This is a genomic window from Candidatus Binatia bacterium, from assembly GCA_036563615.1.
GTDB lineage: Bacteria > Desulfobacterota > Binatia > UBA12015 > UBA12015 > DATCMB01.
This window is the reverse complement of sequence record DATCMB010000013.1, coordinates 115,343-173,013: the sequence shown is the minus strand read 5'-3', so window position 1 is coordinate 173,013 and position 57,671 is coordinate 115,343. Positions and strand designations below refer to the sequence as shown.

Annotated in this window: 51 protein-coding genes and 1 tRNA gene (2 of these 52 running past the window's edge); 18 read left to right on the top strand and 34 right to left on the bottom strand. The window is 71.2% G+C overall.

Annotated elements, in window-relative coordinates; all coding sequences use genetic code 11:
• On the bottom strand, positions 1–902 hold the 5' portion of the coding sequence (locus VIS07_10450; protein ID HEY8515920.1) for an efflux transporter outer membrane subunit. 694 nt of this gene lie to the left of the window's left edge; only the first 902 of its 1,596 coding nucleotides appear in the window; its start codon is at positions 900–902; its stop codon lies beyond the left edge, outside the window.
• Between the two features lie 84 nt (positions 903–986).
• Positions 987–1,082, bottom strand: a tRNA-Sec gene (locus VIS07_10445).
• A 37-nt stretch (positions 1,083–1,119) separates the two neighbouring features.
• Between VIS07_10445 and VIS07_10440 the strand changes: the two genes are divergently transcribed.
• Positions 1,120–2,088: an alpha/beta hydrolase gene (locus tag VIS07_10440; protein HEY8515919.1), complete on the top strand. Its 969-nt coding sequence runs from the start codon at positions 1,120–1,122 to the stop codon at positions 2,086–2,088.
• Between the two features lie 110 nt (positions 2,089–2,198).
• On the opposite strand, the gene VIS07_10435 is transcribed toward VIS07_10440, so the two are convergent.
• Both VIS07_10435 and VIS07_10430 read right to left on the bottom strand, forming a co-directional pair.
• Positions 2,199–3,215 carry an SDR family oxidoreductase gene (locus VIS07_10435; GenBank protein HEY8515918.1) on the bottom strand — a complete coding sequence of 339 codons (1,017 nt, stop codon included), beginning with the start codon at positions 3,213–3,215 and terminating at the stop codon, positions 2,199–2,201.
• Between the two features lie 178 nt (positions 3,216–3,393).
• Complete coding sequence (locus VIS07_10430; protein ID HEY8515917.1) at positions 3,394–3,888, bottom strand: hypothetical protein; 495 nt, start codon at positions 3,886–3,888, stop codon at positions 3,394–3,396.
• 258 nt (positions 3,889–4,146) lie between these two features.
• On the opposite strand from VIS07_10430, the gene VIS07_10425 reads away from it, so the two are divergent.
• Positions 4,147–5,391 (top strand): amidohydrolase family protein, encoded by a 1,245-nt coding sequence (locus VIS07_10425; protein HEY8515916.1) that lies wholly within the window; start codon positions 4,147–4,149, stop codon positions 5,389–5,391.
• A gap of 112 nt (positions 5,392–5,503) precedes the next feature.
• Here the strand turns inward: VIS07_10425 and VIS07_10420 are convergent, their stop codons facing one another.
• The 3 genes from VIS07_10420 to VIS07_10410 form a co-directional block, all read right to left on the bottom strand.
• Positions 5,504–5,707, bottom strand: a complete 204-nt coding sequence (locus VIS07_10420; protein HEY8515915.1) for a hypothetical protein — start codon at positions 5,705–5,707, stop codon at positions 5,504–5,506.
• 293 nt (positions 5,708–6,000) lie between these two features.
• The gene (locus tag VIS07_10415) at positions 6,001–6,792 is read right to left on the bottom strand and encodes an ATP-binding cassette domain-containing protein (GenBank protein HEY8515914.1); all 792 of its coding nucleotides are present in this window, start codon (positions 6,790–6,792) and stop codon (positions 6,001–6,003) included.
• Positions 6,789–7,652, bottom strand: a complete 864-nt coding sequence (locus VIS07_10410; protein HEY8515913.1) for an ABC transporter permease — start codon at positions 7,650–7,652, stop codon at positions 6,789–6,791. Before VIS07_10410 ends, VIS07_10415 begins: the two co-directional genes overlap by 4 nt.
• 289 nt (positions 7,653–7,941) lie before the next feature.
• Between VIS07_10410 and VIS07_10405 the strand changes: the two genes are divergently transcribed.
• Complete coding sequence (locus VIS07_10405; protein HEY8515912.1) at positions 7,942–9,573, top strand: MFS transporter; 1,632 nt, start codon at positions 7,942–7,944, stop codon at positions 9,571–9,573.
• Between the two features lie 21 nt (positions 9,574–9,594).
• On the opposite strand, the gene VIS07_10400 is transcribed toward VIS07_10405, so the two are convergent.
• Positions 9,595–10,551, bottom strand: coding sequence for an LLM class F420-dependent oxidoreductase (locus VIS07_10400; GenBank protein HEY8515911.1), 957 nt, complete (start codon positions 10,549–10,551; stop codon positions 9,595–9,597).
• 507 nt (positions 10,552–11,058) lie between these two features.
• On the opposite strand from VIS07_10400, the gene VIS07_10395 reads away from it, so the two are divergent.
• The 4 genes from VIS07_10395 (at position 11,059) to VIS07_10380 (ending at position 15,307) form a co-directional block, all read left to right on the top strand.
• On the top strand, positions 11,059–11,442 hold the full coding sequence (locus VIS07_10395) for a metallopeptidase family protein (protein ID HEY8515910.1): 384 nt from the start codon (positions 11,059–11,061) through the stop codon (positions 11,440–11,442).
• 38 nt (positions 11,443–11,480) lie between these two features.
• Positions 11,481–12,989: a glycerol-3-phosphate dehydrogenase/oxidase gene (locus VIS07_10390; protein ID HEY8515909.1), complete on the top strand. Its 1,509-nt coding sequence runs from the start codon at positions 11,481–11,483 to the stop codon at positions 12,987–12,989.
• Positions 12,986–14,398 carry an FAD-binding oxidoreductase gene (locus tag VIS07_10385; protein HEY8515908.1) on the top strand — a complete coding sequence of 471 codons (1,413 nt, stop codon included), beginning with the start codon at positions 12,986–12,988 and terminating at the stop codon, positions 14,396–14,398. The genes VIS07_10390 and VIS07_10385 overlap by 4 nt, the downstream gene beginning before the upstream one ends.
• Before the next feature lie 111 nt (positions 14,399–14,509).
• Positions 14,510–15,307, top strand: a complete 798-nt coding sequence (locus VIS07_10380; GenBank protein HEY8515907.1) for a symmetrical bis(5'-nucleosyl)-tetraphosphatase — start codon at positions 14,510–14,512, stop codon at positions 15,305–15,307.
• Positions 15,308–15,343: 36 nt separating this feature from the next.
• On the opposite strand, the gene VIS07_10375 is transcribed toward VIS07_10380, so the two are convergent.
• The 17 genes from VIS07_10375 to VIS07_10295 form a co-directional block, all read right to left on the bottom strand.
• Positions 15,344–15,907 (bottom strand): hypothetical protein, encoded by a 564-nt coding sequence (locus VIS07_10375; GenBank protein HEY8515906.1) that lies wholly within the window; start codon positions 15,905–15,907, stop codon positions 15,344–15,346.
• A gap of 67 nt (positions 15,908–15,974) precedes the next feature.
• Positions 15,975–16,910: an SDR family oxidoreductase gene (locus VIS07_10370; GenBank protein ID HEY8515905.1), complete on the bottom strand. Its 936-nt coding sequence runs from the start codon at positions 16,908–16,910 to the stop codon at positions 15,975–15,977.
• A gap of 256 nt (positions 16,911–17,166) precedes the next feature.
• On the bottom strand, positions 17,167–18,006 hold the full coding sequence (locus VIS07_10365; GenBank protein HEY8515904.1) for a Ku protein: 840 nt from the start codon (positions 18,004–18,006) through the stop codon (positions 17,167–17,169).
• A 142-nt stretch (positions 18,007–18,148) separates the two neighbouring features.
• Complete coding sequence (locus tag VIS07_10360) at positions 18,149–18,898, bottom strand: ferritin-like domain-containing protein (protein HEY8515903.1); 750 nt, start codon at positions 18,896–18,898, stop codon at positions 18,149–18,151.
• A 46-nt stretch (positions 18,899–18,944) separates the two neighbouring features.
• Positions 18,945–19,823: an alpha/beta hydrolase gene (locus VIS07_10355; GenBank protein ID HEY8515902.1), complete on the bottom strand. Its 879-nt coding sequence runs from the start codon at positions 19,821–19,823 to the stop codon at positions 18,945–18,947.
• Positions 19,813–22,098, bottom strand: coding sequence for an ATP-dependent Clp protease ATP-binding subunit ClpA (clpA, locus tag VIS07_10350; protein ID HEY8515901.1), 2,286 nt, complete (start codon positions 22,096–22,098; stop codon positions 19,813–19,815). The genes VIS07_10355 and clpA overlap by 11 nt, the downstream gene beginning before the upstream one ends.
• Positions 22,095–22,415 carry an ATP-dependent Clp protease adaptor ClpS gene (locus tag VIS07_10345; protein ID HEY8515900.1) on the bottom strand — a complete coding sequence of 107 codons (321 nt, stop codon included), beginning with the start codon at positions 22,413–22,415 and terminating at the stop codon, positions 22,095–22,097. Before VIS07_10345 ends, clpA begins: the two co-directional genes overlap by 4 nt.
• 91 nt (positions 22,416–22,506) lie before the next feature.
• Complete coding sequence (locus tag VIS07_10340; protein ID HEY8515899.1) at positions 22,507–24,363, bottom strand: hypothetical protein; 1,857 nt, start codon at positions 24,361–24,363, stop codon at positions 22,507–22,509.
• Between the two features lie 49 nt (positions 24,364–24,412).
• Positions 24,413–25,813 carry a NosD domain-containing protein gene (locus VIS07_10335; protein ID HEY8515898.1) on the bottom strand — a complete coding sequence of 467 codons (1,401 nt, stop codon included), beginning with the start codon at positions 25,811–25,813 and terminating at the stop codon, positions 24,413–24,415.
• 201 nt (positions 25,814–26,014) lie between these two features.
• Positions 26,015–27,850 (bottom strand): hypothetical protein, encoded by a 1,836-nt coding sequence (locus VIS07_10330; GenBank protein ID HEY8515897.1) that lies wholly within the window; start codon positions 27,848–27,850, stop codon positions 26,015–26,017.
• Positions 27,851–28,260: 410 nt separating this feature from the next.
• On the bottom strand, positions 28,261–28,440 hold the full coding sequence (locus VIS07_10325) for a hypothetical protein (protein HEY8515896.1): 180 nt from the start codon (positions 28,438–28,440) through the stop codon (positions 28,261–28,263).
• Between the two features lie 155 nt (positions 28,441–28,595).
• A complete protein-coding gene (rpoD, locus tag VIS07_10320) occupies positions 28,596–30,602 on the bottom strand; it encodes an RNA polymerase sigma factor RpoD (GenBank protein HEY8515895.1) in 2,007 nt (668 codons plus the stop codon).
• A gap of 452 nt (positions 30,603–31,054) precedes the next feature.
• Positions 31,055–31,762, bottom strand: a complete 708-nt coding sequence (locus VIS07_10315) for a histidine phosphatase family protein (protein ID HEY8515894.1) — start codon at positions 31,760–31,762, stop codon at positions 31,055–31,057.
• Between the two features lie 5 nt (positions 31,763–31,767).
• Positions 31,768–33,225 carry a pitrilysin family protein gene (locus tag VIS07_10310; protein HEY8515893.1) on the bottom strand — a complete coding sequence of 486 codons (1,458 nt, stop codon included), beginning with the start codon at positions 33,223–33,225 and terminating at the stop codon, positions 31,768–31,770.
• An 8-nt stretch (positions 33,226–33,233) separates the two neighbouring features.
• Positions 33,234–34,610, bottom strand: a complete 1,377-nt coding sequence (locus VIS07_10305; GenBank protein ID HEY8515892.1) for a pitrilysin family protein — start codon at positions 34,608–34,610, stop codon at positions 33,234–33,236.
• Positions 34,611–34,758: 148 nt separating this feature from the next.
• Positions 34,759–35,568 carry an orotidine-5'-phosphate decarboxylase gene (gene pyrF / locus VIS07_10300; protein HEY8515891.1) on the bottom strand — a complete coding sequence of 270 codons (810 nt, stop codon included), beginning with the start codon at positions 35,566–35,568 and terminating at the stop codon, positions 34,759–34,761.
• On the bottom strand, positions 35,565–37,286 hold the full coding sequence (locus VIS07_10295) for a proline--tRNA ligase (protein ID HEY8515890.1): 1,722 nt from the start codon (positions 37,284–37,286) through the stop codon (positions 35,565–35,567). The genes pyrF and VIS07_10295 overlap by 4 nt, the downstream gene beginning before the upstream one ends.
• Positions 37,287–37,413: 127 nt before the next feature.
• Here VIS07_10295 and VIS07_10290 point away from each other — a divergent pair, with 127 nt between their 5' ends.
• The 3 genes from VIS07_10290 (at position 37,414) to VIS07_10280 (ending at position 41,615) form a co-directional block, all read left to right on the top strand.
• Complete coding sequence (locus VIS07_10290) at positions 37,414–38,037, top strand: hypothetical protein (protein HEY8515889.1); 624 nt, start codon at positions 37,414–37,416, stop codon at positions 38,035–38,037.
• Between the two features lie 96 nt (positions 38,038–38,133).
• Positions 38,134–40,281, top strand: a complete 2,148-nt coding sequence (locus VIS07_10285; GenBank protein HEY8515888.1) for a TonB-dependent receptor — start codon at positions 38,134–38,136, stop codon at positions 40,279–40,281.
• A 5-nt stretch (positions 40,282–40,286) separates the two neighbouring features.
• Positions 40,287–41,615 carry a sialidase family protein gene (locus VIS07_10280; GenBank protein ID HEY8515887.1) on the top strand — a complete coding sequence of 443 codons (1,329 nt, stop codon included), beginning with the start codon at positions 40,287–40,289 and terminating at the stop codon, positions 41,613–41,615.
• Positions 41,616–41,662: 47 nt separating this feature from the next.
• Here VIS07_10280 and VIS07_10275 read toward each other — a convergent pair whose 3' ends face one another.
• From VIS07_10275 to VIS07_10250, 6 genes are all read right to left on the bottom strand, one after another.
• Positions 41,663–42,073, bottom strand: a complete 411-nt coding sequence (locus tag VIS07_10275) for an avidin/streptavidin family protein (GenBank protein HEY8515886.1) — start codon at positions 42,071–42,073, stop codon at positions 41,663–41,665.
• A gap of 75 nt (positions 42,074–42,148) precedes the next feature.
• Positions 42,149–42,676, bottom strand: coding sequence for a sterol desaturase family protein (locus VIS07_10270; protein ID HEY8515885.1), 528 nt, complete (start codon positions 42,674–42,676; stop codon positions 42,149–42,151).
• A gap of 119 nt (positions 42,677–42,795) precedes the next feature.
• On the bottom strand, positions 42,796–43,737 hold the full coding sequence (locus tag VIS07_10265) for a thioesterase family protein (protein HEY8515884.1): 942 nt from the start codon (positions 43,735–43,737) through the stop codon (positions 42,796–42,798).
• Entirely contained in the window at positions 43,730–44,674 is a 945-nt protein-coding gene (locus VIS07_10260; GenBank protein HEY8515883.1) for a M48 family metallopeptidase, read from the bottom strand. The genes VIS07_10265 and VIS07_10260 overlap by 8 nt, the downstream gene beginning before the upstream one ends.
• A gap of 71 nt (positions 44,675–44,745) precedes the next feature.
• Positions 44,746–45,117: a hypothetical protein gene (locus tag VIS07_10255; GenBank protein ID HEY8515882.1), complete on the bottom strand. Its 372-nt coding sequence runs from the start codon at positions 45,115–45,117 to the stop codon at positions 44,746–44,748.
• Between the two features lie 88 nt (positions 45,118–45,205).
• Positions 45,206–45,775, bottom strand: coding sequence for a LemA family protein (locus VIS07_10250; protein ID HEY8515881.1), 570 nt, complete (start codon positions 45,773–45,775; stop codon positions 45,206–45,208).
• 162 nt (positions 45,776–45,937) lie between these two features.
• On the opposite strand from VIS07_10250, the gene VIS07_10245 reads away from it, so the two are divergent.
• The 3 genes from VIS07_10245 (at position 45,938) to VIS07_10235 (ending at position 49,220) form a co-directional block, all read left to right on the top strand.
• Positions 45,938–47,191, top strand: coding sequence for a PQQ-dependent sugar dehydrogenase (locus VIS07_10245; GenBank protein ID HEY8515880.1), 1,254 nt, complete (start codon positions 45,938–45,940; stop codon positions 47,189–47,191).
• Positions 47,192–47,330: 139 nt separating this feature from the next.
• Positions 47,331–48,194 (top strand): hypothetical protein, encoded by an 864-nt coding sequence (locus VIS07_10240; protein HEY8515879.1) that lies wholly within the window; start codon positions 47,331–47,333, stop codon positions 48,192–48,194.
• A 54-nt stretch (positions 48,195–48,248) separates the two neighbouring features.
• Entirely contained in the window at positions 48,249–49,220 is a 972-nt protein-coding gene (locus VIS07_10235) for a DsbA family protein (protein HEY8515878.1), read from the top strand.
• Between the two features lie 173 nt (positions 49,221–49,393).
• On the opposite strand, the gene VIS07_10230 is transcribed toward VIS07_10235, so the two are convergent.
• Positions 49,394–50,125 carry a glycosyltransferase family 2 protein gene (locus VIS07_10230; GenBank protein HEY8515877.1) on the bottom strand — a complete coding sequence of 244 codons (732 nt, stop codon included), beginning with the start codon at positions 50,123–50,125 and terminating at the stop codon, positions 49,394–49,396.
• A gap of 83 nt (positions 50,126–50,208) precedes the next feature.
• Between VIS07_10230 and VIS07_10225 the strand changes: the two genes are divergently transcribed.
• The 5 genes from VIS07_10225 to VIS07_10205 all read left to right on the top strand — a co-directional run bounded on the left by VIS07_10225 (position 50,209) and on the right by VIS07_10205 (position 55,582).
• The gene (locus VIS07_10225) at positions 50,209–51,462 is read left to right on the top strand and encodes a hypothetical protein (protein HEY8515876.1); all 1,254 of its coding nucleotides are present in this window, start codon (positions 50,209–50,211) and stop codon (positions 51,460–51,462) included.
• Between the two features lie 159 nt (positions 51,463–51,621).
• On the top strand, positions 51,622–51,909 hold the full coding sequence (locus VIS07_10220) for a phosphopantetheine-binding protein (protein HEY8515875.1): 288 nt from the start codon (positions 51,622–51,624) through the stop codon (positions 51,907–51,909).
• Entirely contained in the window at positions 51,906–53,231 is a 1,326-nt protein-coding gene (locus VIS07_10215; protein ID HEY8515874.1) for an FAD-dependent oxidoreductase, read from the top strand. The genes VIS07_10220 and VIS07_10215 overlap by 4 nt, the downstream gene beginning before the upstream one ends.
• Positions 53,228–54,739 (top strand): AMP-binding protein, encoded by a 1,512-nt coding sequence (locus tag VIS07_10210; GenBank protein HEY8515873.1) that lies wholly within the window; start codon positions 53,228–53,230, stop codon positions 54,737–54,739. The genes VIS07_10215 and VIS07_10210 overlap by 4 nt, the downstream gene beginning before the upstream one ends.
• A 48-nt stretch (positions 54,740–54,787) precedes the next feature.
• Positions 54,788–55,582: a glycerophosphodiester phosphodiesterase gene (locus VIS07_10205; GenBank protein ID HEY8515872.1), complete on the top strand. Its 795-nt coding sequence runs from the start codon at positions 54,788–54,790 to the stop codon at positions 55,580–55,582.
• On the opposite strand, the gene VIS07_10200 is transcribed toward VIS07_10205, so the two are convergent.
• Together VIS07_10200 and VIS07_10195 are read right to left on the bottom strand one after the other, a co-directional pair.
• Positions 55,524–56,900, bottom strand: a complete 1,377-nt coding sequence (locus VIS07_10200) for an SDR family oxidoreductase (protein ID HEY8515871.1) — start codon at positions 56,898–56,900, stop codon at positions 55,524–55,526. The genes VIS07_10205 and VIS07_10200 overlap by 59 nt on opposite strands.
• A 248-nt stretch (positions 56,901–57,148) precedes the next feature.
• On the bottom strand, positions 57,149–57,671 hold the 3' portion of the coding sequence (locus VIS07_10195) for a hypothetical protein (protein ID HEY8515870.1). It continues 365 nt past the right edge of the window; only the last 523 of its 888 coding nucleotides appear in the window; the start codon falls outside the window, past its right edge; its stop codon occupies positions 57,149–57,151.

Sequence of the window (57,671 nt, the reverse complement as noted above, 5' to 3'; positions counted from 1 at the left end):
TCGGCCTGTCGGATGTCGGGCCGCCGTCGCAACAGCTCGGCCGGGATGCCGACCGCCGCCTGCGCGGGAGCGACCGGAATGCCGTTTCCGCCCTCGAGAAGCGCGTCGGCCTCGCCGGGCGGCACGCCGAGCAGCACCGCCAGCGCGTTCTTGGCTTGACGAAGCTCCTGCGCGAAGGCCGGGATCGCGGCCTCGGTGGCGCCGAGCACGTTCTCCGCCTGGTAGACGTCGCGCTTCGAGACCACGCCGCCGCGCCAGCGGTTGGTCGCGATGCGCAGCGCCTGGCGCTGGCGATCGACGTTCTCGTGCGCGATCGCGAGCCGCTTCTCGAGCGTGCGGATCTGCACGTAGGTGCTGGCGACGTCGCCGAGCAGGGTGACGAGCACGTCGTCGTAGGCCGCGACCGAGGCGAGGAACGAGTCGTCGGCCGACTGCACGCCGCGCCGGATCTTGCCCCAGAGGTCGACCTCCCAGCCGGCCTGCGCGCCGAGCGCGCTCTGCCAGAAGGTGTCGTTGATCAGGTCGTAGGGGACGGCGAGCGGGATCTTGTTGTAGGTCGTGGCCGCGGTGAGCGCCTGCTGCTGCGGGTAGAGCTCGCCGATCGCGAGCCCGAGGCGGGCGCGCGCTTCGAGCACGCGCACCCCCGCCATTCGCAAGGTCAAATTTTGTCTGTATGCGGTTCCGATGAGGCGGGTGAGGACCGGATCGTCGAACACCTGCCACCAGTCCGCGTAGTCGACGCGGCTCGCGTCGATGCCCGGGTCGCCGCTCTCGATCCAGCCGTCCGCGAGCGGCGCGTCCGGACGCACGAAGTCCGGCCCGATCATGCAGCCGCCGAGCGCGAGGGCGAGGCAGCACAGCGCCGGGACGAGCCGGTGCCGGAGGTGTCGCGGCGGTGGCATGCTGCACTTCTTCCGGCGGACCATCGCCGCGCAGCCTTTAGCCGCCCGCGCGACGAAAAAGTCAAGCGCAAGGCGCGTGCGCCATGGCGGAGGAGGGATGGAGTCGAACCATCCAGCCCCCACGTAAGGGGCTCAGTCGGTTTTGAAGACCGCGCCCGACACCGGCCGGGTTCCTCCTCCGTGAGATCGGGGAACGTGATACACGCTCGGAGCCGATATGACGACGAACCAGATGTGGTACGCCCTTTCGCCCGCGGCCTTCGATCCGGCCTCGATCGACGAGGAGACGCGGCAGCTCAACGACCTGATCGAGCAGACGCTCGCCGCGTTTCCGCCGCTGAACACGCGCGACCCGGTGGAGGTGCGGCGCGAGCGCGAGGAGGGCAAGGGACCGTTCCCGCCGCTGCAGCTCTCACCGCTCGCGACCGAGCGTGAGATCCGAGGTCCCGCGGGACCGCTCAAGCTGCGCGTCTTTGCGCGCAACGAGCCGCGCGGCGTCTACTTCCACATCCACGGCGGCGGCTGGACGCTCGGCGGCGCGCACCATCAGGACCCGCTGCTGCTGGCGCTCGCCGACGACTGCGAGCTCGCGGTGGTGAGCGTCGAGTACCGGCTCGCGCCCGAGCATCCGTATCCGGCCGGTCCGGACGACTGCGAGGCGGCGGCGCTCTGGCTGCTCGAGCACGCGCGCGCCGAGCTCGGCAGCGATCGGCTGCTGATCGGCGGCGAGTCGGCGGGCGCGCACCTCTCGGCGGTGACGCTGCTGCGGCTGCGCGACCGTCGCGGTGCGACGGGCTTCGTCGGCGCGAACCTGGTCTACGGCGCGTACGACCTGACGTTCACGCCGAGCGTGCGCAACTGGGGCGAGCGCAACCTCATCCTCAACACGCCGATCATCGAGTGGTTCACCGACCAGTTCGTGCCGCGCGAGCGGCGCGCCGATCCGGACGTGTCGCCGCTCCGTGCCGATTTGCGTGGGATGCCGCCCGCGCTGTTCACCGTCGGCACGCTCGACCCGCTGCTCGACGACAGCCTGTTCATGCACGGACGCTGGCTCGCCGCGGGCAATCGCGCGGAGCTCGCGATCTTCCCCGGCGGCATCCACGCCTTCAACGCGTTCCCGTGCAAGCTCGCGCAGGCGGCGCACCGGAGGCAGGTCGAGTTCGTGAAGTCCGTGCTGGGGTGAGTCGCAGCCGGTCGGCGCGCGCGGCGCGAGGGCGGTCCGTCGTGCTCTCGCGCGCGCGCCGTTGGGGCACACCGTAGGCGCGCGGCCTCCGCGTGGCGCGCAGCGCTGCCCTACTGGTTGTTGCGCGCTGCGGCCGCGTCGCCGAGCGCGGTGAGCAGCGACGGCGAGAGCGCGGACTGGCTCTCGCGTCCCTCGGCGCGCGCGCGTCCGATGCCGCCCGGACCGGGCAGCAGGCGGTTGACCAGCGACAGCACGTCACTCGTCAAGCCGGGAAACAGCGACTGCGACACCGCCGCGATCTTCGCGGGCAGCGTCAGCACGACCTCGGCATCACCGCGCCGGCACGCGCGCAGGATCTGACGCGCGGCGCTCTCGGCGCTCGTCGTGAGCAGCGGCAGCGAGTCGCCGATGCTGAACCACGCGTACTCCTTGCGGTGCTGGCCCTTGAAGTCGGCGTGCACCGGGCTGCCGGTGCGCATCAGTCCGGGCGCGACGGTGGTCACGACGATGCCGTATCGCGCGAGCTCGATCCGCAGCGCGCGCGAGAGCCCGACGCTCGCGTGCTTCGCCGCGCTGTACGGCGCGAGGTGCGGCACGCTCAGCTTGCCGCCGATCGAGGTGACGTTGACGATCCGTCCGCGACGTCGCCGCTGCATCTCGGGCAGCACCGCGAGCGTCGTGTAGAGGTGCGCCCAGAAGTGGATCGCGAGCTGATGCTCGAAGTCCTCGAGCGTCATCTCCTCGAGCGGGCCGACCTCGATCTCGCCCGCGTTGTTGATCAGCACGTCGAGGCGTCCCCAGGCGGTGAGGACGCGCGCGATCATGTCGTCGACCTGCTCGCGGTCGGTGACGTCGCAGGGCAGGGCGAGGACCTCGTAGCCGCGCCCGGCGAGATCCTGCTCGGCGCGCTCGAGCTCGTCGCGGTCGCGCGCGCAGATCGCGACGCGCGCGCCGCGCGCGCCGAGCTCGCGCGCGAGCACCAGACCGAGCCCGCGCGAGCCGCCGGTGACGAGCGTCGCCGCTCCGCGGAAGTCGAAGCGTCGCGGCGCGAGGAAGAGCCGTCGCGCCGTGTACAGCCCCGCGGCGGCGAGCCCCGCGGTCACGAGCCGTCGGTTGGTGCTGGTCACGCCCGAAGCGGCAGCAGTCGACGTGCCAGACGCGACGACGCCCTCGGACGCGAGCGGACACCGGCGCGCGGTCGCGCGTCGCGCCTTTCGACGCGAGCGCGGCTTCCCGACTTTTCAAGTCGCGCGACCGGCGCTGCAAAAGCTTCGCTTCCGCGCCGCGCCGGTCGCGCGTCGGTCGTCAAGCGCTCTCGGCGGTCTCGTCGGCCTTCTTGCGCGCCGCGGCGGCCTTCTTGCCGGCCCGCGGTCGGCGCGCGACCGAGCGCTTCTTGCCGGCGCCACGCTTCGCGCGCGGCTCGCGCTGCTCGCCGCCCTCCTCGACCTTCTCGTACACGCCCTTGCCGACCCGGCGGATGAGCTTCGCGTTCTCCCAGCGGTTCAGGGCGGGGTAGACCTGAGCGCGTCCCTTCGCGGCGGCGCCCGGGTGCTTCATCACGTCCTCGACGCCGAAGCGCTTGGGCACGAAGCGAAGGACCTCGTTCCAATCGAGACGCTTGCCGCCCGAACGTCCGCTCGTGCGGCCCGGCGGGCGCCCGCGGCGCGGCGCGCTACCGCCGAACACCTGGCGCCAGGAATCCGCCTGCGCCCGCATTTCGGCGATCTCCGCCTGCAGCTGCTCGATGCGACGCTCGAGCTGCTGCACGACCTTCGCGGCCTGTGCGCGAACCGATCCCAAGAAGTCCCTCTTCCGACCACGCGGCATACGTCGCCTTCCTCGCTGAACGTGCGAGCTTCCGATGCTCGCACGGAGTCCTGTCCAACTACGCTTATGGATTCGAGGTCGAAGCAACAACCTTCGTGCGTTCGTCGTACGAGCTTTGGCGTACGAAGCTCCGTCCATATTTGCCCGAATTCGGCTCGTTCGGGCGCTTTGTTTAGGCTTCGACCGGATCCGGGTTGACCCGTCCGCGACGTTGGCGAAAAGCGTGGTCGCATGGCGCACGTCGGCGATTGGGTGATCGACTGCGACACGCACGTCACCGAGCCCGGCGACGTATGGACCACCCGCGTGTCGCGCAAGTGGGGTGATCGTGTGCCCCACTTGGTGCGTGACGAGCACGGCGTCGACCACTGGCGCTTCGGCCGCACCGAGCGCGTCGTGCCGGTCGGCCATACCGCGGTCGCCGGCTGGCCGGAGCCGTTTCCTGCGGCGCCGCGCAACATGGACGAGGTGCCCGCGGCCGCCTACGACGCGCGCGCCCGGCTCGCCTACCTCGACGAGGTCGGCATCTGGGCGTGCGCGATCTACCCGAACATCGGCGGCTTCGGGAACGAGAGCTTCCTCGGTCTCGAGGATCCGGCGCTCATGCTCGAGTGCGTGCGCGCCTACAACGACTGGCTGATCGAGTGGTGCGCCGCCGACCGCCGCCGCTTCATCCCGGTGATGGCGACGCCGTTCTGGGACGTCGACGCAGCGGCCGCCGAAGTTCGCCGCTGCGCCGCGCTCGGGCACAGGGCGATCCTGTTCACCGGCGAGCCGCAGGCGTACCGCCTGCCGTACCTCGGCGACCGTCACTGGGATCCGCTGTGGCACGCGGCGGAGGAGACCGGGCTGCCGGTGAGCTTGCACCTCGGCTCGGCGAACTTCAGCGACGAGTTCGCGATCGAGCGTCTCGCCGCGCACGGCGTCGGTCCGACGGTCGTGCGCTCGACCACGACGCTGTTCTTCAAGAACGCGATCCAGCTCACCGACCTGCTGATGTCGGGAGTGCTGCCGCGCCATCCGACGGTTCGCTTCGTGTCGGTCGAGAGCGGCATGGGCTGGGTGTTGTTCATGCTCGAATCGCTCGACTACGGCTTCGGCTACTCGCGCGTCGCGACCGAGCGGCCGGAGTACGAGCTGCGCCCGAGCGAGTACTTCCACCGTCAAGTCTCGGTGTGCGCCTTCTTCGAGGAGGTCGCGCCACAGCGTGTGCTCGACGTCGTGGGGGTCGACAACGTGCTGTTCGAGACCGACTACCCGCACCCGGTCTGCCTGTACGGCAACGTGCGCGAGAAGATCGACGCCGCCTACGGCGCGCACCCGTCCGAGGTGCAGCGCAAAGTGCTGTGGGAAAACGCGGCCACCTGTACGGCGTCGACCCCCCGGACCGCGCCTGGTCGGACTGAGCGCGATCCCAGCACGACCCCAGCACGACCCGAGCGCGACGGTCGCCGAGCGCGCGCCGTCGATCCCTAGCGCACTCGACGTCGGGCTCGCGATGGCGTGCGATGCACGCACGCCGAGCGTCAGAGCCGAGCGCACGTGTGACCCGGCTCACGCGTCAAGCGTCGGTCGAGCTGTCGTTTCGTCAGCGCCCTGTTTCGAGGATCTCGCGCAGGCGGGCGAGGCCGGTGTCCGACAGCGAGCCGCGCGGGCTCGTCCACAGCCGTCCGCTGCCGCCGCAGTTCGGACACGGTGTGTCGCTGGGCGTCCCGTCGCAGTCAGGACACGTCACCTGCTCGTAGCCGTGCGCGCGTGCGAAGGCTGAAAGGTCGAATGGGATCTGGGTCATCATCGCGGCAGTCGCGCGTCAATCAGTGTTGACGACGTGCCTCGATGTGTATTCGCGTGTCCGAAGATCACCGATGGACGGCGCGCGGTGTCGTGCCCGTGAGCTCGCGCCCACGTTGACGGACGACGTCGGTCGTTCCCGGATGCGAGCATCGTAGGAGTGAAACAAGCAAGAGCCGTTCACGTCGCGCGACAATGCGCAGCGACGCATCGAGCGCGTTTCGCAACGCGTTCGGCGATGATGCGCCGCACTCCCGAGCACGTGATGGCGCGCCCGCTGGAGCGCGCTCGCGCTCAGGCGGCCGGCGGCTCGGCGACGTCCTTGCGGCTCGCGATGCCGAGCGATTCCTCGGCGTCGCACTCGCGCTCGTACTCGCGCATGACCTCCTCGAACGGCCCGTCCGCGCGCACGCGTCCCGCGTCGATCCAGATCGCGCGGGCGCAGTACGCGCGCAGCAGCTCGGGGTCGTGCGACGTCATGACGACGGTGCGGCCCGAGTCGATGAGGTCGCGGAAGTAGCGGTCGGCGCGGCGCGCCCAGGCGCGGTCGACGTTGCCCAGCACCTCGTCGAAGATCAGGAAGCGGTCCGGCGTTTCGGAGAAGACGCTGAGCGCGAGGCGCTGCACCTGCCCGAGCGACAGATCCTTGAGCGGCGCGTGCGTCAGATGCTCGATCCCCGCGCGGCGCACGATCTCCGCGTGGCGCGGCGCGAGCTCGGCGCGCGTCATGCCGTGGATGGCGCCGAAGAAGTACACGTTGTCCGCGACCGACAGCTCGCTGACGAAGCCGACCGACGTGCTGAACAGCGGTCGCGGCCTGAAGCGCACGTCGAGCGTCCCGGTGCTGGGCTCGATGATGCCCGACAACATCCGCAGCAGCGTCGTCTTGCCCGAGCCGTTGCGCCCGATCAGCGCCGTGCAGGTGCCGGCCGCGATCTCGAAGCTCACGTCGCGCAGCACCCAGAGCTCGTCGCGCAGCCCCTCACCGCGCAGCAGCGCGCGCAGCGCACGCAGCGCGGTCCGTTGCGTGCGCGGGACGAGAAAGCGCTTGCCCACGTGCTCGACGCGGACGCAGATCTCGCTCACGTCCGCTCCAGCGCAGCGCCTTCGACGAAGAGGTACGCCACGTAGCCGAGCAGCAGAACGCCGACCCCGATCCCCATCGCGTGCGCATAGACCGCGGGGTGCGCGGGCGGACCGATGAGCAAGCCGCGCAGCGCGACCAGGAACGGCGTCAGCGGGTTCAGCCAGTAGACGAGAAAGCGCGCGAGCGGCGACAGGCTGTCGAGGCCGTAGAACACCGGCGTGACGAAGAGCAGCAGCCGCGACACCAGCGTCCAGATGTGGTCGATGTCGCGCGCGAAGCTGTGCACGACGGCGCCCAGCATGCCGACGCCGGTGACGAGCGCGACGAAGCCGAGCACGAGCGGAATCGCGCCGGCGAGTCCCGTCCAGGTGAACGTGCCGTAGTAGGCCGCGAGCAGCGTGCACAGCACGAGCTCGACGAGCAGCTTGTAGCCGTGGAACGCGACCTGGGCGAGGATCACGGTCTCGCGCGGCACGGTGGTGTTGAGCAGCAGCGCGCGGTTCGTGTGCAGGACGACGATCACGTAGCGCGTCGCGGTGACGAAGTAATTGACGAACGCGATGCCGAGCAGGAGGTAGAGCGGGTAGGCGCGCAGCTCCTCGCCGAAGCGGTTGCGGAACACGAGGTAGAGCGCGACCAGCATCACGAACGGCGCAACCAGGCTCCACAAGGCGCCCGCGATCGTGTTGTGGTCGGCGACCTTGAAGCCGATCCGCACGAGCTCGACGAACAGCGACCGGTTCGCCGGCGCGAGGACGGCACGCAGGCGCGCGAGCGCGCGCGCTCCGAGCCACGCCGCGTCGAGGCGCGGCACGGCGAGGTGCGCGTCCGGCCGCGTCGTCTGCAAGGGAACGGTCATCGAGGGGATACCGCGTCGCGCGGCGTGCTGATGTGCGGGAGCTCCACGGCTGCTTCTTCCTCGCGAAGCGGGCCGCCGCGAGTTTCCCCTTGCGACGGCGCGATGTAAAGCCCGCCTCGCGCGCGCCGCCGCTGCGCCATCCGTCCGCTCGATTTTTGCCTTGTGGCCCCAGCGATCGTGCGCGTCGCCCGACGGCGAGGCGCCGCGCGACGTCCCGGGGCATGGGCGTCGGCGCCGACATCCGCTACGCTCGAACGACGGGCGCTGCCCAGCCTCGCACCCTTCGCCGATGACGATCGCGCGCAACGCGGAAGCCCCATCGCTGCCGACCGAGCCCACTGCCGCCGCGTCGCCCTGGGCGCCGCTCGGACGCGCGCTCTTCCGCTCGCTGTGGTTCGCGTCGCTGGCGTCGAACGTCGGCACGTGGATGCAGAGCGTCGCCGCGGTGTGGCTGATGACCTCGCTCACGCCGGCGCCGGTGATGGCGGCGCTCGTGCAGACCGCGGCGAGCCTGCCGCTCGTCTTCCTCGCGCTGCCGGCGGGCGCGCTCGCCGACATGGTCGATCGCCGCCGGCTGCTGCTCGCGAGCCAGACGTGGATGCTGCTCTCCGCGGCGACGCTCGGCGTGCTGACGCTGCAGGGCTACGAGGATCCCTGGCTGCTCCTCGGGCTCACCTTCGCGCTCGGCGTCGGTAGCGCGCTGACCGCGCCCGCCTGGCTCGCGATCACGCTCGAGCTCGTGCCGCGCAGCGAGCTGCCGGCGGCGGTCGCGCTGAGCTCGGCGTCGCTGAATCTCGCGCGCGCCATCGGTCCCGCGGTCGGCGGCGTGCTGGTGTCGTTCGCGGGCGCGGGCGCGGTGTTCCTGCTCAACGCCGCGTCCTACGTCGGCGTGCTGTGGGTGCTGTTCCGCTGGCACCGCGAGCCGATGGCGACGACGCTGCCGCGCGAGCACGTCTTCGGCGCGATCCGCGCGGGTCTTCGCTTCATGCGCCACTCGCCGGCGCTGAAGCGCATCCTGCTCCGCGTCGGGATGTACGTGCTGTTCACGAGCTCGCTGTGGGCGCTGCTGCCGGTGCTCGCGCGTCACCGCATGGGCGAGGACGCGGCGGGCTACGGCGGACTGCTCGGCGCGATCGGCGTCGGCGCGGTGCTGGGTGCGTTCACGCTGCCGCGCGTGCGCCATCGCCTCTCGACCGATCGCATCGTCGACATCGCGAGCATCGCCTTCTCCGCGGCGCTCGTGCTGCTCGGCTTCGTACCGTCGTACCCGGTCGCGTGCGTGTTGCTGATCGCGTGCGGGCTCGCGTGGATGTCGCCGCTCTCGAGCCTCAACGTCGAGACGCAGTCGGTCGCGCCGTCGTGGGTGCGCGCGCGTGCGCTCGCGCTCCACCTGCTCGTGCTGCAGGGCGGGCTCGCGCTCGGCAGCGCGCTGTGGGGCGTGGTCGCCGACCGCCTCGGCAGCGCGCTGGCGCTGCAGGTCGCGGGCGGCGGCTTGTTCCTCGCGATGCTCGTCAGCCTGCGTCTGCGGCTGCGCGACACCGCGCACATCGACTTGACGCCGTCGATCGCCTGGCCGCCGCCCGAGGTGATGCAGGCCGCCGAGTACGACGAGGGTCCAGTGCTGGTGACGATCGAGTACCAGATCGATCCCGCGCGCGCGGACGAGTTCCTGCGCACGATGCAGATCGTGCGTCGCATGCGACGTCGCGGCGGCGCCGCGCGCTGGGCGGTGTTCGCGGACGCGGCGCGCCCGGGGATCTACATGGAGTCGTTCCTCGTCGAGTCCTGGCTCGAGCACCTCCGCCAGCACGAGCGCATGACGATGACCGACCGCGACGTCAGCGAGCGCGCGCGCGCCTTCCACATCGGCACGGAGCCGCCGCTCGTCCGCCACCTGATCGCGAAGCTGCCCGTCGGCTGAGCTCCGCGGGTCGAGCGCAGATCAGCGGAACGCCGGGATCACCTTCTCGGCGAAGAGCCGCGTCGAGCGCAGATCGTCGACGCGCCCGAACATCGCGATGAAGTGCGTGACGCCGATCGCGACGTACTCGCGGATGCGCGCGATGACCTGCTCGGGCGTGCCGGCGATCATGCGGCTGTCGATCGTCTGCGCGGCCTCGCCGGTGTTGGCGGAGCGCTTCGCGAGCCGGCGCGCAAGACGCTCGGGATCGTCGTCGATCAGCAGCGGACCGAACCAGCTGCGCTCGATCTCGCTCGGGTCGCGTCCGAGGTCGGCGCAGTGGCGATCGAGCACCTGCATCTTGTGCTGCATCTCCGCGGGCGAGCCGCTCATGTTCCACACCGACGCGTAGCGGGCGACGAGCCGCAGCAGCACTTTCTCGCCGCCGCCGCCGATGACGATCGGCGGGTGCGGCTTCTGCACGGGCTGCGGGCGGTTGTACGCCTGCTCGATCCGGTAGTGCTTGCCGGTGAACGACGCGCGGTCCTCGGTCCACATGCGCACGCAGATCTCGAGCGCCTCGCCGAGCTGCTCGAGACGCTGCTTGATCGGCGGGAACTCGTAGCCGTAGCCGACGTACTCCTGCTCGTACCAGCCGGCGCCGAGGCCGAACTCCAGACGACCGCCGGAGATCTGGTCGAGGCTCGCCGCCATCTTCGCGACCAGCGCGGGGTTGCGGTACGAGTTGCAGCCGACCAGCGTGCCGAAGCGGATCGTGCTGGTCTCGCGCGCGAGCGCCGCCATCGTCACCCAGGACTCGAGCTGGTCGGCGCCCGGCGGGGTCACGACGCCGTAGAAGTGGTCGTCGAGCCAGACGGTGTCGTAGCCGAGGCGCTCGGCCTCCTTCCAATGCGCGGCGATCGCCGCGTAGGACGCGCCCTCCTGGGGCGTCTGGATGCCGAAGCGGACGCGCCGCTGGTTGCTCGTCGTTGCAGGCATGGCGGCGCCATAGACGAGAGCGCCCGCACCGGCAAAACGTCGGACGCGAAGCGCGGGTCTGCGAGCGTCGTGCGCGCTCGTCGCAGCCGTGGAGCTTTGCGACGTGCCGTGGACGCTCGCCTCAGTCCCGAGAGCGACGGACTGACGCGCGGCGCGGCAGCTCCGGGCGCGCGGCTCGCGCGCGCTCGCGTGACGCTATGTCCGCTGCGTGGTCGCTTGCGGGGGGCTCGAAACCCGGACAGTTGGCAGAGAGGAGTCTGCGTTCCGCGTCACCACGACCACCTCGTCCTCTCGCAGAACCCTCTCTGCCGCCCGTCTCGGTCGCACCCGAGCGGCCCCTCACATCCGCCCAATCGCCCACCCCGGGAGCTGCGCCGGGGTTCAGCAAGCGAGGTGCCACGCGGGACCCGTGATTTTCCGTCGTCCACACGTGCCGGAGCGGGTCGTTTGGTGGCGCCCCTGTCGAGATTTTGGCGCTCTGCCGCTGCGCGATGCTAAGTCCTCGACATGCAGCGGCCCAAGCGCGTGTCTCGTGACCGCTTCCGGGAGCTGGTCGCGGAGGCGATGGACTCGCTGCCGCGCGACATCGCAGCGCTGCTCGACAACGTCGCGGTCGTGGTCGAGGACGAGCCCGACGAGGAGACGATCCGGAGCGTCGGCCTCGATCCGGAGGTCGACACGCTGTTCGGCCTCTACCACGGCGTCCCGCTCGACGAGCGCGGCGCGAGCCACTGCGCCTTGCCCGACCATATAACGATCTATTATCTCCCGCTGACCGACGAGTACGCCGACGAGTACCACCTGCGGCGTGAGATCCGGCGAACCCTGGTCCACGAGATCGGTCACCACTTCGGCTTCTCGGACAAACGTCTGCGGGAGATGGGATACTGAGCTTCTCATTCGAGACCAGGGAGCGCGACCTCGACGAGATGTCGCGCGGCGGCGTCGAGCTGCTGGTGATCGGTGGCGGCATCACCGGCGCGGGCATCGCGCGCGACGCGGCGATGCGCGGGCTGCGCACCGCGTTGATCGAGCGCGGTGACTTCGCGTCCGGCACGTCGAGCCGCTCCTCGAAGCTGATCCACGGCGGTCTGCGCTACCTCGAGCAGGGCGAGGTCGGGCTCGTGCTCGAGGCCGCGCAGGAGCGGCGTCGTCTGCGCCAGATGGCGCCGCACCTCGCGGTCGCCGCGCGGATGGCGCTGCCGGTCTTCGGTCGCACCAGCGCGGGCCTGATGAAGCTGCGCGCCGGGCTCTGGGCCTACGAGAAGATGGCGCGCATCGACGCCGAGGAGCGCCACGAGATCTGGCGTCGCGACGAGACGCTCGACCACATCCGCGGGCTCGACGCGAACCGCCTGCAGGGTGCGGCGGTCTACACCGAGTACATCACCGACGACGCGCGGCTCACGCTCGAGACCGTCAAGTCGGCGAAGCGCGCGGGCGCGCTGGTCGCTTCCTACGCGCCGGCGATCGCGCTCGCGGAGGCGCCCGGGCATACCGTGACGTCGGGCAACGCGTCCTCCGCCGGTCGCGCGCTGCGCGTGACGGTGAACGACGAGATCGCGGGACGCGAGCTCGTCGTCGAGGCGCGCGTCGTGGTGAACGCGTCCGGTCCGTGGGTCGACGCGGTCCGGCGCCTCGGCGGCGACGTCGCGCCGCGCATGCACCTGACCAAGGGCATCCATCTCGTGGTCTCGCGCGAGCGGCTGCCGGTCGACGACATCGTCGTGATGCGCGCGCTCGACCGCCGCATGGTGTTCGTCGTGCCGTACGGCGACATCCTCTGGATCGGCACGACCGACACCGACTACCCCCGCGCCGTCGAGCGTCCGACGATCACGCGCGAGGACGTCGACTACCTGCTCGAGGCGACGAACCGCACCTGGCCGCAGGCGCGCATCACCCACGAGGACGTGCGCGGCGCCTGGGCGGGCGTCCGGCCGCTGCTGCATCAGGAGGGAAAGAAGCCGTCCGAGATCTCGCGCCGCGACGAGATCATCATCGAGCCGAACGGGCTGCTGTCGATCGCCGGCGGCAAGCTCACGACCTACCGCCGCATGGCGGAGCGCGTGGTCGACGCGGTCGTCGAGCGTCTCGGCTCGAAGGCCGCCGGGCCCTGCCGCACCGCCGACGTGCCTCTCGTCGAGGGCGAGACGCCGGTGCCGATCGTGCGCACGACGCTTTCCGACGCCGAGGTCGAGCACGCGATCGACGCCGAGTGCGCGCTCTCGGTGTGCGACGTCCTCGAGCGCCGCGCCCGCGCCAACCTGTTCGCGCCCGGCAACGGGCTTGCCGACGTCGAGCGCGTCGCGGCGATCCTCGCGCGGCGCCTGGGCTGGGACGAGCGACGTCAAGCAACGGAGATCGAGCACTACCGGGCGCGGGTCGCGGAGGACGTCGCCTGGCGCAGCGAGCGAGGAGCGGGACAGCGAGCATGAGTGACGCGACGACCATCGTCGAGACCCTGGCTGCGGCGCTGCCGCCCGGACGGGTGGTGACCGACGCGGCCGATCTCCGGGCGCACGCGCACGACTACTGGGCGCTCGAGGCGATCCGCGACCGCGGCCCCGAGCCCGCGCCGGCGCCACCGTGCGTCGTCTACCCCGAGTCCACGGACGAGGTCGCGCGCGTGCTCGCGATCGCCGACGAGCGCCGCGTTCCGGTCGTGCCGTACGGGCTCGGCTCCGGCGTCTGCGGCGGCGTGCGTCCGGGCCGGGAAGCGATTGTGCTCGACATGCGGCGCATGAGCGCGCTCGTCGACGTCAACGGCGACGCGCTCACGGCGACCGTGCAGGCGGGCCTCAACGGCGCCGAGTGCGAGCGTCTGCTCTCCGAGCGCGGCTTCACGCTCGGCCACTTCCCGCAGTCGATCGCGCTCTCGAGCGTCGGCGGCTGGGTGTCGACGCGCGCGTCGGGACAGCTCTCGACCCGCTACGGCAACATCGAGGATCTGGTGCTCGCGCTCGAGGTCGTGCTGCCCGGCGGCAAGGTGCTGCGCACGTTCCCCGCGCCGCGCGCCGCGACCGGCCCCGATCTGCGCCAGCTCTTCCTCGGCGCCGAGGGAACGCTCGGTGTGGTCACCGAGATCACGCTCAAGATCTCACCCAAGCCCGACTGGCAGCAGGGCTTCGCCGCGACGCTCGCGAGCTGGGACGACGGCATCGAGATCAGCCGGGAGATCCTGCAGGCCGGCTGGCGTCCGGCGGTGCTGCGGCTCTACGACGAGGTCGAGGCGCAGCGGAACTTCGGCACCTGGGTGCAGCAGCCGGCGCCGCTGCTGCTGGTCATGAGCGAGGGCACGGCGGCGATGACGCCGGCGCTCGAGGCGGAGCTCGAAGCGGCGCGTGCGGCGTGTCGCGCGCGTGGCGGCACGCTGCTCGGCGAGGAGCCGCTGCGGCACTGGCTCGCGCACCGCAACCAGGTGCCGTCCTGGGACGCGCTGCTCGCGGGCGGGCTCGTCGTCGACACGATCGAGGTCGCGGCGACCTGGGACCGCGTCCGCCCGCTGCACCGCGCGGTGACCGACGCGATCAAGGCCGTGCCGGGCATCATCGCGGCGAGCGGCCACACCTCGCACGGCTACACGACGGGCGTGAACATCTACTTCACCTTCGTCGGCACCGCGACCGCGCCGGACGAGCAGGAGCGCATCTACCGTCAAGCATGGACGGCGGCGATGGAGACGTCGATCGCGTCCGGCGCGACGATCGCGCACCACCACGGCATCGGCCGCGTGCGTCGCGACTGGCTGCCGCGCGAGCTCGGCGAGAGCGGCATGGCCGTGCTGCGCGCCGTGAAGGCGGCGCTCGATCCGCACGGCATCATGAATCCCGGCGTGCTGCTGTAGCGGCGCCGTTCAGCGCCGCTCCGTTCGTCGCCGCGCGGTCGCCCGGACGTGTCCAAGACGGGCGCGTCGATGCTAGGATCGTCGCTCGCGGAGGGGTGAGGCCGGGCGACCATGGCGACGTACGCGATCGGTGACATCCAGGGCTGCTGGGGCACGCTCCAGCGGCTGCTCGAGCGCATCGAATTCGATGCCGCACGCGATCGCTTGCTGCTGGTCGGCGACCTCGTCAACCGCGGGCCGAAGTCGCTCGAGGTCCTGCGCTGGGCGATGCGCAACGAGCGCTCGGTGGTGACGGTGCTCGGCAACCACGAGCTGCACCTGATCGCGCGCGCGCTCGGTGCTGCGCGCCGCAAGAAGCGCGACACGGTCGACGACGTGCTCGAAGCGCGCGATCGCGACGAGCTGATCGACTGGCTGCGCACCCGCCCGCTCGCGCACCGCGAGAACGGGCACCTGGTCGTCCACGCCGGCATCCTGCCGAGCTGGACCTCCGCGGACGCCGAGCGCCTCGCCGAGGAGGCCGAGCAGGCGATCCAGAGCCGCGACGCGGCGCGGATCCTCGAGTCGCTCGGCGAGCCGTCGCGCACGCCGTGGCGCGAGGAGCTGCGCGGCCTCGAGCGCCTGCGCTTGATCCTGCAGGCGCTGACCCGGCTGCGCACCTGCACGCGCGACGGGATTCCGTGTCTCGACTTCAGCGGTCCGCCGGACGAGGCGCCGCCGGGCTGCCGGCCGTGGTTCGCCGGCCGCAAGGAGAAGGACGTCACCGTCGTCTTCGGCCACTGGGCGGCGCTCGGCCTCTACCTCGGGCGCCACGCGATCGGCGTCGACACCGGCGCCGTGTGGGGCAACAAGCTCACCGCGGTCCGCCTGCAGGACCGCGCGGTGTTCCAGGTCGCGGCGCGCAGCTGACGAGCTTCGGCTGCGCGCTGGCGCGGAGCTGCAGCTTCAGCCGCGCGCGGCGGCGCTTGCGCGCTCCTGCGCGCACTCCTCGCAGGTCGCGACGTCGCGCCCCGGCGCGCCCGGCACGAGCTTCGGCAGCGCGTGCTCGAGCGCGTGCGCGACGCGGTTGCGCGTCGCGACGAAGACGCTCTCGTCCTGGCCCGCGGGATCCTCGATGTCGCCGCCGAGACCCGCGAAGTCGCGCAGCGTCATGATGGGCTTGGTGAGATCGCCGGTGTCGCCCATCTGCGCGCGCACCATGTCGACCTGCTGCCGCGTCATGGTGAGGATCAGATCCGCCTGGTCGAGCAGGTGACGGTGCCCACGCTTCAGGTCGCGCGCGACCGCGTCGGGCTCGAGGTGGATGTCGACGTCACGCAGCACGAGGCGCGTGTCGAGCGACACCAGGCTGCCGTCGCGCGCGTACGGCGCGATGCCGCCCGAGGTCACCACCACCGCGTCGGACGGCACGGCGTGGTCCGACAAGAGACGGATCAGCAGGTGCTCCGCCATCACGCTGCGTGACGTGTTGGCGTGGCAGACGAAGAGGACGTGCTTGTAGGGATACACGGGTCAAGCAAAAGAGGGCAGGGCACCCTGCGGCGCCCTGCCCTCGAAGCGTGCGCTGGGCGAGCGCTCAGAGCCCCTCGCCCAGGATGTCGGCCATGCTCTCCTTCTTGGTGATGCCCTTGGCGAGCTCCGCCTTGAGCGCCGGGCCGAGCTTCTCGGGATCCCAGGTCGTGTTGTTGCGCACCTTGCCGACGGTGTGCCAGCCCTGGAGCAGGAACACCGTGCCGCCGCCGACGCGGAACACCTCGCCGTGCACGTCGGCCGCGTCGTCGCTCGCGAGCCAGGTGACGAGCGGGGCGACGTTCTGCGGGCCCCAGACGTCGAACTGGCCCTCCTTCACCTCGGCGCCCATCAGTCCCGCGGTCGACGGCGTCGCCTCGACCGTGAGACGCGTGCGCGCGAGCGGCGCGATCGCGTTCGCGGTGACGCCGTACTTGCGCATCTCGGCGTCGATGATGATCGCCATCGCGGCGACCGCCGCCTTGCACGCGCCGTAGTTGCTCTGGCCGACGTTGCCGAGCAGGCCCGCGTCCGACGACGTGTTGATGATGCGGCCGTTCAGCACGTTGCCCTTCTTGTGCTCCTCGCGCCAGTACGCGCAGAGGTGGTGCGACATGTTGAAGGTGCCCTTGAGGTGCACCGCGACGACCGCGTCCCAGGACTCCTCGTCCATGTTGAAGATCATCCGGTCGCGCAGGATGCCGGCGTTGTTGACCAGGATGTTGCACTTGCCGAAGTGGTCGAGCGCGCACTCGAGGATGCGCTTCGCGCCCTTGAAGTCGGTGACGCTCTCGCCGTTCGCGACCGCCTCACCGCCCATCTTCTTGATCTCGTTGACGACCTCCTGGGCGGGAGTGTCGGTCGGTGCGCCGCTGCCGTCGAAGTGCGCGCCGAGGTCGTTCACGACGATCTTCGCGCCGTGCTTCGCCATCAGGAGCGCCTCTTCCCTGCCGATGCCGCGACCGGCGCCGGTGATGATCGCAACTTTCCCTTCGAGCAGCATGTGACGCAGACCTCCCTTGAAAGGTTCCTTCTTTTTCGGGCTAACGGGGATACACGGCGCGGTGCCGGCCGCCTCCGGACGGAGGGTGGCGAGCGCCGCAACCCGCTAGGATTGCCGTACCGAACTGCCTGCTGTCAACCGACGGTCTGCCGGACGCGACGGCAGGGGAGGTGGCGGCGGGACGGCTGCCCGAGGCCAGGCAGGACGGCGGGTCGAGGACCTGCCGCGGCAGCGGTCTGCGTGGTCTGCGTCGTCGTTACGCGGCCTTCTTGCGACCGGTCTTCTTGCGCGCGGGCTTGCTGCGCGCCGGCTTGCGGCGTCCGCTCTCGAGGCTGTCCTTCAGCGCCTGCATCAGGTCGACGACCTTGCCGCCCTTCGGACGCTCCTCGGCGGCCGCCTTCTCGACGTCGAACTTGGGCTTCTTCGCGATCAGCTTCTCGAGCGCCTTGCGGTAGCGGTTCGGGTGCTCGGTCGGGTCCCACTCGCCGGTCATCTGGTCGATCAGCGTGCTCGCCATCTTGACCTCGTTCGAGCGCGCCGCGACCGTCTTGACGCTGAGCTTCTTCGGGTCGCGCAGCTCCGAGACCATGCGCATGACCTCGAGCGCGAGCACGTTGCCGGTCGGCGTCAGCGCGGCGAGCAGCGGACGCGTGCGCATGTAGAAGCGCGCGACGCCGGCCTTGCGCGTCTCCTGCAAGGCGTCGCGCAGCACGCCGTACGCCTTCTCGCCGCCCTTCACCGGCGCGACGTAGTACGGCTTCTCGAACAGCAGCGGGTTCAGCGAGCCGAAGTCGACGAACTGCACGATGTCGATCGTGCGGTCGCCCTCGCCGACCTCCGCCTGCACCTCGTCGAGCTCGTCCTCCTCGACGACGGCGTACTTGTTCTTCGACACCTCGTAGCCGCGGACGATCTCCGAGTTCGGGACCTCGCGGTCCTCCTTGCTGCAGAACTTCTTGTAGCGGATCGGCGACAGATCCTTGCGGTGCAGCTGACGGAAGTGCACGCGCTCGGACGACTCGACCGCGCTGTGCAGCGCGACGGGGATCGACACGAGGCCGAAGGTGATGTGACCGGACCAGATCGCTCGCGGCATGCGCGCTCGCGACGCGAGATCCGTGCCAGCGCCAGGTCGGCGCGCGTCAGCAGCGGCGCGACGGCGCGCGCAAGCTTCCATGTCGCGCTCGGCGTGCGTCCCGCGCGCGCCGTGCAAGCTCGACGGGCTTCGCGTGTAGCTTCTACACGCTCGCTTGACGGATCTTCTCGCCGTTTTGCGCAGCCGGCGGCGCCACGCCGAGCAGCGCGCCGGTCGCGTGGAACCAGCGCACGGTCGCGGCTTCGTCCTCGAGGATGCTCTCGAGCAGCGCGCGCGTCTCGCCGTCCTCCTCGATCTGCGCGATGACCTCGCGGATCGGCGCGATCGCCGCCTCGGGCGACGGCAGGCGACGCATGAAGTCGGCGATCTTGTCGGCGTCGGAGATCTCGCGCGACGCGAGCCGTGCGCGCGCGGCCTCGCGGAACTTCTCCGGCAGCGTCGCGCGCGGCTCGCCGCCGATCTCGGCGAGACGCCTTGCCAGCAGACGTCCGTGCATCGCCTCGCGCTCGCGCACCACGACGAGCCCGCCGCGCACGCGCGGATCGCTCGCGACCGCGCACCACTCGCCGAACACCTCGCCGCCGAAGGTTTCGCCGGCGCGGAACTCGTCGAGGAAGTGGCGCAGCATCGCGCGCTCGCTGGTGAACGTCTTGTCGCGGACGCGGTAGGTGCGCGCCGGCGCCGCGGCAGGTGCCGCCCCGCCGCCGTTCTGGATCTCGCGCAGCTGCTCCTCGAACAGCTCGTCCGAGATCAGCCCCCGGCGGTACGCCTTCAGGAGCTGACGCAGCTCGAATTGCGGATCGACCTCGGGCATCGGCGACCTCGACTCCGCGCTGCGCGTTCCCGCCAGAAGCCCGAGCAGGGCGTCCGCCAGGCGCAGCAGGCAATGCATTCCCTGGTCCTCGGTCCTAGTCTTTCGGCCGAAGCCGAAGCAAGGCTTAGCCCGAGGCGGGATAGCGGCGCTGCAGGAAGGGCTTGACCGCGACCAGGAAGGCGTCGTTGCGGTCGCCCGCGACCTGATGTCCGGCGCGCTCGACGGTCGCCGCCTCGGCGTGCGGGATGACCTCGAGCAGCTCGCGCACGCCCTCGTCGCTCAGCACGTCGCTCATCGCGCCGCGCACGACGAGCGTCGGGCAGCGCACCTGGCGGGCGTCGGCGAGCAGCTCCTCGTGGCTGAGCCCCATGATGCGCGAGCGGTACTGGCCGTCCTGGTCCTCGACCGGTGTGCGGAAGAAGCGGTCGTAGTGCCACTCGAAGCGCCCGTCCGGACGCCGGCGGAGGTTGCGCAGCAGCGACTCCGGGCGGATCGAGTCCGGCGGGCGGTGCGGGTTGTACTCGCGCAGCGCCGCGACCACCTCGTCGAGCGAGCCGAAGCTCTCGTAGCGCGACATGAAGTCGCGGATGCGGCGCACGCCCTCGGTCTCGAGGCGCGGCGCGACGTCGACCAGCATCAGCGCGGCGCAGAGCTCGGGACGGCGCGCCGTCAAGTGAAGACTCACAAGCCCGCCGAGCGAGAAGCCGAGCAGCGCCGCGCGCTCGTGTCCGAGCTGCGGCAGCGCCTCGACGACGTCCGCCGCGAAGTCCCAGAGCCCGTACTTCTGCTCCGGCGACCAGTCGCTCTCGCCGTGGCCGCGCAGATCGAGCGCGGTCACGTCGTAGCCGAGCTCGCCGAGGTGCGCGCAGCTCTCCTCCCAGGCGTGACGCGTCTGCCCGCCGCCGTGCAGGACCACGATCGGCGCCCCGCCGCCGTTCCAGCGCGAGTAGCGCAGGGTCAGGCCGTCGGCGCCGCGCAGCGAGCCGACCGCTTCAGCCGGCATTCGGCTGAAAGCGTAGGACGACCTTCCCGTCCTCGACGTCTGCGATGGCGTTGCCGCCTTCGCTCAGCGGCCCGAAGAGGATCGCGTCGGCGAGCGGGCGCTTGAGCTCCTGCTCGATGAGACGCGCCATCGGACGAGCGCCGAACAGGCGGTCGAAGCCCTTCTCCGCGAGGTAGGCGCGCGCCGCCTCGGTGACCTCGAGCACGACCTTCTTCTCGGCGAGCTGCTGGTGGAGCTCGGCGAGGTTCTTGTCGACCACGCGGGCGATCGCGACCGGGTCGAGCGGGTTGAAGATCACGATCGCGTCGAGGCGGTTGCGGAACTCCGGGCTGAAGGTACGCTCGATCGCACCCTTCGCGGAGCCGGCGTTCGTCTGGCCCGTGAAGCCGATGGTCGCCGCGGTCAGGTCGCGCGCGCCGGCGTTGGTGGTGAGGATCAGGACGACGTTGCGGAAGTCCGCCTTGCGACCGGTGTTGTCGGTCAACGTCGCGTGGTCCATCACCTGGAGGAGCACGTTGAACAGGTCGGGGTGCGCCTTCTCGATCTCGTCGAGCACCACCACCGCGTGCGGGTTCTTGCGCACGGCGTCGGTGAGCAGCCCGCCCTGATCGAAGCCGACGTAGCCCGGCGGCGCGCCGATCAGGCGCGACACCGTGTGCTTCTCCATGTACTCGCTCATGTCGTAGCGCAGCAGCTCGACGCCCATGATGCGCGCCAGCTGCTTCGCGAGCTCGGTCTTGCCGACGCCGGTCGGACCCGCGAACAGGAACGAGCCGATCGGACGCTCGCCGTGTCCGAGCCCCGAGCGCTGCAGCTTGATGACCGACGCGAGCTGCTCGATCGCGTGGTCCTGGCCGTAGATCACCTTCTTCAGCTCGGGCTCGAGGCGCTCGAGCTGCTCGCGTGCCGACACCGAGACCGTCTTCTCGGGGATGCGCGCGATCTTGCTGACCACGACCTCGATGTCGTGCGCGTCGACGCGGTGCTTGCGGCTTCCCTCGGGACGGATGCTGTCGGCGGCGCCCGCCTCGTCGATGACGTCGATCGCCTTGTCGGGCAGGTGGCGGTCGTTGATGTGCTTCGCCGAGAGCTCGGCGGCCGCGACCAGCGCCTCCTCCTCGTACTTGACGCCGTGGTGCTCCTCGTAGCGGCTCGCGAGGCCCTTGAGGATCTGCACCGTCTCCTCGACGGTCGGCTCCTTGACGTCGATCTTCTGGAAGCGACGCTCGAGGGCGCGGTCGCGCTCGAAGGACTGCTTGTACTCGGGGTACGTCGTCGCGCCGATGCAGCGCAGCTCGCCGTTCGCGAGCGCGGGCTTGAGCAGGTTCGACGCGTCCATCGTGCCGCCGGAGGTCGCGCCGGCGCCGACCACGGTGTGGATCTCGTCGATGAACAGGATCGCGCCGGGCTTCTGCTTGAGCGCCTTCAGCACCGCCTTCAGGCGCTCCTCGAACTGGCCGCGGAACTTGGTGCCGGCGATCAGCGCGCCCATGTCGAGCGCGTAGATGGTCGACGCCTTGAGCGCTTCGGGCACCGTGCCCTCGTGCAGGCGACGCGCGAGCCCCTCGACGATCGCGGTCTTGCCGACGCCGGGCTCGCCGACGAACACCGGGTTGTTCTTGCGCCGGCGGGCGAGCACGTGGATCGTCCGCTCGAGCTCCGCCTCGCGGCCGATCAGCGGATCGATCAGGCCGGCAGCGGCGCGCGCGCGCAGATCGGTGCAGAAGGTGCCGAGCGGGTCGCGGATCGGGCCCGAGCCCTCTTCCTCGCCGGCGCCGACCTCCTCGCGCTCCTCGCCACCCTCGCCGCTTTGCCGCACGCCGCCCACGCCCTCGGGGTTGAGGCCGTGCGAGATGTAGCGCAGCACGTCGAGCCGGGTGATGCCCTGCTGCTCGAGCAGGTAGAGCGCGTGGCAGCTCGGCTCGCGGAAGAACGCGACCAGCACCGCGGGACCATCGATGGTGTTGCGCTCCGCGCTGAGCGCGTGCACGGCGGCGCGCTGCAGCACGCGCTGGATGCCGGGCGTCTCCTCGGGCGGACGGTGCACGCCCGGAGGCAGCGTCTCGAGCGCCTCGGCGAGGAACTGCTGCAGCTCGCGGCGCAGCACGCCGAGGTCGGCGCCGAGCGCTTCGAGCATGCGCGCGACCTGCGGGTTGTCGAGCAACGCCAGCAGCAGATGCTCGAGCGTCAGGTACTCGTGGCGGCGCTTGCGCGCCTCATCGATCGCTTGCCGGAGCGAGGCCTGCAGGTCGGCGGTGATCGACGGGGCGCTCATTCGGGCTCCAGCGTCGACAGCAACGGGAATTCGTGCTGCTCCGCCAGCTCGAGCACCTTCTCGACCTTCGCCTGCGCGACGTCGAACGGGTACACGCCCGCGACGCCCACGCCGTTGTTGTGCACGTGGAGCATGATCTGGACTGCCTCGGTCTCGCTTCGGTGGAAGACGACCTGCAGGATCCAGACCACGAACTCGCGGGTCGTGTAGTCGTCGTTGTGGAGAAGGACGCGGTAGAGCTTGGGTCGCTCGAGCTTCTTGTCGGTCCGTGTGCGGGTGACGACGCCTGCGTCGCCTTCGCGATCTGGTGCGGCCATCAGCTGCAGGAAAGGTTAGCCCGTGCTGCGAGCCGCCGCCAGCCCGGCGGGGGCTCCTGGCTCCCGCCGGCTGACGCTCATGCGTCGGCGATCAATCGCCGGCGATCACGGAGCGGTAGCTCAAGCGCTGGGTGTTCGGCTTCGACGTCTTGCGGACGCGGAACTCGCGCGTGCTCGCGTAGACGTCCGGGCCGACGTTCGCGGTGATCGTGATCACCGGCGGCACCTCGACGATCGGCAGCGTCACGTTCGCCGCCGTGACGTTGAGCCGCCAGAGCCCGTTGCCGCGCAGCGCGAAGTTGGCGCGCACGCGGCTCCCCGGTCCGAGCATGTCGCGCCCCGTGAAGTTGTAGCGGTTGCTGCCCGCGCGGCCCTTCCAGGCGCCGGCCGGGATCGTGAAGGTCGTGATCACCTGGTTCGGCGTGCTCCAGGTGATGGTCACGTCCTCGGTGTTGCCGAACGGCGTGACGAGCTGCGGGATCTGCGCCTTGAAGCGCCAGGCGTCGCGCGGCTTCACCGCGTTCTTCTTGTTGTAGTTGCCCTGGATCAGCCCGAGGCCGCCCGGGACGCGGGTGCCGATCGTCAGGCTGTCGCTCGCGGAGTTGCCGCTCGCGTCGGCGATCGTCACGACCGTGGAAAGATCGTCGCCGTCGATCAGCGGCGGCGCGCCGGCGACGCTGAACGAGGCCTCGAGCGTCCCCACCGTGCCGGGCGCCACCGTGCCGAGGTTCCACACGACGTCGGCGCCGACGAGCGTGCCGCCGAAGGTCGCGGAGCCGAACGTGAGCAGCGGCGAGAAGGCCTGCGTGACGGTCGTGTCGAGCGCCGGGCCGCTGCCCAGGTTCTGGTACGAGATCGTGTAGGTCACGTTGCCGCCCGCGACCGCGACGAACGGCGTCGCCTCGTGCTCGATCGAGAAGTGCGGCGCCGGCTCGATCGCGACCGCCGTCGGCGAGCCGAGCACCTCGACGGTGCGGACCGGCGTCGGCGAGTCGAGCGGCAGGATCGTCACCGTGCCGCTCGTGCTGTTCGCCACCACGGCGAGCGCGGAGTCCGGCGTGATCGCGACCCCGGTCGGGTTGGTGCCGACCGCGCGGGTGCCGATCACGGTCTCCGTGCCGGTCTCGATGATCGAGACGCTCGCGCCGAGGTCGTTGCCGACGACCGCCGTGCGCCCGTCGGGCGACACCGCGACCGCGACCGGGCCCGCGCCGACGCCGATCGTCACCAGCGGCTGGAAGTCGATCTCGCGGTAGACGCTCACCGAGTTGGCGGCGTCGTTCGTCACGTAGACCGTGCCGAAGCCGGCGGCGATGCCCTCGGGCGTGTCGCCCACCGACACCGTGCCGATCACCGTGTCGGTCGTCGTGTCGATGATCGACACCGTGTCGTCCGCGCGGTTGGTGACGTAGGCGAAGCCGCCGCTCGGCGACACCGCGACGGCGAACGGCTCGCGTCCGACCGTCACGCTGCCGACGACGCTGCTGCTCGCCGTGTCGATCACGGCGACCGTGCACGGCGGCGTGGGCGTCGGCTCGGGATTCGGCGTCGGCGTGGGGTCCGGGCCCGGCGTCGGCTCGGGCGGCGCCGGGCAGTTGGTCGACTGCACGACGTACGCCTTCGTGCCGTCCGGCGTCACCGCGACCGCGGTCGGGTTGCCCGGCACCGGGATGGTCGCCGACACGTTCGAGCTCGCGAGGTCGATGCGGCTCACCGAGTTGCCGCCCTTGTTCGCGACCAGCGCGAAGCCGCCGACCGAGGGAATCGCGATGCCGGTCGGCGCGAGCCCGACGGGGATCGAGTTCAGCACCTGGCCGTCGCTCGTGCGCACGACGTGCACCACGTTCGACGACTGGTTGGCGACGTACGCGTGCGGCTGGGCGCCGGCAGCGAGCGGGGCCCCGAGGAGGCAGAGCGATGCGATGCGGACGACGTCAAGCGTTCTCAAGATGTCACTCCCGTGCTGATCCGGGCCGACGGCCCGCAGTTTGTGCTTGCTAGGACGCGCGCAGGTTCCAGCCGCGTCGGTGCTCGATCCAGAAGTCCGTGAACGAGAAGGAGCTCGCGCCCACCTGGCACGCGAGCGTCATGAGCGGATGGTCGGCCTTGGACAGGTCGACCCGTGCGGCGAGCTTCAAGCGCCAGCGGTTCGGGCCGCTCCGTGCGAAGCGGAGCCGCTGCACGCCGCCGAAGGTTCCCGTGCCGTCGACGAAGTTCACGCCGCGGTTGTCGACGCGCAGGATGCCCGTCGGCACGGTGAACGAGAACACCTGCCCCTGGAAGTCGGTCAGCGTGCAGCCGATGGACACGCCGTTGGGCAGGTCCGAGGGGAGGTCGATGCCGCGCACGTCGAGGCGCAGCCGGTCGAGGCGCGACGGGTTGCCGATCCGCCGGATGCTGCCCGCGCGCCGCTGTCCGTGGTACTCGGGCTCGCCGAGGTCGGTGCGCGTCACGTCGAAGACGTTGTCGTGCGGCACCAACCCGCCGAGCTCCTTCTCCTCGCGGATGCGGCAGGAGTCGACGAGCACGCCTGTGAAGGTGTTCGCGTAGGCGCCGTTCAGCTCGAAGCAGGTGCTCGCCTTGATGATGCTGCCGCCGACGACGTGGTTGTCGTGCGGGTAGCCCCAGCCGTTGTCTCCCTTGAAGGCCTGGAAGTGGTAGTAGCCGGCGCCCAGCACGTTGTCGCCGAACACGTTGCCGTTCGAGTCGCCGCGCACCAGTACGGCGCGATCGCGGATGTCGTTGCGCAGGAGCTCGTTGTCGTCGCTGTCCTTGAGCAGGACCGCGGCCGTGTCGGAGTCGTCGATGACGTTGTCGGTGAGCGAGTTGCCGTGCGCGCCGATGACGTAGAGATTCTCGGTTTTGTTATTGACGAGCGTGTTGCGCCGAACCTGGTTGCCGTGCGCGCCGCTGCCGACGTGGATGCCCTCGTCGCGGTTGTCGCGCACGTGGTTGTCCTCGACGACGTTGTTCGCCGTCGCGTCGCCGAGCCAGATGCCGATCTCGTTGCTGAACACGACGTTGTTCGCGACCGTGTTGCCGGAGCCGCCGTCGATCTCGATGCCGCGTCCGAAGTTGCGGACGCGGCAGTTGCGCACCGCGGCGCCCTGCGCGCCCGACGCGTTGAAGCCGCGGATCAGCACGCCGACGGTGTCGGTGCGATCGCCGGGGCCCGCGATCTGGTGCCCCTGGCAGTCGACGACGCCCGCCGCGACGACGAGCCCGTCGCCGCTGCAGTTGTTCAGATTCTGCGGCAGCACGACCGAAGCGACGACGCGGTCGCCGCACTCGCACGCGACGGCGCCGCCGCAGTCCTTCGCGTGGGCGGCCGTCGCGCACACCATCGGCAGCGCCGTGGCGACCGCCATGGCAGCGAGCGGGACGCGAGCGAAGTCCATGAATTCCTCCAGTGCAGGTGCAGGTAGCAGGTTGTCCGAGTCATCTGGGTGCGCGTCCGTAGTAAACTCTGTCATGACGGACCGGCTGGTCCTGCACAAGAGGTTTTTCTTGATCTGACGCTCTCGCCATGGCGTCGCGACGAAAAAAAAGGGGCCGCGGAGTGATCCGCGGCCCCTGCCGTTCGAAACGATCGGCGGTGCTTACGAGCCGCCGGTCGCGACCCCGCGGAAGCCGAGCTTCTGCGTGCCCGCCTTCGAGCGCTTGAGCTGGAAGGTCCGGGTGCTCGCCACCACGTCGGTGCCGAACACGCCGCTGATCGTGATCTCGAGCGACTCCGAGATCGGCAGCACCGTCCGGCCGTGGGTCGCCGAGATCCGCCAGAAGCCGTTCTTCCGCTTCTGCATGCGGATCGTCACCCGGCTGCCGTCGGGCAGCGGCGCGTTGATGCGCCAGCGATTGGTGCCGGGCCGGCCCTTCATGGCGCCCGCCGGGACCTCGACGGTGTCGAGGATCTGCAGCGGGTTCGACCAGGTGATGGTCAGGCCGTCGTTGTCGAAGTCGTTCGGGAGCTGGAAGTCGGCGCGGAACTTCAGCACGTCCTTCGCGCCGCGGTTGCGCACGAAGTAGGTCGCGTTGTTCACGCCGAAGCCGCCCGGCACCCGGGTGCCGACCTCGGAGATGTCCGACGCCGTGTTGCCGGCCGCGTCCGTGATGGTCGCGACGTTGGTCAGCACGGTGCCGTCGGCGATGCCCGGATCGACGTTGAACGTCGCCTGGACCTCGCCCTTCGTGCCGATCGGCAGGTCGCCGAGCTCCCACACGACGTCGCTGCCGGCGAGCGCGCCGCCGCCGGTCGCCGACACGAAGGTGAGCCCGGCGGGCACCGTGTCGGTGATGGTCGTGTCGAGCGCCGCGGCGCTGCCGCGGTTCTCGTACTCGATGGTGTAGACCAGCGTGCCGCCGGCGGCGACCGGGGCGGGCTCGGCGGTCTTCGAGATCCGGAAGAACGGCGCCGGCGTGATCGCGACCGCCGACGGCGAGCCGAGCACCGGGACGGTCTGCACGGAGCCGCCGTCGAGCGGCACGATCGACAGCGAGCCGCTGGTGGTGTTGGCGACCACGGCGCGCGACGAGTCGGGCGTGATCGCGATGCCGGCGGGGTTGGTGCCGACCGGCACGGTCGCGCGCACGGTGCGGGTGCCGGTGTTGATGATGGTCGCGGTCGCGTCGCCGTCGTTGCCGACCACGGCCGTGCGCCCGTCGGGCGACACCGCGACCGACAGCGGGCTGCCGCCGGTCTGGATCGTCGCGATCGGCTGCAGGTCGATCTCGCGGTAGACGCTGACCGAGTTGCTCGCGTCGTTGGTGATGTAGATCTCACCGAAGCCGACGAAGATGCCCTCGGGGGTGTCGCCGACCTCCTTCGTGTCGATCACCGTGTCGGTCAGCGTGTTGATCACCGACACCGTGTCGTCGTCGCGGTTGGTGACCCAGGCGAAGGCGCCGTTCGGCGCGATCGCGACACCGAACGGATTGCGGCCGACCGTGATGCTGCCGACCACGCTGTTGCTCGCCGTGTCGATCACGGCGACCGTGCAGGGCGGCGCGGGCGTCGGCGAGGGCGTCGGGCCCGGCGTCGGCGGCGGCGTGGGCTCGGGCGGCGTCGGCGACGGGGTCGGCTCGGGCGGCGCCGGGCAGTTCATCGACTGCACGACGTAGGCCTTGCTGCCGTCCGGAGTGACCGCGACCGCCGACGGGCTGCCCGGCACGGGGATCGTCGCCGTCACCGTGCCGGTCTCGAGGTCGATGCGGCTCACGGTCTCGCTGCCCTTGTTGACCACGAGCGCGAAACCGCCGGTCGCCGGGATCGCGATGCCGACCGGACCCTGTCCGACCGGGATGTTGCCCAAGGAGACCCAGTCCGACGTGCGGAACTGGTGGACCACGTTCAAGGCTTGGTTGGTGACGTATGCCGTCGGCACCGGCTGCGCGGTCGCAAGCGCCGGCAAGAGCAGCACCGCAAGGGCGGACGTCACACGGCGGGCGAGGCTTGGCTTCGTCGCGTTCAAGGCAGCACTCCCGTGGTTGTCAGGGACACGCTCGTGGCCTCGCGGCCAAGCCCGGGAGGTCAGGTGGGGGTCTGGATGTCGCGGGTAAAGGGGGCCGTGCCCGCAGAGCGTGTCGCGTTGACGGACGCGCTGCCGCACAGCAAGGCATGCGCCAAGTGCAGTGCGGAAAATGTGCGCACGCCCAAGCATTTGCGCACGAAGTCCGCGTGACGATCGCGCACGATGTGGCGCGAGCGCATGAATTTCCTGCGCCGCGTCACACGACGTGGCGCAATCTGGGACGAATGCGCGGTGCGCGCACGCCGAGCCCCGTACTTCCGACCGGCCAGACGTGCGCCGTCAGCCGACGATCGGCGGCCGAAGAAAGTCGCCGACGCTCAGCCGAGCGGCCGCTTGGCGCGGCTCACGACCACGACCTCCTGGCCGTTCACCCGCACCCGGCGATGAAAGCCGTGCGACGTCGCGAAGCTCTTCACGCGCGCCGCGGCGGTCGCCTCGTGGAGCCGGCTGCGGCTCTCGCGCCACTCCTTCAGCTCCTTCTCGAGATTGCTCTGCATGACCGCTCCTGCCACCCCACCACCTCAGAGCCACGACGCGGCGCCCCGGGGCGAAGCCGCCACGTCGCCATCCGGAGGCTGGGCGCCTCCGGATCCTCTTCCCTCCACCACCGGTCCCGTAGAGAGGGTCTACGGGACACTACTGCATCCGGCTCTCAGCCGGCAAACGTCTCGAGAGACTTCGCGCGCGCTGGGTTGCGCAGCTTGCGTAGAGCCTTCGCCTCGATCTGGCGGATGCGCTCGCGCGTGACCGCGAAGCGCTGCCCGACCTCCTCGAGCGTGAAGTCCGAGCGCTCGCCGATGCCGAAACGCATGCGCAGGATCTGCTCCTCGCGCGGCGTGAGCGTCGCGAGCACCTTCCTCGTCTGCTCCTCGAGGCTGATCGCCATCGCGGCGTCGGCCGGCGACACGCTCTGCCGGTCCTCGACGAAATCGCCCAGCGCGCTCTCCTCGTCGTCGCCGATCGGCGTCTCGAGCGACACCGGCTCCTTGACGATCTTGAGCACCTTGCGGACCTTGTCCGCCGGCATCTCCATCTGCGCCGCGATCTCCTCGGGGGTTGGCTCGCGGCCGAGCTGCTGCACGAGGTAGCGCGAGGTCCGGAGCACCTTGTTGATCGTCTCGATCATGTGCACCGGGATGCGGATCGTGCGCGCCTGGTCCGCGATCGCGCGCGACACCGACTGGCGGATCCACCAGGTCGCGTAGGTCGAGAACTTGTAGCCGCGCTGGTACTCGAACTTCTCGACCGCGCGCATCAGGCCGATGTTGCCCTCCTGGATCAGGTCCAGGAAGCCGAGGCCGCGGTTGGTGTAGCGCTTGGCGATCGACACCACGAGGCGGAGGTTCGCCTCGATCAGCGCGCGCTTGCCCTCCTGCGCCTTCCACTCGCCGCGGCGCAGCCGCTCGATCGCGGCGCGCAGCGCGTCGGTCGACATGCCGACCTCGCGCTCGACCTGCGCTGCGTTCTGCCGCTCGGTGCGCAGGTTGTTGACCAGCTCGAGGACGTCGTCGGCCGGGATGTGCAGCGCGCGTCCGACCGCGACCGCAGTCGACCGATCGTTCGGCTTGACGCGGCGCAGATGACGCAGCAGCTCCGCCTCGTCCTTGCCGCTTCGCCGCATGGCGTTGCGCAGCAGCTCCTGCGGCTTGTCGACCAACGCCACCGCCTCCTTCAGCTTCTCGGCGATGTCGTTGATGTGCTTGCGGTTGAGCGGCATCGCGTAGAGCGCCGCCTTGATCTTCTCCGCGAGCTGCTCGCGCTTCTTCTCGAGCTTCGCGGCCTCGGCGCCGGACTTGCGGCCGCGGCTCTGCTGCTCGAGACGCTGCCGCTCGGCGGCGAGCTTCTTCAGGCCCGGCAGGTGCTTGAGGAACGCCTCGACGCGCTGCTGATCGCGGTCGTCCTGCTGGTCCTTCTCGTCGCTGCTGCCCTTGTCGTCGTCGTCGTCGCCGAAGACCTCGCGCGGCGTCAGCTCGTCGTCCTTGAGCTTCTGGGCGAGGGTGATGACGTACTGCAGCGCGAGCGGGATCGAGAAGATCGCCTCCTTGATCTCGTTCTCGCCCTGCTCGATCTGCTTCGCGATCGCGACCTCTTCCTCGCGCGACAGCAGCGGGACCCCGCCCATCTCCTGCAGGTACATGCGGACGGGATCCGAGGTGTCCGACGAGCTCGGCGAAGCGGTCTCCTCGGTGACGGTCTCCTCGTCGGCGGTCCAGTCGCTGGCGTCGTCCTTGTCGGCGGCGACGAAGTCGGCGGCGTCACCCTCGCCGTGGTCGACGACCTCGATGTCCATCTCGCCGAGCATCGACATGACGCCGTCGATCTCCTCGGGAGAGGCGAGCTGCTTGGGCAGGCCCTCGCTGATCTCGTTCTGCGTGAGGTAGCCGCGCTCCTTGCCGAGGTCGATCAGCTTCTTGAGCTTCGGATCGGAGCGGCGATCGACGGCGCCCTGCGTCGTCGCGCTGGCCTCGACCTCCGGCGCCGCGGTCTCGGCTGCACGCTTCGTGCTCTGCTTGCCGTTCGTCGCGGCGGCGTTCGCGGTGTCGGCCGCCGACGTTTGACGCTTTGCGCTGCGAGGCTCGCGCTCGGTCTCGCTGCTACGCGCGCGCGTCTTGCTTGCTTTCGCCGACTGCTTGGCGGCGGGTTTCGTCGGCCGTCCCACTTTGCCCACTGTCTTGCCCACTGGTGTCGCCACCGTTCGCGCCGCGGCCTGGGCCCTTGACTTGCCCGTGGCCTTTGGCGCTCCTCGCGCAACCTTGCTCACCGGATCAGGACGATCCGGCCGTCGGCTTCGAGCTCTGTGGCGCCGACTCTGCACTGAGGATCAACTATTCAAGGAGTGACCGCTGTGCCCGTATCCCCAGAGCCCATGTGTCGCCTCGTCGCGCGCGCGCCGTTGGGTGCTGCATGCTCGGCGCTCTGTGCCGGCGTTGCCGGCGGCATGCGGCGCGTAGTGCCGTGCCTGGCGTCCCAGGCGGTGTTGCGCGCGAAAGGGGAAAGGGGCGAGGGAGAGCACCTCGGTCGCAGAACGTAATCGCCCGCCTCCAGGGAGTCAAGGGAACTAATCTCCAACATGCGTTTCGGCTTGCCTCCCGAGCGACTTGAGAGCGCCGCTCAACGTCGGTCGTCCTTCGACGTGCCGATCTGCGCGCCGATCAGATCGGCGAGGATGCGCACCGACGGCAGACGCAGACCCACCTTGAGCGGGTCGTAGAGTGTGAAGTTCAGCATGCGCACGAGGAAGCGCTCGCCGTCGTGGTCGATGACGTTGACGCAGCCGAAGTCCTGCTCGACGTTCGCGAGCCCCGCGGCCTCGTTCTTGTCGAGCACGACCGACAGCAGCGCGTTGTTGATGCCGCCGTGCGCGACCGCGACCAGCGTGCGCCAGCTCGTGTCCGCGAGCACACGCTCGAGGAACGAGCGCGCGCGCTCGCGCAGCTGCCGGTAGGTCTCGCCGCCGAGGTACGGCGTGTCCCAGTTCGTGTCGGGGCTCAGGAAGAAGCGCATCACCTCGGAGAAGATCTCGCGACCGCTCTTGCCGTCGTAGGAGCCTGCGGTGATCTCGCGCAGGTCCTCGTCGATCGTCACCTCGAGCCCGAGCGGCTCCGCGAGCAACGCCGCCGTGTCGAACGAGCGCGCGAGCGGGCTCGCGAGCACGCGGTCGACCTCGACGTTGCGCAGCAGCTCGCCGAGCGCGCGGATCTGCTCGACGCCGCGCTCCGTCAAGTCGTACGTGCCGGACGTCGCGGCGCCGCTCGCGCGCACGCCCTGGTAGAGCGTCTCGCCGTGGCGCACGAGGTAGATCCGCCGGTGCCCTTCCAAGGTGATCAGTCCTGCTTCGTCGCCGGTCGTGCGTGCGCCGCCGTGCCGACGATCCCCTGCTCGGCGAGCTGCGCCGCGGGACCGACGACGACCTGCACGAGATCGTTCGGGTGCAGGTACTTCTTCGCCGCCGCGCGCACGTCCTCGAGCGTCACCGCACGCACGCGCTCAGGGTAGCGCTCGATGTAGTCGTCGCCGAGCCCGAAGTACTCGACCTGGACGAGGAAGCCCGCGAGCTTGCCGATCGAGTCGAGGCGCAGCGGGAAGCTGCCCGTCAGGTAATCCTTCGCCGCCTCGAGCTCGGCCTCGGTCGCGCCTTCGGCGTGCAGCTTGGCGATCTCGTCGCGCACGAGCTTGATCGCCTCCGCCGCGCTCTCGACCTTGGTCTGCAGCGCGACCTGGAACGGTCCCGGCAGCTTGTTGCCCTCGAAGTGGCTCGACACCGAGTAGGCGAGCCCGCCCTTGGTGCGCACCGTCTGCATGAGCCGCGACGTGAACCCGCCGCCGCCCAGGACGTGGTTCATCAGGAGGATCGAGAAGTAGTCCGGATTGCTGCGCGCGACGCCGATCTGGCCGATCACGATGTTGGCCTGCGTCACCGGACGGTCGACGACGACGGAGGTTGCCGGCGGCGCCTCCGCGGGCTTCGGATCGTAGCCCTCGCCGCTGCCCGTCCAGCTCCCGAGCAGCTTCTCGGCGACCGCCTTCATCTCGCTCGTCGCGACGTCGCCGACGATCGCGCAGATCGTGCGCGCGGGCGTGATCTGGTTGCGATGGAACTCGACCACGTCCTCGCGCGTCAGCTTCGCGACCGTCTCCGGCGTGCCGTCGACGGGATGTCCGTAGGGCGCGTCGCCGTAGAGCGTCTTGCGGAAGGCGCGCTGCGCGACGACGCCGGGCTGGTCCTCGTCCGCCTCGAGCTCGCCGAGCGTCTCCTTGCGCCGCCGCTCGACCTCCTCGGGCGGGAAGGTCGGCTCGCGCAGGCTGCGCGCGACGAGGTCGAGGCCGGTCTCGAAGTCGCGCGACAGGACCGCCGCGCTCGCGCTGATCCAGTCGCTCGAGCCGCCGGTGCCGAACGAGCCGCCGAGCGAGTCGATCAGACGCGAGATCTCCTCCGAGGTGCGGCCCTTGGTGCCCTCGGAGAGCAGCGAGCCGGTGAGGCTCGCGAGCCCCGCCTTGCCCGGCGGATCGACGCGCGCGCCGCCGTCGACCAGGCAGTTGATCGCGACGATCGGCACCGAGCGCTGCGTCGACATGACGAGACGCAGCCCGTTGGCGAGCTTCGCGCGCTCGACCTCGGGGCCGGCCGCGGCGGCCGGCGTCGCGAGCGCGGCCTGCAGCGCCGCGATCGCCAGCAGCGCGAGCAACGTCGGCTTCGTGCCGACGCCGCGCGCGCTGCGAAACGCAGAGATCCGCGCGCGGCGCGTTCGTCCTGCGAGCTGCATGTGCTTCCTCGCCGTCACGGTCGACCTCACGTCATCGGCTCCGCAGGCATGCGCTCGACCGGCGCCGAGTCGTCGGTCGGCAGCGGCACGAGCACGCCGACCGTGCGGTTGATCGGCGTCAAGTACTCACGCGCGACCCGCTGCACGTCCTCGGGCGTGACCTTGGCGATCTGCGGCAGGAACTCGTCGATCTGCCGCCAGCCGCCCGCGAGCTCGTACGTGCCGAGCAGCAGCGCGCGGTAGAACATCGAGTCCTGCGCGAAGACGAACGCCGCCTCGACCTGCGCCTTGGCGCGCGCCAGCTCGTCCGCAGACGGCGGCTCGTTCTGCAGCGCCTCGATCTCGGCGAGGAGCGCCTTCTCGAGGTCGTCCGCGCTGACGCCCGGCTGCGGCTGCGCGGACAGCGTGAAGGTCTTGTCGTCCACCGCGGTGCGCGAGTAGCTCGCGCCGGCGTCGAGCGCGACGCGCTTCTCGCGCACGAGCCGCTGGTAGAGCCGCGAGCTCTTGCCGTTGCTCAGCACGCTCTCGAGCATCTCGAGCGCCGGCGCGTCGGGGTGGTGCAGGTTCGGCACGACGTACTGGATCGCGACGAACGGCAGGCGCGCGGGACGCTCGACGTACACGCGACGCTCGCCGCGCGGCTTCTGCTCCTTGGCGCGCACCGGCGGCGGGTCCGCGGCGCGCGGGTAGACGCCGAACTCCTTCGCGACGAGATCGCCGAACGCCTGCGGATCGAAGTCGCCGACGGCGACCAGGAACGCGTTGTTCGGCTGGTAGTAGGTGTCGTAGTGGCGCTTCAGATCGGCGAGCGTCCAGCCTTCGATGTCGGTCGCCCAGCCGATCACCGGCTGACGGTACGGGTGCTCGAGGAAGGTCGCCGCGTTGAGCGACTCGAACATGAAGGCGATCGGGTTGTTGTCGACCCGCAGCCGGCGCTCCTCGGCGACCACGTTGCGCTCGGGCTCGAAGAGCTCCTCGCTGAGCACGAGGTTGCGCATGCGGTCGGCCTCGAGCTCGACCTCGACGGCGATGCGATCCGACGCGAGGGTCGCGAAGTACGTCGTCGCGTCGTCGCTGGTGAAGGCGTTCTCGTTGCCGCCGTTGCGTGAGATGATGCGCGAGTACTCCTCCGGCCCGTGCTTGAGCGTGCCCTTGAACATCATGTGCTCGAGCATGTGGGACAGCCCGGTGAGACCCGGCAGCTCGTTGCGCGCGCCGACGCGGTACCACACCTGCACGACCGCGACCGGCGCCTTGTGGTCGGGCAGCATGAGGATCTTGAGACCGTTGTCGAGCGTGCGCTCGACGACCTGCTCGGCGTAGGTCTGCGCGGCACCCGCTTTCGTGGGCGAGGCGGCGACCCCGACGACGAGCACGAGGAGCGCGAGAAGCAGACGACGCATCCCGCGGAGCTTGCCGGTCACGCGACGCGCCCGCAACTTCGTCGCGCGAGCAGCGCCGTGTTGTCGCGCGTGCGTCGGCGCGTCCGTGCGTCGTTGGCCGTTCGCGCCGACGCGCTCCGCGCGCGTCGCCCGCGCACGTCGGCGCGCTTCAGCGCACGGCGGTCAGCCGACGCGAGCCCGGACGGCGCGCGACGAACGCGCGCTCCATCTCGGCGACGATGTCGCGCGCCGCCTGCACCGGATCCTTCGCCTGCAGGATCGGGCGGCCGACCACGATGTGGTCGGCGCCGGCGCGGATCGCCTCGCCGGGCGTCATGACGCGCTTCTGGTCGTTCCAGTCGGCTTCCTTCGGTCGCACGCCGGGTGTGACGATGAGGAAGCGCGGACCGCACTCGCGCCGGATGCGCGCGATCTCGTGCGGCGACGCGACCACGCCGTCCATCTTCGCCTCGCGCGCGAGACGCGCGAGGCGCACGACCTGCGACTCGACGGCCGACTGCACGCCGACCCGCTTGAGATCGTCGCGCGACAGGCTGGTCAGGACGGTGACCGCGAGGATCTTCGGCCGCGCGAGACCCTCGCGTCGGCACGCACGATTCACCTCCTCGACCGTCGCGCGCATCATCTCGAACGAGCCCGACGCGTGCACGTTGAACATCCAGACGCCGAGCCGCGTCGCCTCGACGCCGGCGTGCGCGACGGTGCGCGGGATGTCGTGGAACTTGAGGTCGAGGAAGACGCGCTCGCCGCGCTCGTGGATCATGCGGATGACGGCCGGTCCGGTGCGCACGAAGAGCTGCTTGCCGACCTTGAACGCGCCGACCTCGCCGCGCAGCAGGTCGACGTAGTGCTCCGCTTCCTCGAGCGTCGAGACGTCGAGCCCGACGATGAGCCGCGAGCGCACGCCGACGTTACGCGCGGCGTCGCTGCGCGTGCGCGTCGCGCGACGCACGCTCACCCGCGCGTTCCCTGCGCGATCGTCTCGCGCAGCCGCGCCGCGGCCTCGCCGACGGGCAGCTCGACCACCGTCTTGTCCTTGCGGTCCTTGAGCTCGACGACGCCCTTGCCGAGGCCCTTCTGGCCGACGGTGACGCGCAGCGGGATGCCGATCAGGTCGGCGTCTTTGAACTTGACGCCGGGACGCTCGTCGCGGTCGTCGAGCAGCGGCTCGACGCCCGCGCCGCGCAGCTCGCCGTAGAGCTTCTCCGCGGCCTTGCGCACCGCCGTGTCGCTGACCGAGGTGGCGACGATCTCGACCGGGTAGGGCGCGAGCGGCAGCGGCCAGATGATGCCGTCGGCGTCGTGGTTCTGCTCGACGGCCGCCGCCATCGTGCGCGACACGCCGATGCCGTAGGTGCCCATCTCGATCGGGTGCTCCTGGCCGTTCGCGTCGAGGAAGGTCGCGCCGAGCGGCTTCGAGTACTTGGTGCCGAGGTAGAAGACCTGCCCGACCTCGATGCCGCGGTGCTCCTCGTAGACGCCCTTCTCGCAGCGCGGGCAGCGGTCGCCGGCTTTGGCTTGACGCAGATCGGCGAAGGTCACGCCGTCGCCGAAGTCGCGGCCGTGCTCGACGCCGACCAGGTGCGCGTCGTCCTCGTTCGCGCCGGTCACCGCGCCGCGGATGCCGCGCAGCGCGTGGTCGGCGACGATCTTCGCGCGCAGGCCGACCGGTCCCGCGAAGCCGACCGACGCGCCCGTCGTGCGCTGCACGGTCTCGGCGTCGGCGAGCGCGACCCACTGCGCGCCGATCGCGAGCTTGAGCTTCGCCTCCGAGATCTGGTGGTCGCCGCGCACGAGCGCGACCACCGTCTCGCCCTCGTCGGCGACGAAGACGAGCGTCTTGATGAAGCGCTCGGGCGCGATGCCGAGGAACGCCGACACCTCCTCGATCGTCCGCTGGCCCGGCGTCTCGACCTTGCGCAGCGCCTCGCTCGTGCCGCCCGCGGGCGCGTCGGGCGGCGGCAGCTCCGCCTTCTCGACGTTCGCCGCGTAGCTGCAGCTCGTGCAGGCGACGATCGCGTCCTCGCCCGAGTCGGCGAGCACCTGGAACTCGTGGCTCATGCTGCCGCCGATCGCGCCGGTGTCGGCCTCGACGGCGCGGAAGCGCAGCCCGCAGCGCTCGAAGATGCGCTCGTAGGTCGCGTACATGTGACGGTACTCGCGCTCGCAGTCCGCGCGGTCGACGTGGAACGAGTAGCCGTCCTTCATCAGGAACTCGCGGCCGCGCATGAGGCCGAAGCGCGGCCGGATCTCGTCACGGAACTTGGTCTGGATCTGGTAGAGGTTCTTCGGCAGGTCGCGGTACGAGCGCACCGACTTGCGCACGATGTCGGTGACCACCTCCTCGTGCGTCGGGCCGAAGCAGAACTCGCGCTCGTGTCGGTCCTTGATGCGCAGCAGCTCCTTGCCGTAGCGGTCCCAGCGCCCGCTCTCCTGCCAGAGCTCGGCCGGGCAGATCGCGGGCATCAGGATCTCCTGGCAGCCCGCGGCGTCGAGCTCGGCGCGCACGATGTTCTCGACGTTGCGCAGCACGCGCAGGCCGAGCGGCAGGAAGTCGTAGATGCCGCGCGCCACCTGACGGATCATCGCGGCGCGGACGAGCAGCTTGTGGCTCACGACCTCGGCGTCGGCCGGGTCGTCCTTGAGCGTCGGGGCGAGGAGCTGGGTGAAGCGCACGAGCGGTCGTGTACATCGCACCCTGCGGGGTTTCCAGCGAGCTTCCGGCGCGACGCAGAAGCTCATGTCGCCCAGGCGTCAGCGGTTGCAGGGCGCGATGCTCGCGTGGTAGCACGGTCGCGGTCCGATGAGGTCCGTGCGCACGCTGCTCGCCTGGCTGCTGACGCTGGTCATGACCTTCGCGGGACCGGCGGCGAGCATCGCCGAGTGCCTGAGCTGTCCTCCGGACTGCCCGATGCACGCGCGCGCGACGAGCGTCGGCGCGGAGCGTGGGGCGCAGCACGACGGGCACGGTGCGCACGATGCGGCCCTGCACGACCCGCACGGCGGGCATGGTGCGGCGGCGCACGCCGCGCACGAGCACGCTGCACACGGCGCGTCGCAGCACGCCGCGCACGGTCCGTCGCAGCACGCAGCGCACCAGGACGGGCACGCGGCGCAGCATGCGCTGCACGCCGACGCCGACGCCGCGAGCCAGCACGACGGGCACGGCGCGAGCGGCGACTGCCACCGCGAGCACGGGCGTCCGCTCGACGCCGCACGCTCCACCGACGACGGGCCCTGCATCAGCGGGACCTGCGGCCACATGGACCCGAGCATCGCGCGCGTCCTGCCGGTCGGCGTGGTCGCGCAGCCGCCCGCGGTGGTGCCGGTGCTCGACGCGATCCCGCTCGTCGTCGTCGCGACGCCGTCCTCGACGCGCGTCGCGGACGACCCTCCGACCCAGCCGCCACGCCAGCTCCTTTCCTGATCGCTCAACGTCGCGGGCCGCTCGCCGGCCCGAGTGTCTTCAGCGAACGGGAGAGCCGCGGGGAGGCGTCCGTCCACCGCGGCGGGGAGCATTGGCATGAAGAGGAGACCTGGCGCGGCGCGCGTGGCGTACGTCTGCGCGCTCGCCGCGATGATCGCTTGCGTCGTTGCGGGCATCACCCCGTCCGCGCGCGCGCAACAAGAACCGCAACGAGAACCCATTCTGATCGAGCCGACGGTGGTCGAGGCCCACCGTCTTCCCGACGACCGCCTGCAGAGCGACGCGCAGGCCGAGCGCGAGCTCGACCGCACGCCCGGCGGCGTCGAGCTCGTCACCGAGGAGGAGATCCGCGAAGCGCGCACCTCGAACCTGCGCGATGCGCTCGAGTTCGTGCCCGGCGTGCTCGTGCGGCCGCGCTTCGGATCCGAGGAGTCGCAGCTCTCGATCCGCGGCTCCGGCATCCGCAACAACTTTCACGTCCGCGGCGTCAACCTGCTGCTGAACTCGTTCCCCTACGGCAACGCGGACGGCTTCTCGGACTTCGAGTCGATCGAGCTCTGGTCCGTCAAGCGCATCGAGATCTACAAGGGCGCGAACGCGCTGCGCTACGGCGCGAACACGCTCGGCGGCGCGCTCGACTTCGTCACCTTCACCGGACGCGACGCGCCGACGTTCTCGATCCGCAGCGAGTTCGGCTCGTTCGACTACTTCAAGAACGCGCTCAGCGGCGCGTTCGTTAGCGAGCCCTTCGACGGCTACATCGGCCTCGCCGACACCGAGCTGCACGGCTACCGCTCGCACAGCCAGCAGGTGCGCCGACGCGGCTACTCGAACGTCGGCTGGGATCTCGGCGAGAACGGCTCGCTGCGCCTCGACTTCATCTACGCGAACGTCAAGGAGACGCTGCCGGGTCCGCTGACGCGCGAGCAGTTCGAGCAGAACCCGACGCAGGCGAACCCCGAGTACGTCGAGCAGGGCGCGGAGCGCAACTACAACTTCTTCTTCCCGGCGCTCACCTGGCGGCGTCCGATCGGGGACGCGCAGCTCATCGAGTGGCTCGCGCAGTTCAGCTACCAGGACCTCGACCACCCGCTGCCGTTCGCGATCATCGACGACCGGACGTTCAACTGGGGCACGGAGCTGCGCTACCTGAACGAGCTGCCGTTCCTCGGTCAGCCGAACCGCTTGACGATCGGCCTCCAGTACTCCGGCACCTGGATGGCCGACCGGCAGTACGCGAACGCGGGCGGCGTCCGCGAGGAGAAGATCAAGGACGACCGCAACGAGGCGACCAACGTCGGGCTCTACGGCGAGGAGCAGTTCTACTTGACGGAAGACCTGACGCTGTTCCTCGGCGGGCGCGTGCAGTGGGCGCGCCGTCAAGTACGTCCGAAGCTCGACGAGCCGACCGGCATCACGGGAACGGTCGACTTCGTCGAGCTCACGCCGCGCTTCGGGCTGCTCTGGCAGGCGACGCCGACGATCCAGGTCTACGCCAACGCGAACAACGCGGTCGAGCCGCCGCTGCTCCTCGAGCTCACCGCGCCCGGCAACATCGACGGCAGCATCGACGATCTGAAGGCGCAGAACGCGTGGCAGTTCGAGATCGGCACGCGCGGCGTCGCGTTCGACGAGCGCCTGCGCTGGGATCTGTCGGTCTACGACGTCGAGCTCTGGAACGAGATCCAGAACGTGAACGTGCAGCCGTTCCCCGGCGCGCCGTTCACCATCCCGCGCTACCAGAACATCCCGCGCTCGCGGCACACCGGCGTCGAGCTCGGCACCGACGTCACGCTGGTGCGCAATCTCGCCGCCGCGCTCGGCCTGGCCGGCGTCGAGGACCGCGTGCGCTTCGTCCACAACTTGACGTTCGGCGACTTCCGCTTCGTCGACGATCCGACGTACGGCGACAACATGCTGCCCGGCCTGCCCGAGGTCTTCCTCGCCGGTGAGCTGCGCTGGGAGACGGCGTCGGGCTTTTGGATCGCGCCGGGCTACGAGGCGGTGCCGTCGAGCTACGCCGTGAACAGCGAGAACACGGTGAGCGCGCCGGGCTACGCGCTCGCCAACTTCCGCACCGGCTGGCTCTACGCACCGTGGAACCTCGAGATCTTCTTCGAGGCGCGCAACCTGAACGACGTCGACTACGTCTCCGCGGTCGAGGTGGACAGCGGAAGCGGCACGTACTTCTATCCGGGCGATGGCCGCTCGTTCTACGGCGGCGTGCAATGGAGCTGGATGTGAGGGCAGTGCCCCGATCGACCCGTCGTTCGCTGCTCGCGGTCGCGCTCGTCGCGGCCGCGAGCGGCACCGCGGCCGGCGTGCTCGTCGCCGCGACGTCTGCGAGGAGCGCGGCCGCGGTGAGGAGCCGCGCGGCCGCGGATACGAGCGACGCCGCGACGGCCGGCGCGCCGGAGCTCGTGCGCGGCGAGCGTCTCGCGTGGACGCACGCGGGGCGCGGCCCGCACGTGTCGATCTCGGCGCCCGCGGTCGCGGCACGCGCCGACGGCACGCCGCTCCTCGCCTGGATCGCGGCCGAGGGCGAGGTCAATCACCTCTGGGTCGTCGCACCTGGCGAGAAGGACGCCAAGCCGGTGCGCGTCGACCCGCCCGATCTGCCGGTCGACGCCCTCCACCAGGCGCCGGCGCTCGCGATCGGTCCCCAGGGCGAGGTCTACGTGACCTGGTCGTCCGTCAAGCCAAAGCCCGAAGGCACGCTGTTCGCGTCCGACCTGCGGCTCTCGCGCTCGCTCGACGGCGGACGCACCTTCGAGCCGCCGCTGCGCGTGAACGAGGATCGCCCGATCTCGCACTCGTTCGACGACCTCGCGGTCGCGGGCGACGGCGACGTGCTCGTGTCGTGGATCGACAGCCGCGACGGCTGGAACAAGGCGGGCACGTACGTCGCGCGCGTCGGCGATCGCGGCCGCCGCGTCGACGCGACCGAGCAGCTCGGCAGCGAGACCTGCGTCTGCTGCCGGGTCGCGGTCGGGGCGCGCGGCAAGCGTGCCGCGGTGCTGTGGCGCAAGGACTTCCCCGATCAGGTGCGCGACATGGTGCTCGCCGCATCCGACGACGACGGGCGCACGTTCACGCCCGCGGTGCGCGTCAACGAGGATCGCTGGAAGATGCCCGCGTGCCCGCATCGCGGCGGCGCGGTCGGCATCGACGCGCGCGGCAAGATCTACGCCGCCTGGTACACCGAGGGCCGCGAGGGGCGTCCCGCGCTGCTGTTCGCGACCTCGACGGACGGCAAGACCTTCGGCACGCCGCAGCGGCTCGACCGCTCCGAGGGCTCGATCCCCGACCACGTGCGGCTCGGCGTCACCGCCGACGGCCGCGTGCTGGTCGTGTGGGAGGACTCGACCGCGGTGCGCCGCCGCATCGTCGCGCGCGCGAGCACCGACGGCGGCGAGACCTTCGGTCCGCTCGAGCAGCTCTCGAGCGCGATGAAGGCGTGGTCACCGGCGCTCGCCGTGACGTCGGCGGGCGGCTTCGTCGTCGCCTGGAACGAGGAGGAGTTCCCGGTGACGCGCAGCGTGCTGCAGCCGATCGAGGTGCGCGGCGCGCGGCCGTAGCCGCGTGGCCGCGCACGCGCGGCCGCAGACGCGATCGGGCGAAACGTCTAGTCGAGCGGGTGCGAGGGCAGCGTCCTCACCCGCTCGGACTCCGCCGTGCTCGGCTCGGCGCGGCGGAAGATGTCGCAGCCCGACCACAGACCCGACCAGAGCTTCGCCGGCTCGTCGGAGTCTGGGATGTTGCGCGCGAGGTGCCAGAGCGTGCGGATCTCGCCCTCGCCGCGCTCGTTCTCGGTGTGCTGACCGGTCCACGAGGTGAGCGTGCCGTGATCGCCGAAGTTGACGGTGAAGGCGATGAGGTCGCCCGCGACGAAGCCGACCAGCTCGAACTCGGCGCTGGGCTTCGGCGTCCCGACCTTCGTCCGGTACGTGCCGGTGACCCGTCCACGCGAGTCGACCTGCAGATCCATCGTGGAGCCGTGCTGGTTGTACCACCGACCGGAGAAATCGATTGCCATCTGCCCCTCCCGCTCGCTCGAGCCGCAATCGAGTCTAGGTGAACGTCGGGTTACGGCAAGCTGCGCTGCCGCACGTCATGCGCGACGCGGCCATAGGCTGCCAAAGTTGCTCTTGCCCACGAGCGGCGGGTGGTGCGCGACGCGCGCGTAGTCCTCCGCGTACGACGCGGGCAGCGTGCCGAAGACGCGGTCCCAGAAGCGCGTCGTCACGCCGTGGTACGCCTTCGGGTTGCGGAAGTGGTGCGCCAGGTGGTGGCGACGCAGCAGCTCCTGACGCGCCGTGCGCGGCGCGCGGAAGTGGATCCTCCAGTGCACGTACTCGTAGCGCAAGAATCCGATCAGGATGCCGCCCGAGAGCGCGCCCGCGGCCTGCCAGCCGAGCACCGCCGCCAGCAGCAGGAACAGCAGCAAGCCCGACGGCGCCCACACCAGCACCGAGGTGAAGACGCGATGCGGCTCGCGGTGATGCTCCCAGTGCAGCGGCGACGCGAACGTCCGCCAGCGGTGCGACATCAGGCCGTGGATCAGGTACTCGAGAAACGACCAGGCAAAAAAGCCGACGACGACGAGGAGCGCGGTCGAGAGGATCGAGAAGCTGGCCACGCGAGGACTCTACGCAATTGCGCGTGGTCGGCAAGCCTCGTGCGCGTGACGGCGAGCAGGGCGTGCCCGGCCGGCACGTCTGGCGTGCGTGACGCCGCGCGGTTTCGCGCGCGCCGCCGTCAGGCGGGCGGCACGCCTCCCAGCACCGCGGGGCGCTGACGCCACGTCCACTCGCTGCGCGCGCGCAGGATGCGGCCGCCGCCCGCGCGCTCGATGGTCTGCAGGAGCTGTGCGTCGCGCGGACGCCCGCTCTCGGCGCCCGTCGCCTCCGTCTTCCTCTCCGCGCTCTCCGCGGCGGCGTCCGCGGACGCGCCGTCGAGCCGCCAGCTGCGCACCATCAGCCGATCGCCCGCGACCGCGTCGTCCAGGTACTCGACGTCGAGCGCGCGCACGCGCAGCGCGCCGCCGAGCTCGAGCATGCGCTCGACGGTGAGACCCTGCGCGGCGAACAGCTCGAACGCGCCGTCCTCGAGCAGTCCTGCGTAGGCCGCGTTGTTGACGTGCGTCACGTGGTCGAGGAGCGACGGCCGCACGGTGAGCGGCATCGCGACCGGCTCGCCGGGACCTGCGTCGGGCAGCGCCGCCGCGCGCGGCAGCGTGGTGACCGCGCCGTCGCCGGAGAAGCGGCGTCGCATCTCCTCCGGGATGCTCGCCGGACGTCCGCTCGCCATGTCGCAGTACACCCAGTCGGTGGTCGCGACCGCGACCACCTTAGCGTCGTCGCCCTCGCGCGTCTTCGGCGCCGTGTCGCGGGGCGCTGCGTCGCGGGCGACGAGCCGCACTTCGTACGCGCGCAGCGAGCGCGCGCGGCGCCAGTCGAGGACGTGCGTCGCGACCTGCAGCACGTCGCCGCCGCCGACCGGCAGCCGACGCTCGAGGCGCGTGCGCCGGATGATCCACACGCGGCCGTTCTGCGTGTACCAGGCCGGGTCGAAGCCGCAGTCCCACGACGCCTCGACGGCCGCCTGCTCGAGCAGCCCGAGCAGCGCCGTCACCTTGATCTCGCCGAGCAGGTCGACGTCGGCGTGCGAGACGCGGTGGGTGAGGACGTAGCTATGCATCGCGCCTCTCGTACGCCATGGCGCGCAGACGCGCGATGCGCTCGGCGATCGGCGGGTGCGTCGCCCACCAGCTCGCGAAGCGACCTTCGCGCTCGTCGACGCGGCGCGCGTGCGGACGCACGAAGAAGAGGTGCGCCGTGCCGCGCGTGCCGCGCTCGGTCGGACGGCGGTCCTGCGCGATGACCTCGAGCGCGCTCGCGAGCGCGAGCGGGTTGCGCGTCAGCTCGACCGCGGTCGCGTCGGCCAGGTACTCGCGCTGGCGCGAGATCGCGAACGCGGCGAGCCGTCCGGCGAGCGGCGCGAGCGCGGTCGCGACGAGCAGCAGCGGCAGGATGGGCGTGAGCCGACCGTCGCCGTGACGGCTCGCGCCGCGCGCCGGCTGCCAGCGCACGCGCCAGGCGACGTCGGAGAGCAGGGCGACCGCGCCGATCATCACCGCGACCAGCACCCCGAGGCGGGTGTCGCGGTTGCCGATGTGCGCCATCTCGTGCGCGACCACGCCCTGGGTCTGCGCGCGATCGAGCTTCTCGAGGAGCCCCGACGTGACCGCGATCGTCGCACGCTCGGGGTCGCGTCCGGTGGCGAGCGCGTTCGGCGCCGGATCGTCGATCACCATGACGCGTGGCAGAGGGAGCCCGCTCGCGACCGCCATCTCGTGCACGATGTTCTGGAGCTGCTTGTGCTCGAGGTTCGATGGGTCGAGCGGACGCGCGCCGAGCGACGCCAGCACGACGGCGTCGCCGAAGGCACGCGCGACGAGAAACGCGAGCGTCATCCCGACGAGCGCCAGCACGCTCACCAGCGGCACGCCGCCGACGAAGCTGCGCAGCAGGACGTCGCAGGTGATGCCGACCACCAGCGCGAGCCCGACGACGATCGCGACCAGCGCGCGCGAGCGCCTGCGGTTCGCTTCCGCGGCCGCGTGGAAGTCGATCATGGCGCGGTCGCGGCCCGCGCGCGCCGTGCGACCACTGCCTCAGCCGGCATGGCCGCCCGAGCGCGCTGCGCTCACTCGATGATGTCGTCCTGCCGGTCGAGGTCCTGCGGCTGCTCGATCACCATGTTCGCCTCGGGCGGCACGTGACCGGGATCGGTGACGTCCATGTTCGCTTCGGGCGGCAGGTGGCCCGGATCGTCGACGTCCATCTGCGCTTCGCGCGGGACGTGACCGGGATCCGTCAAGACCATATTCGGCTCGGGCGGCAGATGGCCGGGGTCCTCGAGCACCATGTCGTCCTGCGAGCCGCCCAGCTCGGGTCCGGCGGGACCCATGTCCATGTCGGCGAGCAGCAGCGGCGTCTCGTGCGGCGTCGGCGGATTGCTCCGCTCCGCCAGGGCGAACGCGATGCCCGCGAGGAGCAATGCCGAGGTGCGCTTCATGACCTTCCTTTCGGCCGTTGCCGGCGTTCGCTGAAGCTTGACGCATACACCCGTGGCGAGGTCGTGCGAACAGGGCCCCGGGGGCGACTTACGACGGCGCGCCGACGCCGCGCAGGTCGACCTTCGGCACCGCCCGCGACTCCGGCTCGATCTCGAAGTACTCGCGCGGCCCGAAGCCGAACTGGTTCGCGATCAGGTTCGACGGGAAGCTCTCGCGCTTCGTGTTGTAGCGCGCGACGACGTCGTTGTAGTGCTGGCGCGCGAACGAGATCAGGTTCTCGGTGTTGGTCAGCTCCTCCTGGAGCTGCAGCACGTTCTGGTTCGCCTTGAGCTCGGGATATTGCTCGACGACCGCGAACAGCCGGCTGAGCGCCTGCGTCAGCCCCGCTTCGGCGCTCGCGCTCGCGGCGGGCGTGTGCGCCTCGACGGCCCGGGTGCGCGCCGCGACCACCGCCTCGAGCGTCGCCTTCTCGTACTCCATCGCGCCGCGCACGGTCTCGACCAGGTTCGGCACCACGTCGTGCCGGCGCTTGAGCTGGACGTCGATCTGGTTCCAGGCGGCGTCGGCGCGGTTCTTGAGCGCGACCAGCGCGTTGTAGGCGAAGATCGCCCACAGCACGGCAGCGACCACGACGCCGAGCAGCAAGAGCCCCGTCATGCGGCTCCTTGTGGCACACCGCCGCCCGGTGACGCCAGGCGCGCAAGGCTGTTGCGCCGCGCGCGCTCACGCAGTTAGATCGAGCCGGGCTCTCCACCACCCCTCGGACCGTCTCACCGGGTCGTTCCCGGCGTCCGCCGGTGAGAAGAGCGAGGACCTGTGATGCTGCTCGATCGAAGGGTTGCGATGCTGCCCGCGTGCGTCGCCGCGCTCGCGCTGCTCGGCGTCGGGTGCGGCGGCTCGAGCTCGAACGACGACGCGCCGCCCGCGCCGACGCCGATCGTGACGCCGTCGGCCGGCACGCCGACGTCGACGCCGACGCCGGGTGCGACGCCGGGGCCGACCGTGTCGCCGGATCCGCGCGCGGTGCGCCTCTCGGAAATCGCCTCCGGGCTCGACCAGCCGCTGTTCGTCACCGCGGCGCCGGGCGATCCGGGCAGGCTCTACGTCGTCGAGCAGACCGGACGCATCCGCATCGTCGATGCGAGCGGCGTGCTGCCGACGCCGTTCGTCGATCTGTCGCAGCGCGTGTCGTGCTGCGGCGAGCGCGGGCTCCTCGGCCTCGCGTTCCATCCCGACTACGCCGAGAACGGACGCTTCTTCGTCAACTATACCAACGTCGACGGCGACACCGAGGTCGTCGAGCTCGCGCGCTCGGCGGATCCCGACGTCGCGTCGCCCGACCCGGTGCGCGTCTTCTTCACCGTCGAGCAGCCGTTCGCGAACCACAACGGCGGCATGCTCGCCTTCGGTCCCGACGGCATGCTCTACGTCGGCCTCGGTGACGGGGGTGCTGCGGGCGACCCGCGCGACAACGCGCAGAACCTCGCTTCCAAGCTCGGCAAGATCCTGCGCATCGACGTCGACCGCTACCCCGAGCCGCCGCCGGGCAACGTCGTCGGCGGCGACCCCGACGTGTGGGACTTCGGATTGCGCAATCCGTGGCGCTTCTCGTTCGACCGTGCGACCGGCGACCTCTACATCGGGGACGTGGGGCAGAACGCGGTCGAGGAGATCGACGTCGAGCCGGCGGGGCAGGGCGGCCGCAACTACGGCTGGCCGATCATGGAGGGCGACCTTTGCTTCCGCCCGCCGAGGGGCTGCGACACGAGCGGTCTCACGCTGCCGGTCGTCGTCTACGAGCGCGACCAAGGGTGCTCGGTGACCGGCGGCTACGTCTACCGCGGCCAGGCGATCCCCGGACTCGTGGGCCGCTACGTGCTCGGCGACTTCTGCTCGAACCGCGTGTTCTCGTTCCGCTGGCGCGACGGCGTCGCCGACGAGCTCCTGGAGCTGACCGATTTCCTCGACCCCGAGCGACGCATCCGTGGTCTGACCTCGTTCGGCGAGGACGAGGCGGGCGAGCTCTACGTCGTGAGCCAGGACGGGACGATCTTCCGCATCGAGCCGAGGTGAGCCCGCGCGACGAAGCCGCAGCGCGCATCGGCACGCGCATCAGGATCAGGCAGAGAAGAGACCAGACCATGCTCAGCACTTGCTCCGGATCGACCACCCGTACGCTGCAGCGCCGTGCCGACGGCGCGGAGGCGCTGTCGTGAGCGCCGTCGCTCGTCGCCTCGCCGAGCTCTTCGAGCGCTCGCCGTTCTGGCGCGAGCGCTGGCGCGCGGCGGGCTACGTGCGCGCGCCCGAGACGCTCGACGGCCTCGCCCCGCTTCGCATCGAGGAGCTCGCGGCCGACGAGCAGGCGCACCCGCCGTACGGCACCTGGCGCGCGGCGTCGGAGTTCGTGCGCGTCGGCGTGCCGGTGCGCACGAGCCCGCTCGAGATGGTCGTCTTCACCGCCGCCGATCTCGAGCTCGAGTCGCGCGTCGGCGCGCTCGCGCTTTCGAGCGTCGGTCTCGCGCCGGGCGGGCGCGAGACCAACACCCTGCCCGGCGGGCTCGCGACGCCGGGCGCGCTCGTGGTCGGGGACGCGGCGCAGGCGCTCGGCGCGCTCGACATGCCGGTCGGGCCGATCGGCGGCGGGCCGCCGCGCGACGCCGCGTTCGACTTCTGGCAGCGTGTCAAGCCAGATTTCGTGGTGCTCGATGCCGCCGGCGCAGCCGACCTCGCGCGTCTGCTCGACGAGCGGGGCACGACGGCGTCGGGGATCGGTCTTCGTGGTGCGGTGGTGGTGAGCGACCTCCGGGATCCGCTACCCGAGGTGCCCGAGCTCGGCGTTCCGGTGGCGCGGATCGTCGGCCTCGCGGAGGCGTTCTCGCTGCTCGCGCCGTGCGACGCGGACGGCGTTTTCGTCGTGCCGCGCGGCGAGGTGATCGTCGAGGTGCTCGACGGCGAGCTGGTCGTGACCACGCTCCGGCATTCCGCCGCGCTGGTCCGTCATGCGACCGGTGTGCGCGCACGACTCGTGCCGCCGCCGGTCGGGCGCAGCGAGGATCTGGCGTTCGTCCTCGTTTGACACGCCATCAGCGGGGCTCATAGAACGAAACCCTTTCGGATGAAGGAGTCGAGAATGGACAAGCGTTGGATCGCGATCGCGGCAGCCGCGATCGTTGCGTGCTCGCAGCAGCCGAGCTCGGACGAGGCCAAGCAGTCGCCGACGAGCCAGCCGGCGGCGGCGACGGCGGCGGCTCCCGCGCCGGCCGCCAACGCGCCCGCCGCGGCGCCCGCGGGCGGCACGGCGGCGCTCGACAAGAGCAAGATCACCGAGCTGATCAAGCGGTACTACATCAACAGCGGACAGATCCCGCCCGACGTCAACATGGAGGTCACCGAGCTCAAGCCGTCCCAGGTGACCGGCTTGACCGACGGCACGCTGCACCTCTCGCGCGGCGCTCAGTCGCAGGACGTGCCGTTCCTGATCACCTCCGACGGCCGCTGGTTCCTGCGCACCGATCCCGTCGATCTGACGGTCGATCCCGTGCAGGACGTGATCAGCAAGATCGACACGGGCCCGGACAACCCGCGCCTCGGCCCGGCGGACGCGAAGGTGACGATCGTCGAGTACTCGGACTTCCAGTGCCCGTTCTGCGCGCGCGCCGAGGAGATCGTGCAGGGCGAGGTGCTCAAGGAGTACGGCGACAAGGTCACGTTCATCTACAAGCAGTTCCCGCTGACCTCGATCCATCCGTGGGCGGAGCCCGCGTCGGTGATGGGGCTGTGCGTCTACAAGCTCGCCGGCAACGACGCGTACTGGAAGTACCACGCGGCGGTGTTCAAGGCGCAGAAGGAGATCCCGAACGAGGATCCGGACGCGAAGCTGCTCGAGCTCGCCAAGGAGGCGGGCGCCGACGAGGCCAAGGTGAAGGCGTGCTACGACGCCGGCGAGACCAAGCCGATCGTCGAGGCGACGCTCGCCGAGGCGGAGGCGATCGGCGTGAACTCGACGCCGACCTTCTTCATCAACGGCCGCCGTCTGTCGGGCGCGCAGTCGCTCGACGCGTTCAAGGCGCTCATCGATCCGGAGCTGCAGGCCGGCAGCTGACGACGCGCGCGTCGACGCGCCGGTGTCGCGTGCTGCGCGGTGCCGGCGCGTCGACGGCGTGATTCGCCCCCCACGCGCAGCGGCCGCTCTCGCGCGCGACGCAGCTCGTCGGCGTCGTATCGCTGCTGCGGCGGCGTGATCCTGGCGCGCGATCGTCCCGCGCGCGCGATCGCCTAGCGCGCGGCGCTCGCCGCCTCGCGGCGCAGCTTGCCGTACAGGCGGAACAGCTCGTAGAAGGCGCGCGCGATGACGCGCGGGTTGCCGCCCGAGGAGCGTCCCTTCTCGCGCGGCAGGTGGCGCACGGGCACCTCGACGATGCGCGCGCCGCGCGCCTGGAGGCGCGCGAGCAGCTCGGCCGAGAACATCGCGCCGCCCGCTTCGATCGTCAGCCCCTGCAGCACGCGACGGTCGAACAGCTTGAACGCGCAGTCGACGTCGCGCACCGGGACGTGCAGCAGCGTCCGGATCAGCCAGTTCCAGGCGTGCGCGTTGGCGATGCGGATCGCGTTGTCCTTGCGGTCGACGCGGTAGCCGACGACGACGTCGTACCCCTCGTCGAGCTTGGCGATGAGATCGGTGATCTGACGCACGTCGAACTGGCGGTCGCCGTCGGTGAAGAACGCGTACTCGAGCGTCCCCGTGCTGAGGCCGGTCCACACCGCCGCGCCATAGCCGCGGTTCACCGGATGGCGCACGACGCGGATGCGCGGATCGTTCTCGGCGATCGCGGAGGCGCGCTGGTAGGTCGCGTCGCGCGAGCCGTCGTCGACCACGATGATCTCGAAGCGGTCCGCGACATCGGGTAGAACCGCCAGCAGATCGGCGATCATCGGCCCGACGTTGTCCTCTTCGTTGTGCGCCGGAAAGGACGCCGACAGGCCGGGGAGACGCTTCGCGGCGCTCACGACGCGCGGCTCCACGCGGGACGAGCGATCGAACCCCGCGCGGACGTCGCACCGGGCGCGGCGACGCGACAAGTAAGAATTCGATGGACGCCGGGACACAGAGAACGACCGCGGAGGAGATCGAGGCCGCCGCCGAAGCGGCCGCCGCACCGCCGGTCGCGCGTCCGCTCGAGCGCGGCACGCGCCTCGACGCGCTCTTGTTCGGCGTGCTGGCGCTGGCCGTCTACTGGCTGTCGAACGACGGCCAGTTCATGTTCTTCAACTACCACCTGCACCTCGCGGTCTCGCTGCTCAACGGACGGCTGCACATCGCCAATCCTCCGCCCTGGCTCACCGAGTTCGCATACGTCGACGGCAAGCCGTACGTCTACTTCGATCCGTTCCCGGCGGTCTTCCTGCTGCCGCTCGCCTCGCTGTGGGGACTCGGCGTCAACCTCGCGCGGGTGTCGATCGTCGTCGGCGCGTTCAACGTGGGTCTGATGCGCCTGCTGCTCGGAGCGCTCGGCGTCGAGCGCCGGACGGCGAACTGGTGCACGGCGCTCTTCGGTTTCGGCACCGTGCACTACTATGCCTCCTGGTACGGCAACACGTGGATGCTGGCTCATCTGCTGGCGGTGGCCGCGTTGACCCTCGCGTGGCTCGAAGCTCGCGGCGCTGCAAATCCTTATCTGCTGGGTCTGTTCTGCGCGATCGCCGCCACCAGCCGTTCGCCGGCGGCGCTCGGGACCCCCGTGTTCTTTTTGCTTGCTCTCCACCGCCGGCCTCGCCTGCGCACCGCCCTGGCGTTCGCCGTGCCGCTGGTCCTGACCGGCGTCCTCCTCGGTGTGTACAACTATGCTCGTTTCGGAGACTGGCTCAACAACGGTTACCTGCTCGCGAACCAGGCGCTGCTCAATCCCCAGTACGGCTCGTTCAGCTGGAGGTATATCGGCAAGAACATCTATCAGTATTTCCTGCGCGTCCCCGAGCTGAGCTCGAGCTGGCCGTACCTGATCCTCACCGACCACGGCTTGAGCCTGATCGCGACCACGCCCGCCGTGCTGCTGCTGTTCCGGCGCGGCTGGAGCGAGCGCGCCCCTGACGCGGCGCTGCTCGGTCGTCTCTCGCTCGCCGCGTGCGCGCTGATCCTCGGCCTCTACCTCTGCTACTTCTGGGACGGCTGGCGGCAGTTCGGCAGTCGCTACACGCTCGACTTCACGCCCTTCCTGATCGTCGCCCTGGCGCTGCGCAACGATGCGCGCCCCGGTCTGCGTCGCTGGCCGCTGCCGACGCTGGTGCTGCTCAGCATCGCGATCAACGTCTGGGGGACCTGGTACTGGCGCTACCAGCGCATGTGACGTCGCGACCGCGCTGGCGCAGGGCTGGCGTGCCGCGCGCGAAGCGCGCGCAGAGCCGCAGCACGGACGCGTGCCGTGCCGCGGCGCGGTGCGCGTATCGCTCGGGACGTGCCTCTCTTGCGCCGCGCACCCGGGTATTCCAGTAATCGAAGACGAGGCATGACCGTCGAATCGACTCCGTTTCGTGCCCTGCCCGACCTCGAGCGCGACCTCCTCGCCCTGGTCGAGGAGCACTTGCTCGACGGCGACGTGCGGCTCGACGCCACGTCGCCGCTGTCCTCGGCCGGTCTCGATTCGATGGCGGTGATGCAGCTGCTGCTGCTCATCGAGGACCGCTTCGGGCTGTGGCTCCCCGAGGAAGACCTGACGCGGGAGAACTTCGCGTGCATCCGCGCGCTGGCCGCCGCCCTCGAGCGTCGGCTCGCGGAGCGCGAACGGGTGCTTTGACGCCGGTCACGCGCTGCGACGTCCTGGTGGTCGGCGGCGGCAGCGCGGGTCTCGCCGCGGCGATCGCGGCGGCGCGCAGCGGCGCGCACACGATGCTCGTCGAGTGGCACGCGACGCTCGGCGGCATGGCGACCGCGGCGCTCGTGCACTCGGTGTGCGGTCTCTACCTGCTGCGCGACGACCCCGGCGCGGTGGCCGCCAACCCCGGCTTCGCGACCGAGATCGCGGATCGCCTGCTCGCGATCGGCGGCGCGTGGGGCCCCGTGCGCATGGGACGCGTCGACGTGCTGCCGCACCGTCCCGCGGCGTTCGCGCGCGTCGCCGACGAGACCGCCTGCGCGACGGAAGGTCTCGAGCTGCGCTTTCACACCGCGGTGATCGGCATCGAGGGCGATTCGACGGTCGAGGCGGTCGACCTCTCGTGCCGGGGCGCGCGCGAGCGCGTCGTGCCGCGCGTCGTGGTTGACGCATCCGGTGACGCGGTGGTCTGCGCGCTCGGCGGCTTTGCTTGCGAGATGGAGCCGAGCGAGCGTCTGCAGCGTCCGGCGTACGTCTTTCTGCTCGAGGGCGTCGCGGAGGGCGCGCTCGCCGACCAGGCGCGGCTCGTCCTCGCGCACCGCATCGCGTCCGCGGTGCGCGCGGGCGCGCTGCCCGAAGGCGCGCTCGGCGCCTCGCTGCGCGCGACCGATCGTCCCGGCGAAGCCTACGTGACGATCGACCTGGCCGGCCCGCCCGGCATGGCCTACGACCCGACCAACCCGCGCTGTCTCTCGGCGCTCGAGGTCCACGGTCGCGCGCTCGCCGCACGGCTCGCCGACCACCTGCGCGCCGAGGTCGACGGCTTCGCGGGCTCCTGGATCGCCGCGCTGCCGGCGCGCGTCGGCATCCGCGAGAGCCGGCGCGCGATCGGCGAGCGTCGCATCGAGACCGCTGACATCGAGCGCGGCGCGACCTTTCCCGACGCGGTCGCGCTCGCCACCTGGCCGATGGAGATGCGCGAGCAGCCGACCGGACCGCGGCTGCGCTTCCCTGTGGACGGACGCCCGACGCAGATCCCGCTCGGCGCGCTGCGCGTGCGCGGCGTGCCGAACCTGCTGGTCGCCGGACGCTGCATCTCGGCGAGCCACGAGGCGCAAGCGTCGCTGCGCGTGATCGGCACCTGCCTCGCGACCGGTGAGGCTGCGGGCCTCGCCGCGGCACTCCTCGCCGACGGCTTCGCAGCGCCCGACACGACCACGCTCGCCGCCGCGGTGAACGCGGCGCGCGAGCGCATCATGCTGCCCGCGCCCGGCAACGGCGCGCGCGCCTCGGGACGCTCGTGAACGCCCCCGACTGGAGGAGCTCGAACGCCGCGGACGCGATCCTCGCCGCACGCGCGCACGACGAGCGTCCGGCGCTGATCGACCTGATGCGGACCGGCGCGGACGCGACGAGCAATGCCGGCGTCGCGGTGAGCTACGCGCGACTCGTGGAGCTGGTCGAGGCGGCGACCCGCGAGCTGCGCGCGCTCGGCCTCGCGCGCGACGGTGGCGAGGTGCCGCGGGTCTGCCTCGCCGGCGCGAACGGCACGACGTACGTCGTGCTCGCGCTCGCCGTGCTGCGCGCGGGCGCTTGCCTCGTGCCGCTCGCGAGCGAGCTGTCGCACGCGGAGCGCGAGCAGCTCGTGCGCGCGGTGCATCCCCGCGCGGTGCTGCTCGCACCCGGCGCGCGCTGGGAAGGCTCTGTCGCGCCGCAGCGCGTGCTGCGCGTCGGCGGCGACGAGGTGGGCGTCGTCCTCGCGCCGTGCGGCGATGCGCGCTCGCCGCTCGACGAGGCTCGGCTCGCCGCGCTCGATCCCGCGTTCATCCGCTTCAGCTCGGGCACGACCGGCGCGAGCAAGGGTGTGGTGCTCTCGCACCGGACGCTGCTCGAGCGGGTCGCAGCGGCGAACCGCGGCCTCGGCATCACGGCCGACGACCGGGTGCTCTGGGTGCTGTCGATGGCGCACCACTTCGCCGCGTCGATCCTGCTCTACCTCGCGAACGGCGCGACCACCGTCCTGGTCGGCGCGCAGCTGCCGGCGGAGCTGCTCGGCGCGGCGCGCGAGCACGCCGCGACCGTGCTCTACGCGTCGCCGTTCCATTACGGATCGCTCGCTGCGGTGCGCGCCGAGGGTGCGTGGCCGTCGCTGCGGCTTGCGGTGTCGACCGCGGCCTCCCTGCCGACGACGACCGCGCGCGCCTTCGAGGCGCGCTTCGGCGTGCCGCCGGCGCAGGCGCTCGGCATCATCGAGGTCGGCATCGTCGCGCTGAACCGCACGCCGCGCGAGCGGCCCGAGTCGATCGGCCGTCCGCTGCCGGACTTCGCGGTCGAGCTCCGAGACGAGCGTGGGGCGGTCGTCGCACCGGGCGAGATCGGCGAGCTCTTCGTGCGCGGCCCGGGGATGCTCGACGCGTACCTGTGGCCGTTTCGCAGCCGCGACGAGATCCTGCAGGACGGCTGGTTCTCGACCGGCGATCTCGCGACCGCGGCCGCGGACGGTAGCTTGACGCTGGTCGGGCGCGCGCGCAGCGTCATCAACGTGTCGGGCCTCAAGTGCTTCCCGGAGGAGATCGAGGCGGTGCTCGAGCGCCATCCGGAGGTCGCGGCGGCGCGGGTGTCCGGACGCCCGCACGCGCACGTCGGCGCGGTGCCGGTCGCCGACGTGGTGCCGCGCGATCCGCAACGCCCGCCCGAGCCGCGCGAGCTCGCGGCGCACTGCCGCGCCTCGCTCGCGCGCTTCAAGGTCCCGGTCGAGTTCCGCTTCGTCGACGAGCTGCCGCGGACGGCGAGCGGCAAGGTGAAGCGCTGAGGCTCGCCCGACGGCGCGCCGCACTGTAGGACGAGCGTAGGACGCCCCATGCGCTACCTCGACGGACCCCGCCCGCGCCTGTTCGCCCACCGCGGCGGCGCGCGCATCGCACCCGAGAACACGCTCGCGGCGTTCGCCGCCGGTCTCGCCGCCGGCGCCGATCGCCTCGAGCTCGACGTGCACGCGACCCGCGACGGCCACGTCGTCGTGATCCACGACCCGACCGTCGACCGCACGACCGACGGCACGGGCGAGGTGCGCGAGATGACCCTTGCCGAGCTGCAGCGTCTCGACGCCGGCTTCCACTTCGCCGGACCGCGCGGCGACTTCCCGTACCGCGCGCGCGGCGTGTGCGTGCCAACGCTCGCCCAGCTCCTCGAGGCGTTCCCCGGCGTGCCGCTCAACATCGAGATCAAGCAGTGCGAGCCGGCGATCGAGGAAGCGGTGCTCGACGTGCTCGACCGCTTCCGCGCCCGGGACCAGGTGCTGCTCGCCGCCGAGGACGCGTCGATCATGGAGCGCATCCGCGCCGCGGCGCCCGACATGCTGACGAGCTTCTCCGCGCTCGACGTGCTGGGCTTCGTCACCGCTCTGCAGAACGGCCAGATCGACACGTACCAGCCGCCCGGCATCGCGCTGCAGATCCCGCCCGCCTTCGGCGACATCGAGCTCGTCACCGCCGAGTCGGTCGCGGCGGCGCACCGGCTCGGGCTCGAGGTGCACGTCTGGACGATCGACGAGCCCGACGAGATGGAGAGGCTGCTCGACCTCGGCGTCGACGCGCTCATGAGCGACGTTCCAGGGCTCGCCGCGGAGGTGCTGCGCCGTCGCGGCCTGCGCTGAGCGTCAGTACTTGACGCGTGCCGAAGCGCACCGGTGGACGTGCGAGCGCCGGCGGCGCGGAGCCCGTGCGCACTGACGCAGAAGCAGCCGACGCCGGAGGATCGCTGACCATAGGCGCAGGCGCGTGCGCCGCGGCGACGTCGAGCTCCCCGCGCGCGTGCAGCATCTTGAGCAGCTCGGCGAACGCGTCCGCGACCCGCGGCATCTCGATCCCGAGCTCGCGCAGGACGCGCTGCGAGTCCGTCGTGTCGATCCGCGTGCGCACGCTCAGGTACGGCACGTAGGGCATCGCGCGATCGAGCAGCACCCGCGCTCGGCCCCACACCACCAGGCGTAGCGCTGCGCGGAACAGCGGCCGCGGCACGAACGCGAGCGGCGGGGCGCGGAAGGTGCGGCTCGCGATCTCGCCGAGCTCGCCGAGGGTCGACGCGCGTGGCCCTGCTGCGAGGTGGTACCAGCGGCCGTCGCTCAGCGGTCGCTCGGCGAGCGCGAGCGTCGCGCGCGCGACCAGGTCGACCGGCACGAGGTCGACGATCGAGGACGGCGTCCCCGGCACCCAGCGCCAGCCGTGCGTCAAGTAGAGATGGAGCAGCATCAGGAAGCGTGCGCGCGGCTCGTCGGCGAGGCCGCGGGCGGGCGCGCCCGTGCTGCACCGGACGCCGTCGGCAGGCCCGAACGAAGCTCGCGGCTCCTCATCGGCCGGCGCGTCGCTCGCCCGCTGCGCTGCGGGGTGCGCAGCGGGCGGAGCGAGCGCCGGACCGATGATGCTTGGCCGGACGATCGTCACCGGCAGCGTCGCCATGGCCCGGCGCGCGACCTCCTCGGCCTCCCACTTGGTGCGCTCGTAGGTATTACGGAAGCGCCCGGGCGGCGCCGGCCCCTCGAGCAGCGTGCGCGCGCGCTCGCCGCCGACGAACGCGGTGCTGACCAGCACGAAGCGCTCGAGCCGCTTCATGCGGCGCGCGAGGTCGAGGAGCTGGCGCGTGCCGTGGACGTTCACCTGCCGCGCACGATGCAGGTCCTCGTCGAAGCGCACCGTGGCGCCGGCGTGCACGACGTGCGTCACCTCGCTGGTGATGCGCTCGACGTCGCGCGGCGAGAGCCCGGCGCGAAGCCGCATCAGGTCGCCGCTCACCGCGACCGCGCGTGGCGCGACGCGCCGCCAGCCGAGCGCCGCCGCGCGCCGCTCGAGGTCGCCGACGGGCGCGCGCAGCAGCGCGTAGACGCGCGCGTCGGGCTCGCGGCGGGCGATCTCGCGCAGGATCTCGCGGCCGAGAAAGCCGCTCGCGCCGGTCAGCAGGTAGCATCGCTCGGGCATCGTCGGGCTCCGCTCGTCGGCGCTGAGCAAGCCGCGGTCCGCGGCCGCGAAGCGCGAAACGTGCGAAGCCGCGCGGCGCGTCCGCGCGCGCTCGCAACGCGAAGCTGCGACTCGCGAAACATTCCGTTGCGCGACGTTGCGCGCTGGCGTGAAACGCACGCCGGGACCCGCACGAGGCCACGCGACACGACGCGCGCGACGCGCCGCACTCGCACCAGGCCCGCACCAGGAGAATCCATGCTTGACGCTCAGCGCCAGGCGAAGTCCGCCACCTCGACGCGCACCTCCGACGCGGCCTCCGAGTGCGTGCCCTCGTCCGCATTCGGGATGACGACCACGAGCGCGCGCCCCGTGTCGCGCGCAGCGAGCCAGCACGGCTCGTCGACCGGGAGCCGCATGCTGCCGAGCGGGCGCGGCACGCCGCCCGCGGCGTCGGCGAGCGCGATCTCGGCGGCGAGCCACCAGCGTCCGTCGTCGGCGCGGCGCAGCTCGAGCGTCACCAGGTAGCTCTCGCCGGGGACGAGCTCGTGCGCGACGTACGGCGCGTCGCCCGGGCAGTCGGGATCGCGGCCGTCGTAGACGCACGCGTCGGCGAGGCGCTCGAAGTAGAAGCCGTGCGGGCGCGCGATCCAGTTGCCGCCGATCAGTGCGTAGCCCGCGTTGACCGGCGGCGTGATCGCGAGCTGCTCGCACGAGGTCGTCGCGCCGCGGTCGAGAAAAGTGCCCGCGACCGCGAACGCCCAGTGGTCGGGGAGCCTCTCGTGCGCCGTG

Coding starts and splice junctions, on each gene's coding strand:
- VIS07_10440 (HEY8515919.1), top strand. CDS start 1,120: ATGACGACGAACCAGATGTGGTACGCCCTTTCGCCCGCGGCCTTCGAT.
- VIS07_10425 (HEY8515916.1), top strand. CDS start 4,147: ATGGCGCACGTCGGCGATTGGGTGATCGACTGCGACACGCACGTCACC.
- VIS07_10420 (HEY8515915.1), bottom strand. CDS start 5,707: ATGACCCAGATCCCATTCGACCTTTCAGCCTTCGCACGCGCGCACGGC.
- VIS07_10410 (HEY8515913.1), bottom strand. CDS start 7,652: ATGACCGTTCCCTTGCAGACGACGCGGCCGGACGCGCACCTCGCCGTG.
- VIS07_10405 (HEY8515912.1), top strand. CDS start 7,942: ATGACGATCGCGCGCAACGCGGAAGCCCCATCGCTGCCGACCGAGCCC.
- VIS07_10400 (HEY8515911.1), bottom strand. CDS start 10,551: ATGCCTGCAACGACGAGCAACCAGCGGCGCGTCCGCTTCGGCATCCAG.
- VIS07_10395 (HEY8515910.1), top strand. CDS start 11,059: ATGCAGCGGCCCAAGCGCGTGTCTCGTGACCGCTTCCGGGAGCTGGTC.
- VIS07_10390 (HEY8515909.1), top strand. CDS start 11,481: ATGTCGCGCGGCGGCGTCGAGCTGCTGGTGATCGGTGGCGGCATCACC.
- VIS07_10385 (HEY8515908.1), top strand. CDS start 12,986: ATGAGTGACGCGACGACCATCGTCGAGACCCTGGCTGCGGCGCTGCCG.
- VIS07_10380 (HEY8515907.1), top strand. CDS start 14,510: ATGGCGACGTACGCGATCGGTGACATCCAGGGCTGCTGGGGCACGCTC.
- VIS07_10370 (HEY8515905.1), bottom strand. CDS start 16,910: ATGCTGCTCGAAGGGAAAGTTGCGATCATCACCGGCGCCGGTCGCGGC.
- VIS07_10365 (HEY8515904.1), bottom strand. CDS start 18,006: ATGCCGCGAGCGATCTGGTCCGGTCACATCACCTTCGGCCTCGTGTCG.
- VIS07_10360 (HEY8515903.1), bottom strand. CDS start 18,898: ATGCATTGCCTGCTGCGCCTGGCGGACGCCCTGCTCGGGCTTCTGGCG.
- VIS07_10355 (HEY8515902.1), bottom strand. CDS start 19,823: ATGCCGGCTGAAGCGGTCGGCTCGCTGCGCGGCGCCGACGGCCTGACC.
- clpA (HEY8515901.1), bottom strand. CDS start 22,098: ATGAGCGCCCCGTCGATCACCGCCGACCTGCAGGCCTCGCTCCGGCAA.
- VIS07_10345 (HEY8515900.1), bottom strand. CDS start 22,415: ATGGCCGCACCAGATCGCGAAGGCGACGCAGGCGTCGTCACCCGCACA.
- VIS07_10335 (HEY8515898.1), bottom strand. CDS start 25,813: ATGGACTTCGCTCGCGTCCCGCTCGCTGCCATGGCGGTCGCCACGGCG.
- VIS07_10325 (HEY8515896.1), bottom strand. CDS start 28,440: ATGCAGAGCAATCTCGAGAAGGAGCTGAAGGAGTGGCGCGAGAGCCGC.
- VIS07_10305 (HEY8515892.1), bottom strand. CDS start 34,610: ATGCGTCGTCTGCTTCTCGCGCTCCTCGTGCTCGTCGTCGGGGTCGCC.
- VIS07_10290 (HEY8515889.1), top strand. CDS start 37,414: ATGAGGTCCGTGCGCACGCTGCTCGCCTGGCTGCTGACGCTGGTCATG.
- VIS07_10285 (HEY8515888.1), top strand. CDS start 38,134: ATGAAGAGGAGACCTGGCGCGGCGCGCGTGGCGTACGTCTGCGCGCTC.
- VIS07_10275 (HEY8515886.1), bottom strand. CDS start 42,073: ATGGCAATCGATTTCTCCGGTCGGTGGTACAACCAGCACGGCTCCACG.
- VIS07_10265 (HEY8515884.1), bottom strand. CDS start 43,737: ATGCATAGCTACGTCCTCACCCACCGCGTCTCGCACGCCGACGTCGAC.
- VIS07_10260 (HEY8515883.1), bottom strand. CDS start 44,674: ATGATCGACTTCCACGCGGCCGCGGAAGCGAACCGCAGGCGCTCGCGC.
- VIS07_10255 (HEY8515882.1), bottom strand. CDS start 45,117: ATGAAGCGCACCTCGGCATTGCTCCTCGCGGGCATCGCGTTCGCCCTG.
- VIS07_10250 (HEY8515881.1), bottom strand. CDS start 45,775: ATGACGGGGCTCTTGCTGCTCGGCGTCGTGGTCGCTGCCGTGCTGTGG.
- VIS07_10245 (HEY8515880.1), top strand. CDS start 45,938: ATGCTGCTCGATCGAAGGGTTGCGATGCTGCCCGCGTGCGTCGCCGCG.
- VIS07_10235 (HEY8515878.1), top strand. CDS start 48,249: ATGGACAAGCGTTGGATCGCGATCGCGGCAGCCGCGATCGTTGCGTGC.
- VIS07_10225 (HEY8515876.1), top strand. CDS start 50,209: ATGGACGCCGGGACACAGAGAACGACCGCGGAGGAGATCGAGGCCGCC.
- VIS07_10220 (HEY8515875.1), top strand. CDS start 51,622: ATGACCGTCGAATCGACTCCGTTTCGTGCCCTGCCCGACCTCGAGCGC.
- VIS07_10205 (HEY8515872.1), top strand. CDS start 54,788: ATGCGCTACCTCGACGGACCCCGCCCGCGCCTGTTCGCCCACCGCGGC.
- VIS07_10200 (HEY8515871.1), bottom strand. CDS start 56,900: ATGCCCGAGCGATGCTACCTGCTGACCGGCGCGAGCGGCTTTCTCGGC.